Raw genomic sequence first — 42,973 nt, 5'->3', positions numbered from 1 at the left:
GGTCAGAGTAGTTTTACCATGGTCAACGTGGCCGATTGTGCCGACGTTGACGTGCGGTTTTGTACGTTCAAATTTTTCTTTAGACACGGCTTTATTCCTTACTATAGTGCTCTCCCTCAATGGAGAGAGCACGGGACTTTGGTTTTAACCCTGCGGCTTATTTACCACGGGCTTCAATTACGGCCTGAGCAACGTTGTTCGGCGCATCATCATACTTCAGGAATTCCATGGTATATGATGCACGACCTTTGGTCAGAGAACGCAGCTGAGTTGCATATCCGAACATTTCAGACAGCGGAACTTCAGCGTGGATCTTAACGCCAGTAACTTCAGATTCCTGACCGCGCAGCATGCCGCGACGACGGCTCAAGTCACCGATAACGTCACCGGTGTTCTCTTCCGGAGTCTCTACTTCAACCTTCATGATCGGCTCAAGCAGAACTGGTTTCGCTTTCTTAAAGCCATCTTTAAAGGCAATAGACGCAGCCAGTTTAAACGCCAGTTCAGAGGAGTCAACGTCGTGGTAAGAACCGAAGTGCAGACGCACGCCCAGGTCAACTACCGGGTAACCAGCCAGCGGACCAGACTTCAGCTGCTCCTGGATGCCTTTATCAACGGCAGGGATGTATTCGCCAGGAATTACACCACCTTTGATGTCGTTGATGAACTCGTAACCTTTCGGGTTAGAGCCCGGCTCCAGCGGGTACATGTCGATAACAACATGACCGTACTGACCGCGACCACCAGACTGCTTAGCGTGTTTACCTTCGATATCGGTAACTTTCGCGCGAATCGCTTCGCGGTAAGCAACCTGAGGTTTACCCACGTTAGCTTCAACGTTGAACTCACGCTTCATACGGTCAACGATGATGTCGAGGTGCAGTTCGCCCATACCAGCGATGATGGTCTGGTTAGATTCTTCGTCAGTCCATACGCGGAAAGACGGGTCTTCTTTAGCCAGACGGCCCAGAGCCAGACCCATTTTTTCCTGGTCAGCTTTGGTTTTCGGTTCTACAGCGATGGAGATTACCGGCTCCGGGAATTCCATACGCTCCAGAATGATCGGGTTGTCCGGATCACACAGGGTGTCACCGGTGATCACGTCTTTCAGACCGATCGCTGCAGCGATATCGCCCGCGCGAACTTCTTTGATCTCTTCACGTTTGTTAGCGTGCATCTGAACGATACGACCGAAACGCTCACGTGCAGATTTCACGGAGTTCAGTACGGTATCACCAGAGTTAACCACACCGGAGTAAACGCGGAAGAAGGTCAGGTTACCAACGAACGGGTCAGTTGCGATTTTGAACGCCAGTGCAGAGAACGGCTCTTCGTCGCTTGCGTGACGCTCAGCCGGAGTATCTTTACCATCGTCCAGCATACCGTTGATCGCAGGAACGTCAGTCGGGGACGGCAGGTAATCAATTACCGCATCCAGCATCGCCTGAACGCCTTTGTTCTTAAACGCAGAACCACAGGTTACCAGGATGATTTCGTTGTTCAGAACGCGCTGACGAAGAGCAGTTTTGATCTCTTCTTCAGTCAGGTCTTCACCACCCAGGTATTTCTCCATCAGCTCTTCTGAAGCTTCTGCTGCAGATTCGATCAGGTTCTGGTGCCATTCGTCAGCCAGGTCCTGCATCTCAGCCGGGATATCTTCGTAAACGAAGGTAACGCCCTGGTCAGCATCGTTCCAGTTGATCGCTTTCATTTTCACCAGGTCAACAACACCGGTGAAACCTTCTTCAGCGCCAATCGCCAGCTGCAGCGGAACCGGGTTCGCGCCCAGACGGGTTTTGATCTGATCAACAACTTTCAGGAAGTTAGCGCCCATGCGGTCCATTTTGTTAACGAACGCGATGCGCGGAACTTTATATTTGTTAGCCTGACGCCATACGGTTTCAGACTGTGGCTGAACACCACCAACGGCACAGTAAACCATTACCGCACCATCCAGTACACGCATGGAACGTTCTACTTCGATGGTGAAGTCAACGTGCCCCGGGGTGTCGATGATGTTTACGCGATGCGGTTCATACTGCTTCGCCATACCAGACCAGAATGCAGTAGTTGCTGCAGAGGTGATGGTGATACCACGCTCCTGCTCCTGCTCCATCCAGTCCATGGTTGCGGCGCCGTCGTGAACTTCACCGATTTTGTGGTTTACACCGGTGTAGAACAGAATACGTTCGGTAGTGGTGGTTTTACCGGCGTCGATGTGCGCACTGATACCAATGTTGCGGTAGCGTGCGATGGGTGTTGTACGAGCCATTTGATTCCTCGTTTGTGTCTTTTAGGCGTTCAGAATTAAGTTGCCAAACGGCGGGCGACTTACTTGAAGCGCCCGCCAGTTGACTAGAACTCCGAAGGGATTACCAACGGTAGTGTGCGAACGCCTTGTTGGCTTCGGCCATACGGTGAACGTCTTCACGTTTCTTAACTGCAGTACCTTTGTTGTCTGCAGCATCGGAAAGTTCGTTCGCCAGGCGCAGAGCCATGGATTTATCACCGCGTTTACGAGCAGCTTCAACGATCCAACGCATTGCCAGGGCATTACGACGAACCGGACGAACTTCAACCGGAACCTGATAAGTAGAACCACCAACGCGGCGGGACTTAACTTCAACAGTCGGGCGCACGTTTTCGAGAGCTACTTCGAAAGCTTCCAGTTCATTTTTACCAGAGCGCTGAGCCAGGGTCTCCAGCGCGCTGTATACGATTGCTTCTGCAGTAGATTTTTTACCGTCTACCATCAGGATATTTACAAATTTAGCCAGCAGTTCTGATCCGAACTTAGGATCCGGCAGAATTTTACGCTGACCAATAACACGACGACGTGGCATGGAAATACTCCGTTGTTAATTCAGGATTGTCCAAAACTCTAAGAGTTTAGTGTGACATTAAGTTAAAACAGTTTGGCCTTACTTAACGGAGAACCATTAAGCCTTAGGACGTTTCACGCCGTACTTGGAGCGAGATTGCTTACGGTCTTTAACACCAGAGCAGTCAAGCGCGCCACGAACGGTATGGTAACGAACACCCGGAAGGTCTTTAACACGACCGCCACGGATCAGGATCACGGAGTGCTCCTGCAGGTTGTGACCTTCACCACCGATGTAGGAAGTCACTTCGAAACCGTTGGTTAAACGAACACGGCAAACTTTACGCAGTGCGGAGTTCGGTTTTTTAGGAGTGGTGGTATATACACGGGTACATACGCCACGTTTTTGCGGGCATGCTTCCAGCGCCGGCACGTTGCTTTTTGCAACTTTGCGGGAGCGTGGTTTGCGTACCAGCTGGTTAACTGTTGCCATTAAATAGCTCCTGGTTTTAGCTTTTGCTTCGTAAACACGTAATAAAACGGCCTCATATAATATGAGGACGCAGAATTTTATGGCTGTGCTTAAAAGGTGTCAAGAAATATACAGCGATCCCTGCATTACCAATTCAGCTGAACGGCGTTTTTCACCGCCAGGCTAACGAAATCAGTATAGCTAACGCTGACGGCGCTGCTCGAAATTTGAGCGGCGAGACCACGCGCGTCAACATCGTCTTTCAGTACATGCAGAGTTATGGGGGCATTAAGCAGTAATTCAACGAACGGCGAACCGTTAAGAGCAGCAAGCACCCCGTCCGAAAGCAGTAGCAGATCGTCACCGGGGCGCAGGACGCGCAGTAGCGCTGTCATATCGCACTGCCAGGGTGAGCGGGATAGAGTCAGCAGCATAAAGGCCTCAAAAATTGAGCACGACGGTGTACTGCTCGAGCTGCTCGCGCAGTGCGTCCGGCTCCAGACGCTGAGCAGGTAAGACAAACGCAGTCTCCTCCCCCAGTCCTCGTTCACGCAGGGAAGCGGCGCAGAGCCAAACGTCTTCAATATCGTACAGCGGCAACACTTTAAAGGTCGCAATATAGTCGCGCGCCAGAATTTTGCCGGGCTGCTGATTAGCCAGCAGTTGCATCACACCGTCGCCGATAAAAAAGAGGCCTATCTCTTCTGTTAACGCAGAGGCAGCCAGTACCGCGTCCAGCCCTTCGCGCCCGGCGGAGGAGCCGTGCGGGGCGGAGGAGAAAACAAAGGCGATTCGCTTCATCAGAACTGCACCACTCTGTCGCAGGTCAGCGCCGCTTCCGCCAGCGCGCCCAGACCGGTAAGTGAAAACCCCGCCTGCAGATTAGCGCCCATTAATTCCAGCCGCGCGGCCTCACTCTCATCAACCACGCCACGGCGCAGCGCCGCCGCCACGCAGATGTGCAACTCAACCTGCTGCTCAGCATGCAAACGCTGCCAGGCGCGCACAAGATCAAACTCGTCGCTGGCGGGCGCAGTCAACGCATTCGCGTTACTCACCCCTTCCCGGTAGAAAAAGACGCTCACGAGCGTATGCCCCGCCTCCAGCAGCGCCAGCGCGAACTGATACGCGCTGCTTGCCTGCTGCGTGCCATAGGCAGGGCCGGTGACCATCAGCGCAAAACGCATTAATGACCTTGCCCCGAGAAATCGCCGCTTTTGAACTGGCGAATGTAGAGGTAGACCGTGTGCTTGGAGATATTCAGGCGGTCAGCCACCTGGTTAATGGCGTCTTTGATATCAAAGATGCCCTTCTCGTAGAGGTTAAGGACGATCTGGCGATTTTTGGCGTTGTTAGAGACGTTGCGGTCGGCATTCACCTCTTCAATGGTGAACTCGAGGGTTTGCATCACCAGGTCTTCAACAGACGAGGCGAAGTTAACCGAGGAGCCAACATCCGGCGTTTCCGGCGGAACAAAGGTGCTCATGATCTGCGAGAAAGGAACATCCAGATTCATGTTGATACAGAGCAGGCCAATCACCCGGTGATCGCGATTGCGGATAGCAATCGTCACCGACTTCATCAGCACGCCGCTTTTCGCACGGGTGAAGTAGCACTTCGACACGCTGCTGTCGGCACCGGTCATATCGTGCAGCATACGCAGCGCCAGATCGGTAATCGGCGAGCCGATTTTACGCCCGGTGTGCTCGCCGTTAGCGATGCGGATGGCAGAGCATTTGAGATCCTGTAAGGAGTGCAACACGATTTCGCAGTGCGAACCAATGAGCATCGCTAACCCGTCCACTACCGCTTCGTAGGATTTAAGGATATCGAAGTCGGTCTGATCGAAAGGACGTTGATCCAGGAGGTCAAGCTCACTGGTTTCGTTGGTTAATAGCGACCTGGACATGAAAAAAAACACTCCTTTTCAGGAGCCTGTCGTTAAGTTTTCAGGGCAGGCTCAGTATTTGCAGGGGGATATAAATTAATACATCGTAGGTTATGCTTTCCAGAATTATATCCCCGATGCAAAAAAAAACGCCGCTCTGAGGCGGCGCGTTTCACACTTTTACTTCTTCGCCGCGGGGGCGTCTTTCGCATCATCCGCTTTATCGCCCGCGGCTGGAGCCGCTTCAGGCGCTGCGGCGTCCGCTTTCGGTGCCGGTTTGATATCCAGCAGCTCAACGTCGAACACCAGGGTGGAGTTAGCCGGAATACCCGGTACGCCCGTTTTACCGTAAGCCAGCGCCGGCGGGATCACCAGCTTGATTTTGCCGCCTTTCTTGATGTTTTTCAGGCCTTCGGTCCAGCCCGGGATTACGCCATCAAGACGGAAGGAGAGCGGTTCGCCACGGGTGTAAGAGTTGTCGAACTCTTTACCGTCAATCAGCGTACCTTTGTAGTTTACAACTACGGTGTCGCTGTCTTTCGGCGCATCGCCGGTACCCGCTTTCTCTACTTTGTAGAGCAGACCGGTGCTGGAGGTTTTCACGCCTTTCTCTTTCGCAAAAGCATCACGGAAGGCTTTGCCTTTGGTTTCGTTTTCAGTCGCGTCTTTTTCCATGCGATCCTGAGCGGCAGTTTTCACACGCGTTTCAAACGCCTGCAGGGTCTGCTCGATTTCCTGGTCACTCAGCTTGCTCTTATCAGCAAAGGCGTCCTGAACACCGGCAATCAGCTGGTCTTTATCCAGTTTGATGCCCAGCTTTTCCTGCTCTTTCAGGGAGTTTTCCATGTAACGGCCCAGGGACGCGCCCAGCGCGTAAGCTGATTTCTGGTCGTCGTTTTTGAATGCCGATTTGCTGTCAGTTGCAGCAGCAGTATCTTTAGTTGCGGCATCTGCAGCTAAGGTGAGCGGTGCATGAAGGGCTACAGCCATGGTGGTCGCCAGCAGCGTGACTTTAAACAGTGATTTCATCCATTTCTCCAGGGACCGGGGCATCTCGCCCCAGGGTTAAACATAAAGTAAGAAGCGTACTATAAAGTGTTGCGGCGGAAATCAACATAAGGACTCTGCCCGAATTCACCCTATCTGTGACTATTTTTGTTTAAATAAGTTTCTGCCTGAAGGCTGTACCTTCGCGCAAAGTTAAGTAAAATCCGCCCGATTACCCCAATCGACCCGGATGTTACCCGGAGGTGAAATGATGCAAGAGTTATCGATAGAAGCGCGACTGGCTGAACTGGAGAGTCGACTGGCTTTTCAGGAGATGACCATTGAAGAGCTAAACCAGACGGTGGTGGCTCATGAGCTGGAAATGGCGAAGCTGCGCGAACATCTGCGTTTGCTGGTGGAGAAAGTGAAAGCCAGCCAGCCTTCACATCTGGCGTCCCCGTCGGAAGAGACACCCCCGCCCCATTATTAAGACGTAAAAAAAGCGGGTCTCCCCGCTTTTTGTGCCCGGTGGGCTAACGCTTACCGGGCTTATCTATCCTTCAGCCAACGCACCTGCGGCGCGAAAGACGACGGATATGATTAGTGGCAGCCGCAACCGCCGTTACCGCAACCACCTTTCCCGCCGTGGTCGTGACCATGGTCGTGATCGTGGCCATGGCCGCCGCAGCAACCGTCGTGACCGTGGTCGTGGTCATGATCGTGACCGTGCGGGCCATGAACGTGGCCGTGCGCCAGCTCTTCTTCAGTTGCTTCGCGAATCGCGACAACTTCGACGTTGAACTTCAGGTTCTGACCCGCCAGCATGTGGTTGCCATCAACCACTACGTGGTCATCTTCCACTTCGGTGATCTCAACCGGTACCGGGCCCTGGTCAGTTTCAGCCAGGAAGCGCATACCAACCTGCAGTTCGTCAACGCCCATGAAGACGTCTTTCGGTACGCGCTGCACCAGGTTCTCGTCATACTGACCGTAAGCGTCGTTCGCGCCAACAGCCACATCGAATTTGTCGCCGACTTCATGACCGTCCAGCGCGTTTTCCAGACCGGAGATCAGGGAGCCGTGACCGTGCAGGTAGTCCAGCGGTGCACTCACCGGAGACTCATCAACCAATACACCGTCTTCTGTACGTACCTGATAGGCCAGGCTGACCACCAGGTCTTTTGCTACTTTCATGATATCTCCTGAGCGTGGGAAAATTACTGGCGCAGATTGTAACGGAATTCTGCACCCGTGTACCCTTAAGCTTAAAAAATCCTGCCTGATATCGCTAGTCCGGATGAAAAATCCCGATAACTTGCTCATCTTTGCGAACATGATCGCGCGCTTCTTTATCCGCTTCGCGCATCTGATGCCCGCACTTAACACACTCAACAATATCGACGTTATTTTCGCGCCACATTGCCATTGAGTCTTTAGCCTGGCACGACGGACAGGTCGCGCCAGCGATAAAACGTTTACGAACAGCCATTCGACTCCCCTTATTCAAACTCATCCCAGCCGTCGAGCTGACGCCGCTCTTGCTGCATTTCACGCTGGAAAATCTCTTCCAGTTCGCGGCGCGCTTCACGTACGCGGGAAATTTGTACCGTATCGGTATGCACCGGCATCAATTCACGCAGCATGCGCATATCGAGCCGCCTGAAGTGCAACTGCGCTCGCTGCGCCTGATGCGGATGCATGCCGAGCGAAATTAGTGCCTTACGCCCTAGCTCCAGCGCACTGGAGAAGGTTTCGCGCGAGAACTGCGTCACGCCCGCCTGCAACAGTTCATGCGCTTCGACACGCCCCCGCGCCCGCGCCAGAATCGCCAGATGGGGGAAGTGCTGCTGGCAAAGCTCCACCAGCTTCATGGTATCGACCGGATCGTTACAGGTAATGACGATCGATTGTGCGGCCTCCGCCCCTGCCGAACGCAACAGCTCCAGTTGCGTCGCATCACCGTAATAGACTTTGTAGCCATATTTACGCATCAGATTCACGGCGCTGATATCGCGCTCCAGCACGGTGATGCGCATTTCGTTAGCCATCAGCAGGCGGCCAATCACCTGTCCGAAGCGACCAAAGCCAACGACAATCACCTGCGGCTTATCATCATCAACCCACGGCGCTTCATCTTCATCCTCCGGCTTATTGAAACGCCGGGAGAGCAGCTTATCAATCACGCGCATCAGCAGCGGCGTGGTCATCATCGACAGCGTGACGGTCACCAGCAGCAGCGCCATCTGATCGTCTTTAAACAGCCGCTGCGATGAGGCGGTGGAAAAGAGCACAAAAGCGAACTCGCCGCCCTGGCTCAACACCCCGGCAAACTGCATCCGCTCTGAGCTACGCAGACCGTAAATCCGCGCCAGACCGTACAGCACCAGCGATTTTACGGCCACCAGCACCGCAACGCTCATCACCACCCACAATAGATGGGTATAGAGCACGCCGAGGTTCAGCGCCATGCCGACCGAAATAAAGAACAGCCCCAGCAGCAGCCCTTTAAACGGCTCAATGGCAATCTCAAGCTCGTGGCGATATTCACTCTCCGCCAGCAGAATGCCGGCGATAAAGGTGCCCAGCGCCATCGACAGGCCGAGAGCATCCATAAACAGCGCCGACCCGAGCACCAGCAGCAAAGTCGCGGCAGTAAAGACCTCGCGCACGCCGGAAGCGGCGATAAAACGAAACACCGGGCGCAGCAGGTAACGCCCGCCAATCAGCATCCCGGCAAAGGCCAGCACCTTCATGCCCACCTTCATCCAGTCGAGATGGTCGTCGCCATTGCCCGCCAGCAGCGGTACCAGCGCCAGCGCCGGGATCACCGCCAGATCCTGGAACAGCAGCACCGAAAAACCGAGTTGGCCGGACTCGCTGCGGTTCATCCCTTTGTCGCGCATCAATTGCAGCGCCATCGCGGTGGATGACATCGCAAGACCAATACCGCCAATTAACGCCGCCTGCCAGGAGAATTGCGTCAGCATTAACAGTCCTGCGAGGATCGCCGCACTTAATAGCACCTGCGCTGCACCAACACCAAAAATTGAGCGACGCAGCTCCCATAATTTCGACGGGTTAAGTTCGAGCCCAATGATGAACATCAGGAACACCACGCCCAGCTCTGAGAAGTGGAGGATCTCATCAACATCGCTGATAAAACCGAGTCCCCATGGGCCGATGGCAATACCCGCTAACAGGTAGCCGAGCACGGCGCCAATTCCTAAACGCGCGGCCAGCGGCACAGCGACCACGGCCGCGAAGAGGAACAGGACGCCAGCCAGTAAAAGTGCAGAACCTTCCATTAACGGCCTCCCGGCGGCAGCGGCGAAGCCAGCCAGTCGCCGTAGGCTTTGGCGTGGTGCGCCAGCTCCTGCGGCGTCTGCCGACGTGCCCAGTAGATGATAATTGGGCTGAGCCAGTGCATGCGACACATCGCGGCGGTCAACTCAAAGGGACGTAAAACATCGTTGAGGGAGTAGCGGTTGAGACCATCATGACGATAAGCCGCCTCCGGCTCACCGGTGGTGATCACGCTACGCCAGTACTTTCCCGCCAGTTCATTCCCGCCTGCTCCGCTGGCAAAGCCGCGGCTCAACACACGATCAAGCCACTCTTTCAGCAGTGCCGGACAACTGTAGGTATAAAGGGGATGTTGAAAAACGATAACGTCATGCTCGCGCAACAACGCCTGTTCATAGGGAATATCAATAAAAAAATCGGGGTAACGGGCGTAAAGATCGTGCACCGTTACGTTCTCCAGTTGCGTGGCCGGCTTAAGCAAAACCCGGTTCGCCACCGAGTCCTGTGATTCCGGATGGGCATAGATCAGCAACACTTTTGCTGTCTGCGACATCACTCCCCTCCCGGGTATAAATTCTCTCTTCTCTGCAAACCAGCGCCCTGCGGCGCGGCCAGAATGCTTTTGTCTATCGTCTTCATTTTGGGCTAACATTGCGGCCCCGGTGCGGCATTTCGCCGTGGCCTTACATTACCATAAAGACAAATTAACATAGTCTGAACATACGGCGTCTTATGATTGTTTTCTCCTCGTTACAAATTCGTCGCGGCGTGCGTGTCCTGTTGGATAACGCCACAGCCACCATCAATCCGGGCCAAAAAGTGGGCCTGGTGGGTAAAAACGGCTGCGGCAAATCGACCCTGCTCGCGCTGTTGAAAAACGAGATAAGTGCTGATGGCGGAAGTGCCACTTTCCCCGGCACCTGGCAACTGGCGTGGGTCAACCAGGAAACACCGGCGCTGGACGAAGCGGCAATAGATTATGTGATAGACGGCGATCGCGAATATCGCCAGCTGGAAGCGGCGCTTAATGCCGCCAACGAGCGCAATGACGGCAATGCCATCGCCACGGTTCACGGCAAGCTCGATGCTATCGACGCTTGGACGGTGCGCTCCCGCGCCGCCAGCCTGCTGCACGGTTTAGGCTTCTCCAACGAGCAGCTCGACCGCCCGGTCAGCGCCTTCTCTGGCGGCTGGCGCATGCGTTTAAACCTCGCGCAGGCGCTGATTTGCCGCTCCGATTTACTGCTGCTTGATGAACCGACCAACCACCTCGATCTCGATGCCGTTATCTGGCTGGAGAAGTGGCTGAAGAACTATCCGGGCACGCTGATCCTTATCTCGCACGACCGTGATTTTCTCGACCCGGTAGTCGATAAGATCCTGCATATTGAACAGCAATCAATGTTTGAATACACCGGCAACTACAGCTCGTTTGAGCGCCAGCGCGCCACGCGCCTTGCGCAGCAGCAGGCCACCTATGAAGGCCAGCAGCAGCGGGTTGCCCATCTGCAAAGCTTTATCGATCGCTTCAAAGCGAAAGCGAGTAAAGCGAAACAGGCGCAAAGCCGCATCAAGATGCTGGAGCGTATGGAGCTGATTGCCCCCGCGCATGTGGATAACCCGTTCCACTTCAGCTTCCGCGCGCCGGAAAGCCTGCCCAACCCGATCCTGAAGATGGAGAAAGTGAGCGCCGGTTATGGCGATCGCACTATTCTGAACGCCATCAAACTCAACCTGGTGCCTGGCTCGCGTATCGGTCTGCTGGGGCGTAACGGTGCCGGTAAATCGACGCTGATTAAACTGCTGGCGGGCGAGCTGGCGGCGCAGAGCGGCGAAATCGGCCTGGCGAAGGGGATCAAACTTGGTTACTTCGCCCAGCATCAGCTGGAATTTTTACGCGCCGACGAATCACCATTGCAGCATCTGGCGCGCCTGGCCCCGCAAGAGCTGGAGCAGAAGCTGCGTGATTACCTGGGCGGCTTCGGCTTCCAGGGCGATAAGGTCACCGAGGCGACAGAGCGTTTCTCCGGCGGCGAAAAAGCGCGGCTGGTGCTGGCGTTGATCGTCTGGCAGCGCCCGAACCTGCTGCTGCTCGATGAACCGACCAACCACCTCGATCTCGATATGCGCCAGGCACTCACCGACGCGCTGATTGAGTTTGAAGGCGCGCTGGTAGTGGTGTCGCACGACCGTCACCTGCTGCGCTCGACCACCGACGATCTCTACCTGGTGCACGATGGCAAAGTGGAGCCGTTCGACGGCGATCTGGATGATTACCAGCAGTGGCTGAGCGACGTGCAAAAGCAGGAGAGCCAGCCGACGGACGCGGCAAAAGAGAACGCCAACAGCGCTCAGGCGCGTAAAGATCAGAAGCGTCGCGAAGCGGAGCTGCGCACGCAAACGCAGCCGCTGCGTAAAGAGATTGCCCGTCTGGAAAAAGAGATGGAGAAACTCAATGCGCAACTGGCCAACGCGGAAGAGAAGCTTAGCGACAGCGGTCTGTACGATCAGAGCCGTAAAGCGGAGCTGACCACCTGTCTGCAACAGCAGGCGTCGGCGAAAGCGGGTCTTGAAGAGTGTGAAATGGCGTGGCTCGAAGCGCAGGAACAGCTGGAGGCGATGCTTACAGCGGAGTAACACTCTTCGCCGTAAGCGGTAAAGTTGATGGCGGTACAGCCGTACCGCCATTCAGGGTTTAACGCTGGTTAGCCAGGCGCTGGCGAATGGTCTCAAAGTGCTCGGTGTCGTACAGCTTGCCATCGAGGAAACGTGTTTTTAGCTCCCCGCCCTGCTCCTGCTCCCAGCTTTGCTCATCGTGCAGTTGCAGTTCGCCCTGCGCATCGCGCTCAACCCGTAACAGACCGCGCGCTGAGCGTTTCAGGCCGTTATCCGTTTTCGGCTCTTTAAAGATCATCCGCCCTTCGCCATTCACCGCACCCCAGGTCGCCTTCATCGCAAAGCCGAAGGTGTCACGGGTGTTGTACTGGTAGGTAAAAGAGCCGACGCCGAATACCACGTTGGAGCTGGCGAAACCTTTGGCTTCCAGCCGCGCGAGAATTTGATTGGCCCGCGCCAGCGTAATTGAGTCGCCATAAATCAGGCCGACATGCGGATCCAGCACCTTGTAACCCTTCTCGTTAACCGTGCCGCCGAAAATCTCCCACAGCACTTCAACGGAGCCTTTCTCCTCCGGGCTGCGATCGGCGCGCGTGTCGTCATCCGCGCCCGTGCCGCAGAGGATTTCAACCGGGTCACCACTGTCCGGGCGGAAAACAACGCGTCCTTCACGCCCCAGAATCAACGACTTCAGTTCGCGGGTGTATTCAGTAATCACGCGCCAGTAATCCCAGGTATCGGAGACGATAGAGACAAAGCCCTGCGGATAGATATCGGCAATCAGGCGGCGGAAAGTCTCAATTTCATGCTCATGCTCGCCCATACACATCACGCTGTGCTCAGTCGCCGGAATGCTTGCGCCGATAAAGTACTCCTCGCCCCCAGTGTAGAAATCGCGGGCATAGAGCAGCGAAGGAATGCTGTCGGTGCCTTTAAAGCTCAGCAGGTGGCCTGCACCGGCCTGCGCGGTATCGTGCAGACCCGCCATGCCGCGGAATGAGAAGTCGTGGCACTGGAAATCCAGGTGCGAGAGGTCGCTACAGGTTTTCGCTGCCCACTGCTCACAAATTTTGCGGTAGTGGTGCGCGATGGTGGCGTTGGTCGAGGCTTTCCACAACTCGGCGGAGAGCACCGTTTCCAGGTAGTTCACCAGCCAGAAGAACTCCTCACGGGTGTTGGTGATGGTCAGCACCGGCACCTTCATTGGCACTTTGCTCCCCTCATCCAGCGATTTGATGTGCAGCGGCAGGTAGCCTAAACGGTGCAGGTCGCGGATATGATCGACCGCCACGCTATCTTTGCCGAGATAGCTGTCCATCACCTCTTTGTACTCATTCACCACTTCCTCTTCCGGGCGGGCAAAGAAGGCATCGTTAAAGAGATCGACCATAAACCACTTCAGAAAGCCCTGCAGGCCAAAGAAGACCAGCTTGCCGTCGGCCACCGGCGACTGGAAAAAGCGGTCGCTGCGCGGCGTGAAGTTGGAGTAAACCTTTGTAGTGCCCTGCGGATACTGCACGCGGTGCGACACTTTATAGCCGTCGATGGCGAGAATCGGATTCAGTTTCATGGTGTGGTCCCCTTAAGCGCGAAATAACGTGGCGATATCGATCAGTTCAACGCGCGGCGAAGCCAGCGTCGGCGAAGTAAACGAGGTGGTGGTATAGATAGCGTCGATCCCGTTATTCAGCAGGTTGTCGACGCCTTTCGAGAAGATACCGTGCGTAACATACAAGCTGACGCTGCGCGCACCCGCTTCACGCAGAACCTGCGCTGAGCCGATAAAGGTACCGCCCGCATCGCAGAGATCGTCGACGATCAGCAGATCTTTCCCCGCCACCTCGCCGGCCACCAGCGCAAAGCCGGTCAGATTGCCGCTGGCAACATCACGCTCTTTGGTGAGAATGGCGTAATTTTTCGCGCCGGTGGCTTTCGCCACGTTGTGAATTTTTTTCAGCGCGCCTGCGTCCGGAGCCACCAGCATCAGTTCGCCCTGCGCAATGGCGCGGCGTAGCGTTTCGCTCTGCAACAGACAGGTTTCCTGAGGAATGGCGACGCAGTTATTGATGGCGGCTGCGGCGGCATCGCTGTGGGGATCGAGAATAAAGATTTTGTCGAAGTTCAGGGTGTTGAGCTGGTTAGCGAAGACTTTCAGCGCGAAGCTGTCGCCCGCCACCATATGGCGATCCTGGCGCGCCCACGGCAGCCAGGCGAGCTGCAGATGGCTAACCGCAACATCAGTAACATGGCGTACCGCGTCTACCAGCTGCGCCAGCAGCATAAAATCATTCATATCGCGCATGGCGGCGACACGGATGCGCATCAGCTGGGCGAAAGCGGGCAGTTCGCCCGTCACTTTCAGCCACACTGCACCATCGGGAAATACGCCGTGGTCGATTTCAACGTTTTGATTATCGATAAAGAGTTCGATTCTGCTCGCCATCATTCACCTCACCTGCATTAGTTAATGTCCCTTGGACACATTTAATATTGTCCATAAGACACTATTAAGCAAGCCCCCGTCTGGATTATTTTTATACTGAATATATAAGACACTGAAAATACATAAAATAAAAGTTCGCTTGCCGCACCTGGGCAGGCTGATAAACTTGCTGCGTGTGCAATAAGGTGAGTCAGTGATGATCAGCGAAGCAGAGTATCTGGATTCTTACGATCCGAGTCGTTTTCCCTCGCCGCTGGTGACGGTCGATAGCGTGCTGTTTAGTCTGCACCAGCAGACGCTCTGCGTGCTGTTGGTTGAGCGCGCCAGCCAGCCGCAACAAGGGCGCTGGGGATTGCCCGGCGGCTTTATTGATATGGCGCAGGATAGTTCTACCCGCGCCACGGCGCTGCGCAAGCTGACGGAAAAAACTGGCGTCTCGCCCTCGTGGCTTGAACAGCTGGATACCTTCTCCGGCCCACAGCGCGATCCGCGCGGCTGGAGTCTGACCGTTGCCTGGTATGCGCTTATCTCGTGGGTCGCCTGCGCGCCGCATATTACAAGCGTCAGCGATGCCAAATGGGTGCCCGTTGCCGAACTTGATGAGCGCGAACTGGCTTTCGATCACGGCGAGATAATCCACGCCGCGCTGCGCCGCCTGCGGCAGAAAACGATGTATTCGTTACTGCCCGTTTACTGTTTGCCTGAGACCTTTACCCAGAGCCAGTTGCAGGAAGCGACGGAGATAATTCTCGGCCAGCCGATCCAGCGCAAAAGCCTGATCCGTCGTTTTGAAGCCTCTGGCATGTTTGAAGAGACCGGGGAGAGCGTCGCGACGGGGGCGCGAAAAGCGCGCTTGTGGCGACGTAAAGCGGATGTCGATATCCACCTCTTTTCGCGCAACCTGCTGGCAGACAGCTAAAACAGCGCCCGCGGAGCAACGGGTGCTGTGTGTGTTATTTACCGAAGCCATCCGCTTTCAGCATATTGTCTATGGTCAGTAACTCCGCGTCTAAATCAAGCGAGTCATTCTCCAGCAGGGCCTGATGCTGCTGCTCAAACGCGCGCTCAACGCGTTCAAGCACAACTGCCAGCTCTGTTATCGCCTTTTGCCGTTGCGCCTCGTCACTGAGTTGGTCGGAAAGTATCTGCCCCCTGGCGGCAATCTTTTCCACAAGCGGCAAATAGCGCTCGAGGAAACGTCTCCCCGGCACAACATCTCTGGGATCAGTCTCCATGCACTGCAGGATCTTATCTGCCAGCGTGGCGATGCCTGTCAGATGAATATTCAGCGCATCGGGTAAGGTGTACTGATTTTGCAGGCGATAGATTCTCTGATCCAGCAAGGATGGCTCTTCGGCGGGGTCTTGCCTGTCTTGCTTAAACTCTTCCACCGGCGCGGCTTGTCGCTCATTTAGGCGTGCTTCATTTCTGCTTTTTCGCCAGTTAAGCACCGCTCCACTGATAAGCACTCCCCAGAAGATTATGTTAATAACCAGCATGGTATGGCGAAATATGCCGCAGTAAATGGCTGCCGCAAGGTACCAGACAAACAGATACCAGGCGTGGATCTGGCCCGGTGCCTGCCGGTTTCTGTAAAAGTGCACGAATATTGCTGCCGTACCCGCAGCAAATGGCATCGTCGCTGCATCTCTGAACATAAGCCAGATAAAGCCTGCGAAGGCACCGGCCCCCAGCGCAATGCGGTCGTGGAAAAGCGTGCGAGTCAGCAGGATAAAGCTTAACCACGCCAGCCCTTCACAAGACATAATGATCGGAGAGAGATAGTCCAGCTCCTTCCCCTTCAACCCGCCATAAAGGAAGCCGAGGGGAAACAAACCTATCTGCACAGCGATCCGGTTAAGGCGATTGCGGTAGAATTTATTCAGCATGTAGGTAATTTGATAACCCATTCTCTTTTCCTGACTCAGGCCTGAGCCTGATTACCACTGGCGATAGCGGCCAGACGCGCGCGGAGATCGGTTTCCATCGTGCCGAGCTCTTTTTCCACTTCCTGACGGCGCTGGCGCGCATCGGCAGCGATCTTCACGGACTCTTCAATGGTGTTAAGCAGGCGTGACTGCACCTCGCGCAGCGTCTCGATATCCACAACCGAGCGCTCGACTTCACGGGCAGTCTCAATCGTACCGGTCTGCAGCATCTCGGCGTTGCGGCGCAGCAGGTCGTTAGTGGTATCAGCAACATCTTTTTGCAGCTTCGCGGCCTGGCGCTGGGTCTGCAAAGAGAGCGATAAGGCAATCTGGTTTTTCCACACCGGAATGGTGGAGAGAATGCTGCTCTGGATCTTTTCCGCCAGCGACTGGCTGTTGCTCTGCATCAGGCGAATTTGCGGCGCGCTCTGCATAGCAATGGTGCGCGACAGCATCAAGTCATGCAGACGACGCTCGAAACGCGAAATACCGTCGAGCAGGTCGCGCACGCGCTGAGCAATCATCGGATCGGACGCCGCCTGTGCTTGCAGAGCGGGCAGCTCTTCCTGTTTTATCTGCTCCAGGCGTTGCTTGCCGGCGATAACATGCAGGGTAATTTGCTGGAAAACATCGCGGTTGCGATCGAACATGATCTCCAGCGTCGAGATATTACGCAGCAGATCGACCATCGCGTCATTCAGCTTCTCAGTAATATCCTCCACCTGAGCGGAGAGCGTTTTGTACTCCAGCATGGTGCGCTCAATGCGGTTAAAAAGTGATCCCACAAGCGGCAGCGAGGCAAGAAAGCCCGGCTTTTGCTCAAAGGCGCTGATATCGACCTGCTTAATTTTTTGCAGAAGATCGGTAAGTTGCGAACCGATGATGCCCGCATCTTTTGCCCGCACTTGCTGCATGAGGGAATCAGAGAATTGCGACATCTTTTTCATGGTTTGCGCACCGAAACCGAGCGAGTAGGACGGATCGTAAATATCGATCTCTTTAACAATCGCCTGGATTTGCGTCTGCTGCTCGGGGGTTAAATTATCCGTCTGCGGCAAATCATTTAATGGCTGCGCTGCCGTCAGGCCAGACGAGGTAATGTCCGTCATAATAAGTGTCCTTGAAGGTGAAATAGCAGGCAGGCGCAGTGTCAGCGTGGGTTGTAATACGTCTTTTTGCCGCTGCCTTAGTGGGTCAATACGGTACAACAGCAGCAAAGTATTAAACAGGCCAATTATTAGCAAGTATAATAACCGCCTATTTACCTACCTATTTTGATGAAATGGCAGAAATTACACCTGCACTTCTCGATGCAGATCAACGCGTTGCCTCCACCTTCCAACCGATGCGTGGCGCAAGCAACCCACATCTTCAAACCATGCTGCCGCGTCTTATTCGCCGTCGCGTGGCGTTTGAACCCTGGTGGCAGCGCCTTGAACTGCCGGACGGGGATTTTGTCGATCTTGCGTGGAGCGAAGAGCCGAATCAGGCGCGGCATAAACCGCGGCTGGTGGTGTTTCATGGCCTGGAAGGCAGCCTGCACAGCCCCTATGCGCACGGCCTGATTAATGCGGCGAAACAGCGCGGCTGGCTGGGCGTGGTGATGCATTTTCGCGGCTGTAGTGGGATTCCTAATCGCCTGAACCGCATCTATCACTCCGGTGAAACCGAAGATGGCACCTGGTTTCTCACCTGGCTGCGTCAGGAGCTTGGCGAGGCGCCAACCGCGGCGGTGGGATATTCGCTTGGCGGGAATATGCTCGGCTGCCTGCTGGCGAAAGCGGATGACGATCTGCCCCTCGATGCGGCGGTGATTGTCTCGGCCCCGCTAGTGCTGGAAGCGTGCAGCTATCATATGGATAAAGGCTTCACGCGCGTTTATCAGCGTTATTTGCTCAACCTGCTGAAGGCCAATGCCGCGCGGAAACTGCGCGCCTATCCCGGCTCGCTGCCAACAACCATGGAAGTGCTGCGTAAAATGCGGCGCATCCGCGATTTTGATGATCTGATTACCTCGAAAATCCACGGCTTCGACGATGCGCTTGATTACTATCGCCGCTGTAGCGCCATGCCGCTGCTGCCGCAGATTCGTAAACCGACACTTATCATTCACGCCAAGGATGATCCGTTTATGGATCATCACGTCATCCCCGATCTTGCGCAATTACCCGCTAATATTGAGTATCAATTGACGGAACATGGCGGGCACGTCGGCTTTGTCGGCGGCACGCTGCGTCGCCCGGAGATGTGGCTTGAAACGCGCATTCCGGACTGGTTATCCGCTTATCTGGGAGCATCATGATTATTCCGTGGCAAGAACTTGACGCCGACACGCTCGACAATCTGATTGAGAGCTTTGTCTTGCGCGAAGGTACCGATTATGGTGAACATGAGCGTTCGCTTGAACAAAAGGTCGCCGACGTAAAACGGCAATTGCAGCGCGGCGAGGCCGTGCTGGTGTGGTCAGAACTGCACGAAACGGTGAATATTATGCCGCGCGGGCAGTTCCACGAATAACCGGACGCCGGGCGGCTTTGATACTGAACAACAGCTTTTCTTCAGGGAGTTGCTATGTCCGCCAAACATCCGGTCATCGCCGTCACTGGCTCCAGCGGCGCGGGAACCACCACCACCAGCCTCGCCTTCCGTAAGATTTTCGCCCAGCTCAACATGCACGCGGCGGAGGTGGAAGGCGACAGCTTTCATCGTTATACCCGTCCGGAAATGGATATGGCGATCCGTAAAGCCCGCGATCTCGGGCGGCACATCAGCTATTTTGGCCCGGAAGCGAACGATTTCGGCCTGCTGGAGCAGACCTTCAGCGAGTATGGCCAGAGCGGCCAGGGCCAGGCGCGAAAATATCTCCACACCTATGATGAAGCCGTGCCGTGGAACCAGGTTCCAGGAACCTTTACCCCCTGGCAACCGCTGCCGGAACCGACCGATGTGTTGTTCTACGAAGGGCTGCACGGCGGTGTGGTGACGCCGCAGCATGATGTAGCGCGCCACGTTGATCTGCTGGTCGGCGTGGTGCCGATCGTTAACCTGGAGTGGATCCAGAAGATGATCCGCGACACCAGCGAGCGCGGCCACTCCCGGGAAGCGGTGATGGATTCGGTGGTGCGCTCAATGGAAGATTACATCAACTACATCACGCCGCAGTTTTCCCGCACTCATCTCAATTTCCAGCGCGTTCCCACCGTCGATACCTCAAACCCTTTTGCCGCCAAAGGCATTCCTTCTCTTGATGAGAGCTTTGTCGTGATTCATTTCCGCAATCTGGAGGGGATCGATTATCCGTGGCTGCTGGCAATGTTGCAGGGATCGTTTATCTCGCATATGGATACGCTGGTGGTGCCGGGCGGCAAAATGGGGCTGGCGATGGAGCTGATTATGACGCCGCTGGTGCAGCGGCTGATGGAAGGCAAAAAGATTAAATAACCCGGCGGGAAGCGCCGCCGGGCGGGCTTATCAGGCTTCGATCACCTCAAAGGAGTGGGTGATCTTGACTGCTTTTTCCAGCATCAGCGCCACGGAGCAGTACTTCTCAGCCGAGAGATCGACCGCGCGGGAGACGGCAGCCTCTTTCAGCGCTTTGCCGGTGACGATGAAGTGCAGGTTGATATGGGTAAAGTAGCGCGGCGCTTCTTCCCGGCGCTCGGAGGTCAGCTTCACTTCGCAGTCGGTCACGTCATGACGCCCTTTTTGCAGAATCGACACCACGTCGATGGCGCTGCAGCCGCCGGCGGCCATTAAGACCATCTCCATCGGGCTGGGAGCTTTGTCCCCGGAGTTGCCATCCATCAGGATTTGGTGGCCGGAAGCGGACTCACCAAGGAACGTTAACCCTTCAACCCATTTCACTCGTGCCTGCATGTTCATCACTCCGGTATGGCAAATTTTTTCACAGATTACGCGTACATAACAAAACGCGCAACGGAAGGCGACCTGCGTCATGCTGAAGCGAGACACCAGGAGACAGGCGCCAAAAGCTATGCTAAAACAGTCTACATGCTACAGAGAAACATTGACGTTACGAATGTACGCAAGGGATATCATACATTAGAGACCGCAGATGTCGCTGACGGTCCACTTCCCGGGATTTGGGAAGCTTTGATTGCAACCCCAGAAGCTGAATGATTCACGCCGTTTCTGGAGCCAGCTTATAACAGAGGATAATCGCGCATGGTGCTTGGCAAACCGCAAACAGACCCGACTCTCGAATGGTTCTTGTCTCATTGCCATATTCATAAGTACCCGTCGAAGAGCACGCTGATTCACCAGGGTGAAAAAGCGGAAACGCTGTATTACATCGTTAAAGGCTCAGTGGCAGTGCTCATCAAGGATGAAGAGGGTAAAGAGATGATCCTCTCTTACCTTAACCAGGGCGATTTTATTGGTGAACTGGGCCTGTTTGAAGAAGGTCAGGAGCGTAGCGCCTGGGTTCGCGCCAAGACCGCCTGTGAAGTGGCGGAGATCTCCTACAAAAAATTCCGTCAGCTTATCCAGGTGAATCCGGATATTCTGATGCGCCTCTCCTCGCAGATGGCGCGCCGCCTGCAGGTGACCTCGGAGAAAGTCGGCAACCTGGCGTTCCTCGACGTGACCGGCCGCATTGCACAGACTCTGCTGAACCTGGCGAAACAGCCGGACGCGATGACCCACCCGGACGGTATGCAAATTAAAATTACCCGTCAGGAGATCGGTCAGATCGTCGGTTGCTCCCGCGAAACGGTTGGCCGCATTCTGAAAATGCTCGAAGATCAAAACCTGATCTCTGCCCACGGTAAAACTATCGTCGTCTACGGTACGCGTTAATCTGCAAAATGGCGCATCGCTTATGCGGTGCGCCGTTTTTGTTTTCCCATGTGGCGCAGGCTGATTTATCACCCCGAAATCAACTACGCACTGCGACAAACGCTGGTGTTATGCCTGCCTGTGGCGGTTGGGCTGCTGCTCGGCCATCTGCAACAGGGTCTACTCTTCTCGCTGGTTCCCGCCTGCTGCAATATCGCGGGCCTCGATACCCCGCATAAACGCTTCTTCAAACGCCTGATTATCGGCGGCTCGCTGTTTGCCGGCTGTAGCCTGGCGGTGCAGCTTTTGCTGGCGGAAAATCTTCCGCTACCGGTGATCATGACGGTGCTAACACTGCTGCTGGGCGTGACAGGTGAAATCAGCGCACTGCATGGCCGCTTACTTCCCGCGTCTCTCATTGCCGCCATTTTTACTCTCAGCCTCGCCGGGAACATGCCGGTGTGGGAGCCGCTGCTGATCTACACCCTCGGCACCCTGTGGTACGGGCTGTTTAACTGGTTTTGGTTCTGGCTGTGGCGCGAACAGCCGCTGCGCGAATCCCTCAGCTTGCTCTACCGGCAACTGGCGGACTATTGCGAAGCGAAATATAGCCTGTTAACCCAGCACATCGATCCGGAAACCGCGCTGCCGCCGCTGCTTGACCGCCAGCAGAAAGCGGTGGATCTGATTAGCCAGTGTTACCAGCAGTTGCATATGCTGGCGGCGAATCAGAACAACGATTACAAGCGCCTGCTGCGCGTCTTTCAGGTCGCGTTGGATCTGCAGGAGCATATCTCTGTCAGCCTGCATCAGCCGGAAAAGGTGCAGAAGCTGGTCGAGCGCACCCACGCCGAGCAGGTGATTCGCTGGAATGCGCAAACCGTCGCGGCTCGCCTGCGCGTGCTGGCAGATGACATTCTCTATCACCGCTACCCGACCCGCTTCACCATGGAGAAGCAGGTCGGTGCGCTGGAAAAAATTGCCCGTCAGCACCCTGATAATCCGGTCGGGCAGTTTTGCGCCTGGCACTTCAGCCGCATCGCCCGCGTGCTGCGCACCCAGCGCCCACTCTACATTCGCGATTTGATGGAGGATAAGCAGGAGCGCCTGCCGCTGATCCCGGCGCTAAAAAGCTATCTATCCCTGAAATCGACCGCCCTGCGCAATGCGGCGCGTATCAGCGTAATGCTCAGCATCGCCAGCCTGATGGGCAGCGCATTAAATCTACCGAAACCTTACTGGATCATGATGACGGTGATGGTGGTGACGCAGAACGGTTATGGCGCGACGCGTGTACGCATTGTCAACCGTGCCGCCGGCACGCTGGCCGGACTGGTGGTGGCGGGAATGACGCTGCACTTTCATGTGCCGCTCGGTTTTACCCTCGCCGCGATGCTGATGATCACCTTGAGTAGCTATCTGATTATCCGCAAAAGTTACGGCTGGGCGACGGTCGGTTTCACGATTACGGCGGTCTATACTTTGCAAATCCTGACGCTTAACGGCGACCAGTTTATTCTCGCCCGGCTGGTCGATACGCTGATTGGCTGCCTGATTGCGTTTGGCGGGATGGTGTGGCTGTGGCCGCAGTGGCAGAGCGGCCTGCTGCGCCAGAATGCGCACGATGCGCTGGAGGCCTATCAGGATGCGATTCGCCTGATCCTCAGCAACAACCCGGAACCGACGCCGCTGGCCTGGCAGCGTATGCAGGTTAACCAGGCGCACAACGCCCTGTTCAACTCTCTCAACCAGGCGATGCAGGAGCCCGGCTTTAACAGCCGCTATCTGAGCGATATGAAACTGTGGGTGACACATAGCCAGTTTATTGTCGAACATATCAACGCCATGACGACGCTGGCGCGCGAGCACACCATGCTGACGCCGGACCTGGCGCAGCGCTATCTCGAGTCATGTGAAATTGCGCTGCAACGTTGTCAGCAGCGGCTGGAGTATGACGGGCCGGGAGAGTCCGGTGATGTGAATGTTATGGAAGGACCGGAAACGCTGACCCACGGCCCAATGAGCACGCTGGAGCAGCATTTGCAGCGCATTATCGGGCATCTGAGCACCATGCACACCATCTCGTCGGTGGCATGGCGTCAGCGCCCGCATCACGGCATCTGGCTACGCCGACGTCTTACGCGTTAACCACGCTCGCAACGGCCTGCGCAAAGCGCTGCATCCCTTCATCAATATCCTGCTCCTCGATAATCAGCGACGGCGCGAAACGCATCACATCCGGGCCGGCATTCAGCACCATCACGCCCGCTGCGGCAGCCGCATGCAGGAAATCGCGTGCACGGCCTTTGTATTGCGGCTTCAGCTCGGCACCGATCAACAGCCCCATACCGCGAATATCGCTGAACAGGTCGTACTGCTCATTAATTTGTTGCAGATGCCCAACAAAGTGCTGACGTTTGGCACTGACGCCATTCAGCACTTCAGGGGTGTTGATGATATCGAATGCGGTACCGGCCACCGCGCAGGCCAGCGGGTTGCCGCCGTAAGTGGAGCCGTGGGAACCGGCGTGGAAGACGCTGGCGATCTCGTGCGTCGTCAACATGGCGCTGACCGGGAAGCCGCCGCCGAGGGCTTTAGCACTGGTCAGAATGTCCGGCGTCACGCCGTAGTGCATGTAAGCGAACAGCTCACCGCTGCGACCCATGCCGCACTGCACCTCATCAAACACCAGCAGTGCGTTGTGCGCATCGCACAGTTCACGCAGGCCTTTGAGGAATTCAGGCGTGGCGGCGGTCACTCCGCCTTCGCCCTGAATCGGCTCTACCACCACGGCGCAGGTGTGATCGTCCATCACCGCTTTAACCGCGTGCAGATCGTTAAATGGAACATGCACGATGTCGGCCGGTTTCGGGCCAAAGCCGTCGGAGTATTTCGGCTGACCGCCGACGGTCACGGTAAAGAGGGAACGCCCGTGAAAAGCGTGATGGAAAGCGATGATTTTGGTTTTGTGCGGGCTGTGGCGCGTGGTTGCATAAAAACGCGCCAGCTTAAAGGCGGTTTCGTTGGCTTCGGTACCGGAGTTCATAAACACGACGCGCTCGGCAAAGGTGGCATCCACCAGCTTGCGCGCCAGACGCAGCGCCGGCTCGTTAGTGAAGACGTTGCTCAGGTGCCAGAGCGTCTCGCCCTGCGCTTTCAGCGTCTCCACCAGCGCCGGATGGCAGTGGCCTAAAGCAGTTACCGCAATGCCGCCAGCAAAATCAACGTACTCTTTACCCTGCTGATCCCAGACGCGGCTGCCCTTTCCCTTCACCGGGATAAACTCGGCCGGTGCGTAAATTGGCAGAATAACGTCGTCGAAGTTTGCACGTGTCACCGCGTCTTGCTGAGTTGCCATAGGTTGCCCATCCCGTGTTATGTTTCATTCATAGTGAAAATATAATCACGAAATATGCATAAAAAATCACTAGATGGCAACCATAAATCACCGAGAAAGGAAGTTTTCCAGCAATTGGTGGCCCTGCTCACTGAGAATACTTTCGGGGTGGAACTGCACCCCTTCCAGATCCCACGCCTTATGGCGAATGCCCATAATCTCACCGTTTTCACTCCAGGCAGTGACCTCGAAGCAGTCAGGTAAGGTAGATGGATCGATAACCAAAGAGTGATAGCGCGTAACGGTTAACGGATTATTTAAGCCGCTAAACACGCCGCTGCCAGAGTGCGTAATGGGGGAAGTTTTGCCGTGCATCACTTTCGCCGCGCGCACAATGGTGGCACCAAATGCCTGGGCAATCGCCTGATGGCCGAGGCAAACGCCGAGGATCGGCAGCTTGCCCGCGTAGTGCGCAATAACTTCAAGCGAAATGCCCGACTCATCCGGCGTGCAAGGGCCTGGCGAAATAACAATTTTCTGCGGCGCTAGCATTTCAATATCCGCCAGCGTCAGCTCATCGTTACGCCTCACCTCTACGTGTGCGCCCAGCTCACAAAAATATTGGTAGAGGTTCCAGGTAAAGGAGTCGTAATTGTCGATAAGCAGGATCATGTGAATTCAACCAATGGATGTGCCGCGTTTCATGCAGTTTGCGCGAAACTATACGGCACTTCGCAAAGATAAAAAACGGCTTTGCGGTGTGAGAAAAGCCGGATGGCGCTAACGCTTATCCGGCCTACAACTTTTCGTAGGTCGGATAAGCGTTAGCGCCATCCGACAAAAAGGTTTACTCGCCCTCGCGCGCCTCGCTCACCACCTTACTAAAGATGGCGGTTAGCGGTTCGAGATCGCCCATTGCGCCTGCCTGGTTGGCGTTGCGCCAGTCGTCGGGATCGATATCTCGCCAGTCGAGCGAGAAGCCCGCGTGCAGCGCCAGCTGTTCGAAGAAGATGCGCTGCGCAATACCATTACCCAGGCGGAACGGGTGCAGGACGTTGATTTCGCAGTAGTAATGCGCCAGGCGTGCGATAAACTCCTCTTTTTCAAGCCCGACGAGCCACTCCTCATCTTCTAGCTGCTGCATCAGGGCATTGCCCTCTTTCTCGATATACTCGAAGTGGCAGAAGCGGGTATCGCCCTCGTAGATATCGACTTCGCGGATCTGCCCGGCCCAGTCGAACACATCCTGGTAAAGATGGCGGTGAATGGCGCAAAGATGTGGCAGACCGCGGGCAATCGGCCCCAGTTCCAGGGTTGCAGCACGCAGCGCGGTAAACTGATACGCCTCCTTCTCCAGCCCCTTAGCATTGCGAATACCGAGGCGATTACGCATCACTTTCAGGCCGGGGAAAAGATACGGGTCGCGCCCGTCGCCGAATTTATCGCTCATTTTGCCTCCGCAGCTCTTCAAGACGTAAAGTGGCCTCTTCCGCATTCAGCGTAACAAGCTCGCTATCAACGCCCTCCAGCCGGCGGCTGGCCTGAAAATTGATGTTGCGCTGCTGCTCCCAGAGTCGGGATTTTTGCCTGTCGGTGAGTTTTTTCGGCATAGCGCCTCCCAGTTAAGCGATATACATACCCAAATGATGTACATGCCCAAAAAATTATAAGCAGTAATTCCGGGTTACGCAGGGAAGCGGTAAAACACGGGCCGCAAAGCCCGTGTGGAGGAAACTTATGGCAGCACTTTCGCGGAGAGGATAACAACCGGTTTTGACGGGACATTCTGATACGGGCCAACATCGTGCGTCGGCACCTGGGAGATCTTATCGGCAACGTCCATGCCTTTTACCACTTTGCCAAATACCGCGTAGCCAAAGTCACGCTGGCCATGATCCAGGAAAGCGTTATCCGCAACGTTGATAAAGAACTGGCTGGTCGCGCTGTCTTTATCCGCAGTCCGCGCCATAGCAATGGTACCGCGCGTGTTGCGCAGGCCGTTATCCGCTTCGTTTTTGATAGGCGGGTTAGGCTGCTTCTGCTGCATCTGCTCGTTAAAGCCGCCGCCCTGAACCATAAAGCCAGGAATAACGCGATGGAAAGTGGTGTTGTTATAAAAACCGTTATTCACGTAATCAAGGAAGTTTTTCACCGACACAGGGGCTTTCTGATTGTTCAGCTCCAGTTCGATATTACCGGCGGAGGTGGTGAGCAGAACATGCGGGTCGCCTTTTGCGGCCAGCGCAGCAGGAGAGAGAGCAGAAAGGGCGAGCAGAGCCGCCATAGCCGCCAGAGTCGATTTAACCATAAGGTTTCCTTAACGAAGTGCAGTAACGAAAGCGAGTGGCTTGATTCTAAAGAGCAGTCAGCCAGCAGGCCAGCCTTTTACTTAATTTTACGTATTTGGTAACAGATGTAACGCCAGACCGCCAAATTCGTGCGTCTTAACGGCCTGGCACGCCGCTACGCTTGCGGCATCCGATTAAAATGCACCTCTTCGCATCCCTCCTCCATCCGTACCCAGCTCTGCGCGGGTTGCGTGCTGGCAATAATGCGTCCGTGACGAATTGACCAGCGCACCGGAGACTGGCAACGCACCGCTTCAAAGCCATTTTCAACCGGCAGAATGATCATATTGGCAGGCAGACCTGGCGCAATGCCGTACTCTTTCAATCCCAGCGTTTTCGCGCTGTTATGGGTGATGAGTTGCAGCCCCTGCTCAATCTGCGAATACCCCATTAACTGACAAACATGCAGACCCATATGCAGCACCTGCAACATATTGCCGGTGCCGAGCGGATACCAGGGATCGAACACATCATCGTGACCGAAGCAGACATTCATTCCTGCCGCCATCAACTCTTTCACCCGCGTCACGCCACGCCGTTTCGGGTAGTCATCAAAGCGTCCTTGAAGATGAATATTGACCAGCGGGTTGGCCACAAAATTGATGCCGGAACGTTGCAGCAGGCGGAAAAGACGGGATGTATACGCACCATTGTAGGAGTGCATGGCAGTAGTGTGGCTGGCGGTAACGCGCGAGCCCATCTCCATTTCGAGCGCCAGCGCGGCGACGGTCTCAACAAAGCGCGACTGCTCATCATCAATCTCATCGCAGTGGATATCCAGCGGGCGCTCATACTCACGCGCCAGGTCGAAAGCAATATTGAGTGATTCAATGCCATATTCACGCGTGTACTCAAAATGCGGAATCGCACCGACCACATCGGCACCCAGCTGAAGCGCTTTTTCTAACAGCGCCGCACCGTTCGGGTAGGAGAGAATGCCCTCCTGTGGAAAGGCGACAATTTGTAGATCGATCCACGGCGCGACCTCCTCTTTGACCTCCAGCATCGCTTTCAGCGCCGTTAACAGCGGATCGGAAACATCAATGTGGGTGCGCACATGCTGCACACCGTTGGCCATTTGCCATTTCAACGTCTGCCAGGCGCGCTTTTTCACGTCCTGATGGCAGAGCTGCGCTTTACGTTCGGCCCAGCACTCGATCCCTTCGAACAGCGTACCGGACTCGTTCCAGCGGGGATCGCCAGCCGTTTGCGTGGTGTCCAGGTGAATATGCGGTTCGACGAACGGCGGCAGCGCTAAACCGCCACCGGCATCAAGCACGTCAAGTGTCTCGCTCTGGGCGTCGCCCATCGGCGTAATCTCGCCAAATCGCCCATTCTCAATGGCAATTTGCCAGACTCCTTCGCGATCGGGTAAGTGCACATTCTGCACTAACCATAGTGGTGTTGCTGACATCGCATTACCTCCTCTTTCTCCCTCAGATATGTCGTAGCTAACCTCGTGCTAAAAAACGTCACTTTCAGTATAGAAATTCCTCAACATATAAATATGAATGATATCCAATACTTATAAAAACCATGAAAAATCAGCAATATACTCATTAAGGAGTAGGCTAAGGTGTAATTGATATACATCAATAACCGTGCAAGCTGAATCGTTAAGGTAGGAGGTAGTAAAAAAGAAATCGAGGCAAAAATGAGCAAAGTCAAACTCGCTATCATCGGTAACGGCATGGTCGGCCACCGCTTTATCGAGGACCTTCTCGACAAAGCCGACGCCAGCCAGTTCGACATTACCGTATTCTGTGAAGAGCCGCGTAAAGCCTACGACCGCGTCCACCTGTCATCCTATTTTTCCCACCATACAGCCGAAGAGCTGTCGCTGGTACGCGAAGGCTTCTACGAAAAACATGGCGTCAAAGTGCTGGTTGGCGAACGCGCCATCACCATCAACCGCCAGGAAAAAGTGATCCACTCCAGCGCGGGCCGCACGGTCTATTACGATAAGCTGATCATGGCCACCGGATCTTACCCGTGGATCCCGCCGATCAAAGGGTCTGAAACCCAGGACTGTTTTGTTTATCGCACCATTGAAGATTTGAATGCCATTGAGTCATGCGCGCGTCGTAGCCGCCGTGGCGCGGTGGTTGGCGGCGGCCTGCTGGGTCTGGAAGCCGCAGGCGCGCTGAAAAACTTAGGCGTCGAAACCCACGTTATCGAATTCGCCCCGATGCTGATGGCAGAACAGCTCGATCAGATGGGCGGCGAACAGTTAAGACGTAAAATCGAAAGCATGGGCGTGCGCGTGCACACCAGCAAAAATACCAAAGAGATCGTGCAGGAGGGCGTTGAGGCGCGCAAAACCATGCGCTTCGCCGACGGCAGTGAGCTGGAAGTGGACTTTATTGTCTTCTCCACCGGCATCCGTCCACGCGACAAGCTGGCGACCCAGTGCGGGCTTGAAGTTGCCCCGCGCGGCGGCATCATGATCAACGACTGCTGCCAGACCTCCGATCCCAATATTTATGCCATCGGCGAGTGCGCCAGCTGGAACAACCGCGTTTACGGTCTGGTCGCGCCAGGCTACAAAATGGCGCAGGTGACGGTTGACCATATTCTCGGCACACAAAACGCGTTTCAAGGCGCGGATCTTAGCGCCAAGCTGAAACTGCTCGGCGTGGATGTTGGCGGTATCGGTGATGCGCACGGCCGCACAGCGGGCGCGCGCAGCTATGTCTACCTCGACGAAAGCAAAGAAGTCTATAAGCGCCTGATTGTCAGCCCGGATAACAAAACTCTGCTCGGCGCGGTACTGGTTGGCGACACCAGCGATTACGGCAACCTGCTGCAATTGGTGCTCAACGCCATCGAACTGCCGGAAAACCCCGATGCGTTGATCCTGCCGGCGCATGCCAGCAGCGGTAAACCCTCAATTGGCGTCGATAAGCTGCCGGACAGCGCGCAAATCTGCTCCTGCTTCGACGTCACCAAAGGCGACCTGATTACCGCTATCAACAAAGGCTGCCACACCGTGGCCGCACTGAAAGCGGAAACCAAAGCCGGAACCGGCTGCGGCGGTTGTATTCCGCTGGTTACCCAGGTGCTGAACGCCGAACTGGCGAAACAGGGTATCGAAATCACCAATAACCTGTGTGAACACTTCGCCTACTCCCGCCAGGAGCTGTTCCATCTCATCCAGGTGGAAGGGATTAAAACCTTCGACGAACTGCTGGCGAAATACGGTACCGGCTACGGCTGTGAAGTGTGTAAACCGACCGTCGGCTCGCTGCTTGCTTCCTGCTGGAACGAGTACATCCTGAAACCACAGCACACGCCGTTGCAGGATACCAACGACAACTTCCTCGCCAATATCCAGAAAGATGGCACCTACTCCGTTATTCCGCGCTCTGCGGGCGGTGAAATCACGCCGGAAGGGCTGATGGAAGTGGGCCGCATCGCACGGGAATTCAATCTCTATACCAAAATTACCGGCTCGCAGCGTATCGGCCTGTTCGGCGCGCAAAAAGACGATCTGCCGGAAATCTGGCGTCAGTTAATCAATGCCGGGTTCGAAACCGGTCACGCCTACGCCAAAGCGCTGCGTATGGCGAAAACCTGCGTCGGCTCGACCTGGTGCCGCTATGGCGTCGGCGACAGCGTCGGTTTCGGCGTCGAGCTGGAAAACCGTTACAAAGGCATCCGTACTCCGCACAAAATGAAGTTCGGCGTCTCCGGCTGTACCCGTGAATGTGCGGAAGCGCAGGGGAAAGATGTCGGGATTATCGCCACGGAAAAAGGCTGGAACCTCTATGTGTGCGGTAACGGCGGCATGAAACCGCGCCATGCGGATCTGCTGGCGGCGGACCTCGATCGCGAAACCCTGCTGCGTTACCTCGACCGCTTTATGATGTTCTACATTCGCACCGCCGACAAACTGACCCGCACCGCCTCCTGGCTTGAGGGGATGGAAGGCGGCATCAACTATCTGCGCAGCGTCATCATCGACGACAAACTGGGCTTTGATGCACAGCTGGAAGCAGAGATGACCCGCCTGCGCGAAGCGGTGATTTGCGAATGGACGGAAACCGTCAACAACCCGGCGGCGCAAACGCGCTTCAAACACTTTATCAACAGCGATCGCCGCGACCCGAACGTGCAGGTGGTTCCGGAGCGCGCTCAGCATCGCCCGGCGACACCCTATGAACGTATTCCGGTGATGTTAGTGGAGGAGAACGCATGAGCCAGTGGAACAGCGTTTGCAATATCGATGATATCGTCCCGGCAACCGGCGTCTGCGCGCTGGTCAATGATGAGCAGGTGGCGATTTTCCGCCCGCGCCACGATGACCAGGTTTACGCCATCAGCAATATCGATCCCTTTTTCCAGTCGAGCGTGCTCTCTCGCGGCATTATCGCCGAACATCAGGGTGAACTTTGGGTTGCCAGCCCGCTAAAAAAACAGCGCTTCCGTCTGCGCGATGGCCTCTGCATGGAAGATGAAAGCCGCTCAGTTGCCCATTTTGAAGCACGAGTGAAGGATGGTGAGGTGCAGATCAAAGCATAATCCCCTGCCCTCTCAACGGCCGTAGCGACAGCTTGCTGTTATGCTACGGCTCATGCTCAGCGCCCGCGGTTCTCGCCGCGCGGCGCCCGCTTCAGCCTATAACTACAATTCCGGGGTAATGTCGTGGATCACCTGCCAATTTTCTGTCAATTACGGGGACGCGCCTGTCTGCTGGTCGGCGGCGGCGACGTCGCGGAGCGCAAAGCGCGTCTGTTGCTTGATGCGGGCGCGCAGCTCACCGTCAATGCCCTCACCTTTATTCCTCAATTTACCGCCTGGGCCGCAGAAGGCATGCTGACGCTGGTCGAAGGCGAGTTTAGCGAAACGCTGCTGGATGAGTGCTGGCTGGCAATTGCCGCCACTGATAACGACGCGGTGAACCAGCGGGTCAGCGACGCGGCAGAAGCTCGCCGCATCTTCTGCAATGTGGTTGATGCGCCGAAAGAAGCGAGCTTTATCATGCCGTCGATCATCGACCGTTCGCCGCTGATGGTGGCGATCTCCTCCGGCGGCACATCGCCGGTGCTGGCGCGTTTGCTGCGCGAGAAGCTGGAGTCACTGCTGCCGCAACATCTTGGGCACGTGGCGAAGTTTGCCGGGCAACTGCGCGGCCGCGTAAAACGCCATTTCGCCACCATGAGCGAGCGCCGTCGTTTCTGGGAGAAGCTGTTCGTTAACGATCGGCTGGCACAATCGCTGGCCAATCAGAATATGGCCGCCGTGGAGAGCATCACCGAGCAGATGCTGAACGAGCCGCTGGATAACCGCGGTGAAGTGGTGCTGGTGGGTGCCGGGCCTGGCGATGCCGGGCTGTTGACGCTGAAAGGCTTACAGCAAATCCAGCAGGCGGATGTGGTGGTGTATGACCGTCTGGTCTCCGATGAGATCATGAATCTGGTGCGCCGCGATGCCGACCGCGTGTTTGTCGGTAAACGGGCGGGCTATCACTGCGTGCAGCAGGAGGAGATCAATCAGATCCTGCTGCGCGAGGCGCAAAGTGGGAAGCGCGTGGTGCGGTTAAAAGGCGGCGATCCCTTTATTTTTGGGCGCGGCGGCGAAGAACTGGAAACGCTCTGCCATGCGGGCATTCCCTTCTCGGTAGTACCGGGTATTACTGCGGCTTCCGGCTGTTCGGCTTACTCCGGCATTCCGTTGACTCACCGGGATTACGCCCAGAGCGTGCGGCTGGTCACGGGCCACCTGAAAACCGGCGGCGAGCTGGACTGGGCTAACCTGGCGGCAGAGAAGCAGACGCTGGTGTTCTATATGGGATTGAATCAGGCGGCGGCGATTCAGGAGCAATTGATCGCGCATGGTATGCAGGCGGATATGCCGGTTGCGCTGGTGGAAAATGGCACATCGGTGCAGCAGCGGGTGGTGAGCGGCACGTTGTCGCAGCTTGGCGAGCTGGCGCAGCAGGTGAAAAGCCCGTCGTTGATTATCGTCGGCAGGGTTGTCGCGTTACGCGATAAGTTGAAGTGGTTCTGAGAGACAATGCCTGATGGCGCTACGCTTATCAGGCCTACAAAATGCGCTAAACCGTAGGCCGGATATGGCGGTTACGCCGCCATCCGGCAAACAGCGCCACGCACAATGCCTGATGGCGCTGCGCTTATCAGGCCTACAAAAACGCGCTAAACGTAGGCCGGATAAGGCATTTATGCCGCCATCCGGCAATCAGCGCCCGGCATAATGCCTGATGGCGCTGCGCTTATCAGGCCTACAAAACGCGCTAAACGTAGGCCGGATAAGGCATTTATGCCGCCATCCGGCAGTCAGCGCCTGACACAATGCCTGATGGCGCTGCGCTTATCAGGCCTACAAAACCGAGCTTATTCTGCTTACGGCTTCGCGACAAAACCAATCGCTTCGTACACCTTCTTCAGGGTTTCTGAAGCGTGCGCGCTCGCTTTTTCCGCGCCTTCGCGCATGATCTGCTGCAGGAAAGCTTCATCATTGCGATAGCGATGGTAACGCTCCTGCAACTCGGTCAGCATGCCGGAAACCGCGTCCGCCACTTCGCCTTTCAAATGGCCATACATCTTACCTTCGAAATGCTGCTCCAGCTCGGCGATACTCTGGCCGTTCACGGCGGAGAGGATATCGAGCAGGTTAGAGACGCCCGCTTTGTTTGCCACATCGTAACGTACAACCGGCGGCTCGTCGGAGTCGGTCACGGCGCGTTTGATCTTCTTCACTACCGACTTCGGATCTTCCAGCAGGCCAATCACGTTGTTGCGGTTATCGTCCGACTTGGACATCTTCTTCGTCGGCTCCAGCAGCGACATTACGCGCGCACCGGATTTCGGAATAAACGGCTCAGGCACTTTAAACACATCGCCATAAATGGCGTTAAAGCGCTGGGCGATATCACGGCTCAGCTCCAGATGCTGCTTCTGGTCTTCGCCGACCGGCACCTGGTTGGTCTGGTAAAGCAGAATGTCTGCCGCCATCAGCACCGGATAGTCAAACAGGCCAGCGTTGATGTTTTCTGAATAGCGTGCGGATTTATCTTTGAACTGCGTCATACGGCTCAGCTCGCCGAAGTAGGTGTAGCAGTTCAGCGCCCAACCCAGCTGGGCATGCTCAGGAACGTGGGACTGCACAAAGATCGTGCTTTTCTGCGGATCAATACCGCACGCCAGGTAGAGCGCCAGCGTATCCAGCGTCGCCTTGCGCAGCTTCTCCGGATCCTGACGCGCGGTAATGGCATGCAGGTCAACGATGCAGTAGATACAGTGATAGTCGTCCTGCATGTTCACCCACTGACGCAGCGCACCCATGTAGTTGCCAATGGTCAATTCACCTGAGGGCTGTGCGCCACTAAAAACGATGGGCTTAGTCATTTTTCATTTCCTGATGTTCACTGAGCGGGAGCCCGAGCGCGGGCAGTAAATCGTTAAAGCGGTCGAAGACATAGTCCGGCTCGCTTAGGGTAATCGCTTCACCATAGTTGTAGCCGTAGGTCAGGCCAACGGAGACGCTGCCTGCCGCCTGCGCGGCGCGGATATCGTTGCGGGAATCGCCAACGAAGAGTAACTCATGGGGCTGAATCGACAGCTTGTCGCACACCAGCAGCAGCGGCTCCGGATGCGGCTTCTTATTCACCACATCATCACCACCGACGACAAAAGTGAAGTAGTGGGCAATCTCCAGCGCTTCCAGCAGCGGCGCAACAAACGGCGTCGGCTTATTGGTCACCAGCGCCAGCGGCAGCCCTTTTTCGTGCAGCGCCGCAAGAGTTTGCGCCACGTCCGGGAACAGGAAGCTGCCCTCCTCCACGGTCTCTTCGTAGTAGCGATTGAAGAGCTTACGCAGCATAGCGATCTGCTCGGCCTGCGGCACATCGCCGGTATCAATATCGGGCTTGCCCTGCGAGGCGCGCTGAATAGCACGCTCCTGGCGAGCCCAGTTGAAGGCGCGCTCCATCAACACATCGGCACCGTTACCAATCCAGGTAATCACGCGCGCTTCGCCAGCCTGCGGCAGCTCAAGGGCATACAGCGCGCTGTCTACGGCGGCGGTGAGCCCCGGCGCGCTGTCCACTAATGTGCCGTCGAGATCGAACGCGACACCCCGAATCGACTGCAATTTATCCATGACTTACCTTCGCCAGTTCGCTACGCATTTCATCAATAACCTGTTTGTAATCCGGCTGATTGAAGATCGCCGAGCCCGCCACAAACATATCTGCGCCGGCTGCCGCGATCTCGCCGATATTGCTCGCTTTCACGCCGCCGTCCACTTCGAGACGGATATCAAGGCCGGACGCGTCGATGCGACGACGCACTTCGCGCAGCTTGTCGAGCGTATGGGGAATGAAGGATTGACCGCCAAAACCGGGGTTAACGGACATCAGCAGGATCACATCCAGCTTGTCCATAACATGATCCAGATAGCTCAGCGGCGTCGCCGGGTTAAACACCAGCCCCGCTTTGCAGCCATGCTCTTTGATCAGTTGTAGCGTGCGGTCGATATGTTCAGAAGCTTCAGGATGAAAGGTGATAATGCTTGCCCCGGCTTCGGCGAAGTCCGGCACCAGGCGGTCGACCGGTTTCACCATCAGGTGCACATCGATAGGCGCGGTGATGCCGTAGTTGCGCAGCGCTTTCAGCACCATCGGGCCGATGGTCAGGTTCGGTACGTAGTGGTTGTCCATCACGTCGAAATGGACAACGTCGCCGCCCGCGGCCAGTACGCTGGCGGTGTCTTCGCCCAGGCGAGCAAAGTCAGCCGACAGAATCGAAGGGGCAATTAAATACTGTTTCATCCGCATCTCCTTGAGAAAGTAGGTTTCGGCAGGCGGCGGCGCGGTGAACGCAGGGTTAGCGAGGCGCGGGAGCCGGGCGATAGAGCGCCAGCAGCTCATCCACTTTTTTACGCGTCCCGCCATTACTGCTGATACTGCGTCGCACTTTCACCACGTGCAATTTCGCCTGACTGTACCATTCACGCGTCAGCAGCGTGTCATGGTTGGAAATCAATACCGGGATTCGGTTCTGCACCAAGCTCTCCGCAATCGCGGCAAGATGAGCCTGCTGCTCAAGGGTAAAGCTATTGGTATGGTACGCCGTAAAGTTGGCTGTCGCAGAGAGCGGCGCATAGGGCGGATCGCAATAGACCACCGAGTTCGCATCCGCGCGCGCCATACTCTCGGCGTAAGATTCGCAGTAAAAGAAGGCATTCTGCGCTTTTTCTGCAAAGTGGTACAACTCCGCTTCCGGGAAGTAGGGCTTTTTATAGCGCCCGAACGGCACGTTAAACTCCCCGCGCAGGTTGTAACGACACAGACCATTGTAGCCATGCCGGTTAAGGTATAAAAACAGCAGCGCGCGCCGGAACGGCTCCTGGCACTGGTTAAACTCCTGACGCAGCTGGTAATAGACTTCGGACTGGTTCACCGCGGGCACAAACAGCGCGCGCGCGTGGTGAACATACTCATCAGGGCGCTCTTTAACGATGTTATAGAGGCTGATTAAGTCGCTGTTGATATCTGCAAGGATATAGCGGGAGTAGGAGGTGTTGAGAAACACCGAGCCCGCGCCAACGAAAGGCTCGATAAGGCACTCTCCCTTGGGCAAGTGCCTACCGATATCGTCGAGCAGGGGGTATTTTCCCCCTGCCCATTTTAGAAAAGCGCGATTCTTTTTCATGCTGACTGATTACTTACACTCTCTCCGGCTGTGGAGAAAGCTCCGACAGCATCCTGCGCTTTACACATTACTTAAGATCGGCCTGAACCTGATGCAGCGGCTTCGCCCACGGGTTTTTCGCCTGCACATCCGCTGGCAGCGCGGAAACGGCGCGTTTAGCATCATCCTTCGAGGCATAGACGCCGCTCACCAGCACATACCACGGCTGACCGTTACGCGTTGTCTGGTAGACGACGAAGTTTTTCAGGTTCTCTTTCTTCGCCCACGCATTGAGGTTGTTGTAGTTCGATGAACTGCTCAGCTGCAGGGTGTAGTGGTTGCCCGGAGCCGATTTCAGCGCACCGACATTGCCGGTAGAGGCCGTGCCGCTGGCAGCAGGTGCGCTGCTTGCGCTCGCCGCCGGAGCCGTGGTTTTCGGCTGAGCCGGTGTGGATGCGGCCGTTGACGTTGACGGTGTGGCTGTCGACGTTGCAGCAGGCGCTTTCACTGGCGCAGAAGCGGTGCTTTCCGTGCGCTTCGGCGGCTGAGCAACCGGGCGGGACTCCGCTTTCGGCTCGCTTTTCGCTACCGGCGTTTTGGCGGCTGGCTTCGGCTCAATCACCATCTGCTTGCGTTCGTTACGCGGCGCCGTGGCGTGGCTTTCGCCCGCTGCAGGCTGCTGCTGAGTACGCGCGGCGTTGGAATTGCTGTTGCCATTGCCGTTATGAATCGGTGCAACCGTTGCCGGTTCGGTCGGCAGCGTCGAACTGGCCGCGCTATCAAGCTGTGTCTGGCTCTGCGGCTGCGACAGTGCGCTGTTAAGATCGCCCTGCACTTCTACACGATTTTGCCCTTCCGGCGTAGCGGATGGCTGGCCCTGCGACGGTGTCGAGGAGATCGGCGGCAGCGTCACATCCTGCTGAGCCGGTGCGCTGCCTGCGTTCTGTGCCTGAGACGGCGCCGCGCCCGGTGCGGGCTGTGCGCCATTTGCCTGATCGGCGGCGTTGCCGCTGTTACCGGCAGTGTTGTTCGTCGCGCCGAGATCGATATTTTTCTCGCCCGACGTATTTTGTTCGTTGTTTGCAGGCGCGGGGGATTTCAGCGCAGAGCCGATGCCGATAATCAGCAGCAGTAACACCAGAATACCGACGCCCATCATCACATACTGGCGGGACGCTGGCTTCGCAGCGGCAGCGGCTTTCTTACGCTTACGCGGGCGACGCTCCTGCGGCTCCTCGTCCAGAGCGGCTTCATCTTCTTGATAGCTCTCTTCTTCGCGCTCATCACGCACCCGGCGCGAACGCGCAGGACGGCGATCGTCGGCATCAACATCAACCTCATCAAAGTTGATCTGCGGCTCATCGACACGCTCGGAAGATTGACGAGAACGACCAGTACGACGATCGCTGGGATCGGGTTTCAGCTCGTCTTCTGGTTTGAATTCATCCATTTAACACCCCACACAAAGGCGTATGCCACTGATGCATACCGCCCGAAGTTAAACGCCACGCAGCGCGTGAACAGACCTTTCTTATCGTTACGCCTGCTGGCAATCAGCAATAGCGCTAAGTACTACGTCGTGCGACACTCCGCCGCGAACTTCACTCTTCCCTATGGCCAGCGGAAGCACTAAACGCAGCTCTCCCGCTAACACTTTTTTATCGCGCATCATGTGCGGCAGGTAAGCCTGCGCCGCCATTTCACGCGGACCCTCAACAGGTAAACCGGCGCGTTTTAACAACGCTTTGATGCGCTGTGTATCTGCTGCGCTAAACTGCCCGAGGCGTTCTGACGCGTGTGCCGCCATCACCATCCCGGCAGCGACGGCTTCGCCGTGTAGCCAGTTACCGTAGCCCATCTCCGCCTCAATCGCATGGCCGAAAGTATGTCCAAGATTGAGTAAAGCACGTAAGCCGTGTTCGCGCTCATCGGCGGCAACGACCTCCGCTTTCAGTTCGCAGCAGCGACGGATACAGTAAGCCAGCGCCGCGCCATCAAGGCGCAGCAGAGCGTCCATATTCTCTTCCAGCCAACTAAAGAACGCGCCGTCGAGAATAATGCCGTATTTGATCACTTCCGCAAGACCGGAGGAGAGTTCACGGGCAGGTAGGGTTGCCAGGCAGTCGAGATCGACCACAACGGACGCGGGCTGATAGAACGCGCCAATCATGTTTTTGCCAAGGGGGTGGTTTACCGCCGTTTTACCGCCAACGGAGGAGTCAACCTGAGAAAGGAGCGTGGTCGGCACCTGGATAAAGCGCACGCCGCGCTGATAGCTGGCCGCAGCAAAACCGGTCAAATCGCCGATTACGCCGCCGCCGAGCGCGACCAGTGTGGTATCGCGCCCATGAGGTTTTTGCAACAGTGCGGTGAACACCGTGTCCATCACCGCCAGGCTTTTGTACTGCTCGCCGTCAGGCAGGATCACGCTATCGACATTAACGCCTGCCTGTTCCAGCACGCTACGTACCTTATCAAGGTAGAGCGGTGCCAGGGTTTCGTTGGTGACCAGCATAACCTGATCACCAGACTTCAGGGGCGCGAAGGAAGCTGGGTCGTTAAACAAACCAGCCGCGATGGTGATAGGGTAACTACGTTCCCCGAGAGTAACGGTGATCCTCTCCATGACGCGACATCCACCTTAGTTGCTTAAACCTACAGGCCGTCTATTAAGCCTGATTTAGTTGCTTTCCAGCATATGAATAATCTGGTTCGCCACCACTTTCGCGCTCTGATCGTCAGTACGAATGGTCACGTCGGCAATCTCTTCGTAAAGCGGATTGCGTTCGTCGGCCAGCGCTTCCAACACTTCACGCGGCGGCGCGTCCACCTGCAGCAGGGGACGTTTTTTATCACGTTGAGTACGTGCCAGTTGCTTCTCGATAGTGGTTTCCAGATACACCACTACACCGCGGGCGGAGAGACGATTACGGGTTTCGCGGGATTTCACAGAGCCGCCGCCGGTCGCCAGAACGATGCCCTGCTTCTCCGTCAGCTCATTGATGATCTTTTCCTCGCGATCGCGGAAACCTTCTTCACCTTCAACATCGAAGACCCAGCCCACATCAGCTCCGGTTCGTTTCTCAATCTCTTGATCAGAATCGTAAAATTCCATATTGAGTTGTTGAGCTAACTGACGCCCAATAGTGCTTTTGCCGGCACCCATAGGCCCAACCAGAAAGATATTGCGTTTCTCTGCCATTTTTTCGGTACTACTAAGACTATTCGTTGATGATAAACCCGCTTCGCAAAAGTACGGCGTAGCAGGACATGAACTGAAACCTCATATGCGATAGTGCGAGAGTCAGATCGAAAATTATCTCAGTACTCCGGCTTGTTTGGCAACTGAATAAACACGTTATCCCTCTTACCGCCCTTTATTATACGGAGACCGCTGACACTCAAATCGGTACTCCTTGTAAGCTAAATCATCTCCCACGTCAAACACCTGGGCCAAGTTACGGCGAAAAAGGGGCGTTACGGCAGATTTAATGTACCGCTGCCAGCCTGGGGGTAATAAAGACCACCAGTTCGCGGCGATCTCCCTCTTTTGCCTCCTGACGAAACAGACGACCGAAGCCGGGAATAGCGCCAAGACCCGGAACCTGGGCTCTGCCGTTACGCTTCTTTTGCGAGAAGATGCCACCCAATGCCAGCGTTTCGCCGCTTTTCACCTCTACCACGGTTTCAATCTCCTGCTTATCAATCGCCAGCGCTTCGCCTCCGGCCTGTTGCAGTACCTGGCCGGGCATATTCTGGCTGATGCGCAGCTTCAGGCGAACCCGCCCATCGGGAAGCACCGTTGGGGTCACTTCCATGCCCAGCACCGCCTCTTTAAACTCAACCGCCGTATTGCCGCTCTCCCCATTCGCCACCTGGTAAGGAATTTCACTCCCCTGCTTGATGCTTGCGGGCTGCAAATGTGAGGCCAGCAGGCGCGGGCTGGCGATAATCTCCAGCTGCTGCTTTTGTTCCAGCGCGGAAAGCTCAAGCTCGAGAAGACGCGCATTGATGCTGCCGATATTAAAGCCGATGCGCGTTGTGGCGCTGGCAACGCTGTGATCTGCCGCCAGAGTACTCACCTGCCCGCGCGTGGCGGCAGGCTCCTGCCCGAGCCCCCACTTCACGCCAAGCTCGCGCAGGCTTTTTTCATTAATAGTGACGATCCAGGCCGCCAGTTCAACCTGCTCAACAGGCAGATCCATCTGCGCGACCCACTTTTCCAGCGCGGCAAGGCTCTCTTTATTATCACGTACCAGTAAGCGGTTAAGGCGTACATCAACGGTGATGCTTCCCTGGTCACTGATGAGTTTCTCTGCGGCTTTTGCCAGTTCAGCGGCGTTCGCGTGGCGTAACACAATGCCGCGCGTCAGCGTTGGTGCACTTTTTTTACGCCGTGCCTGCTCCGCCTCCCGTTCTGCCTGCTTCTGCTGCTGCCACGATGCGGTATGCACCTGCCAGATAGCGCCCTGTTGGTTCAGAGTTAACCCTGCGCTGGCCGCGACGGTCTGCATCGCCTGTAACCAGGGCACTTCCTTCAGGCTAAGAGAGACGACACCGCTCACCTCCGGCGGGATAACAATATTCTGTTTTTCCAGCGTCGCCAGCGCCTGCAGCACCTGCGCGACCGGCACCTCGTCTACGCTCATCGTCACCAGAGGCGTAGCTTTGACAAAGGCCAGCGGCAGACTAAAGAGCACGACGCTCGCTATCCATTTTCTCATCCTGAGTTCCTTTTCGTTTCCAGCGCCATGTTGAGGGGGCGCACGCCTTCCCTGTTGCTATCTCTGTCTCATCTGTTTCGATGGCGGTAACACGCCAGCCGGGTGAAAGCGTGTCGCCCACGCCTACCCGGTGCCAGCGTCCTGCCGCATCGCGGATGATGGCCAGCCGCTGCCCGCTTTCAATAACGCCGTACAGTTGCCACGCACGGAGCTGCGCAAGCTGGCAGCGATCCGGTGGAGGCTGAAAAGGATCGCGCATGCCGCACAGCACAGTGACGATCCCGAAGGTAAAAAGCAGGCGTTTAACCATCATCGTCATGCTCCAGTTGCAGTGTAAAACGCAGCCCTTTTTCGCTGGCGGAGAGGGAAAATGCCGGGATCTGCATACCGCGCTCCGCCAGCAGTGAAAAAGTCTCCACGGCCTGCGGCCAGCGGCTTTCCAGCACCAGTTCACCGCCGCCCTGCATCGGCTGCCAGCGCAACAGTTGCCGCGACTGGCCGTGAAAGTCGAGCGGGCTAAAACGGCGTACCTCTGTGAGACCGTTTTGCTCTTCAGGCGGTGCCAGCGCGCGAAGCTTTCGCCACTCGGCCTGTAATTGCGGCTGGAGCACGCTCTGCTGGCGGAGTGTAAGGCGTTGCGCCTGATTCAGCGGTCGGATGGCGAACCACCCGATAAGCAGCACGCCGATAAGCGTTGCGGCCAGCCAGCAGATCGCCCGCACGCGCGGCGAAAGCGCGAGCCAGACGTCAGGGTTTAGCGCCATCGATCTGCCCCCGGCTCAGCTGATAGGTAAATCGCCACAGCCCCTGCCCATCACGCGAAGCGCTTCCCATCGGCAGAAGATGAAACCCCGCCATCTTTTGCAATTGCGGTTCGAACTCGCGCAGCGCGCTGACGGCGCGCGCCAGCCCGTGGATTTCAAGCTGGTTCTGTCGCCAGCGCAGCTCTGTCAGCCAGGCGTTTTCCGGTAACGCGGCCGCTAGCGTTAGCAGCGTTTTCCGCCAGGCGGTTGTTATCTGCCGCCGACGCGCTTTCTCCTGTGCCTGCTGCCACCGCTGGTGCCGCAGACGGAGCGGCTCTTCTTGTGCATGCAGCGCCGCCAGCAGTGCCCGATCCGCCGCCAGCCAGAGCGTACCGCTACGCCTGGCCTGAGCGTGCTGCGCATGCCATAGCGTCCCGCCCAACGACAGGCTCAGCACGCTTAACACCGCTGCCACCGCCCAGAAGCGCAAACAGCGCCGCCGCTGCAGCTGTCGCCACGGCATAAAATTGACCACAGGGCGCATTAGTACCCCCTGGCGATCGCCAGCCCCAGCGCAACGGCATAGCGCTGGCTTGCATCCGGTAGCGGCGGCTGGCGCGACGGCACCGCGCTCCAGCAATCGAACTCCCCCACACCTTCGCCGCACTGGATAATCTCATCCCGGGGAAGCGCGAGCAGCGCGCCAAGCTGCGCAACATTTTCCGCCTCTTCGCGCGCTCGCCGCCCCCAGCTCTCTTTTGTCGCCCACAACCACTGGCGCTCATCGCACCAGGCGAGACAGCGCGCCGGTGCCGCTAATGAGGGCAGCAACGGCTGAAGAGCGCAGGCATCGGGCGTGATAGAGGAGAGGTGGAGTGAAAGCTGCTGCGCGATCTCCAGCAGAGCGGCGATA

General features: G+C 56.2%; 47 protein-coding genes (1 of these 47 running past the window's edge). 11 read left to right on the top strand and 36 right to left on the bottom strand.

Annotated features, from left to right (window positions below):
• The 9 genes from N7V53_RS20770 to fkpA all read right to left on the bottom strand — a co-directional run.
• A partial coding sequence (locus N7V53_RS20770; protein ID WP_002436303.1) for a GTP-binding protein occupies positions 1 to 87 on the bottom strand: 87 nt, incomplete at its 3' end.
• A 70-nt stretch (positions 88 to 157) separates the two neighbouring features.
• Positions 158 to 2,272: an elongation factor G gene (fusA, locus tag N7V53_RS20765; RefSeq protein ID WP_023481958.1), complete on the bottom strand. Its 2,115-nt coding sequence runs from the start codon at positions 2,270 to 2,272 to the stop codon at positions 158 to 160.
• Between the two features lie 100 nt (positions 2,273 to 2,372).
• Complete coding sequence (rpsG, locus tag N7V53_RS20760) at positions 2,373 to 2,843, bottom strand: 30S ribosomal protein S7 (protein ID WP_007369802.1); 471 nt, start codon at positions 2,841 to 2,843, stop codon at positions 2,373 to 2,375.
• Positions 2,844 to 2,939: 96 nt separating this feature from the next.
• On the bottom strand, positions 2,940 to 3,314 hold the full coding sequence (gene rpsL / locus N7V53_RS20755) for a 30S ribosomal protein S12 (RefSeq protein ID WP_023482011.1): 375 nt from the start codon (positions 3,312 to 3,314) through the stop codon (positions 2,940 to 2,942).
• A 125-nt stretch (positions 3,315 to 3,439) separates the two neighbouring features.
• Positions 3,440 to 3,727 (bottom strand): sulfurtransferase complex subunit TusB, encoded by a 288-nt coding sequence (gene tusB / locus N7V53_RS20750; protein ID WP_279794758.1) that lies wholly within the window; start codon positions 3,725 to 3,727, stop codon positions 3,440 to 3,442.
• A gap of 7 nt (positions 3,728 to 3,734) precedes the next feature.
• Complete coding sequence (gene tusC, locus N7V53_RS20745; protein ID WP_279794757.1) at positions 3,735 to 4,094, bottom strand: sulfurtransferase complex subunit TusC; 360 nt, start codon at positions 4,092 to 4,094, stop codon at positions 3,735 to 3,737.
• Positions 4,094 to 4,480 carry a sulfurtransferase complex subunit TusD gene (gene tusD / locus N7V53_RS20740; protein ID WP_279794756.1) on the bottom strand — a complete coding sequence of 129 codons (387 nt, stop codon included), beginning with the start codon at positions 4,478 to 4,480 and terminating at the stop codon, positions 4,094 to 4,096. The genes tusC and tusD overlap by 1 nt, the downstream gene beginning before the upstream one ends.
• A complete protein-coding gene (locus N7V53_RS20735; RefSeq protein WP_023482043.1) occupies positions 4,480 to 5,202 on the bottom strand; it encodes a transcriptional regulator in 723 nt (240 codons plus the stop codon). Before N7V53_RS20735 ends, tusD begins: the two co-directional genes overlap by 1 nt.
• A gap of 159 nt (positions 5,203 to 5,361) precedes the next feature.
• Complete coding sequence (fkpA, locus tag N7V53_RS20730; protein ID WP_023482031.1) at positions 5,362 to 6,210, bottom strand: FKBP-type peptidyl-prolyl cis-trans isomerase; 849 nt, start codon at positions 6,208 to 6,210, stop codon at positions 5,362 to 5,364.
• 229 nt (positions 6,211 to 6,439) lie between these two features.
• Here fkpA and N7V53_RS20725 point away from each other — a divergent pair, with 229 nt between their 5' ends.
• The gene (locus tag N7V53_RS20725) at positions 6,440 to 6,658 is read left to right on the top strand and encodes a protein SlyX (protein ID WP_023482131.1); all 219 of its coding nucleotides are present in this window, start codon (positions 6,440 to 6,442) and stop codon (positions 6,656 to 6,658) included.
• 110 nt (positions 6,659 to 6,768) lie between these two features.
• Here N7V53_RS20725 and slyD read toward each other — a convergent pair whose 3' ends face one another.
• The 4 genes from slyD to kefG form a co-directional block, all read right to left on the bottom strand.
• On the bottom strand, positions 6,769 to 7,362 hold the full coding sequence (gene slyD, locus N7V53_RS20720; protein ID WP_023482004.1) for a peptidylprolyl isomerase: 594 nt from the start codon (positions 7,360 to 7,362) through the stop codon (positions 6,769 to 6,771).
• Between the two features lie 94 nt (positions 7,363 to 7,456).
• Positions 7,457 to 7,657: a YheV family putative zinc ribbon protein gene (locus tag N7V53_RS20715; RefSeq protein WP_023482007.1), complete on the bottom strand. Its 201-nt coding sequence runs from the start codon at positions 7,655 to 7,657 to the stop codon at positions 7,457 to 7,459.
• 10 nt (positions 7,658 to 7,667) lie between these two features.
• Complete coding sequence (kefB, locus tag N7V53_RS20710) at positions 7,668 to 9,473, bottom strand: glutathione-regulated potassium-efflux system protein KefB (protein WP_023482115.1); 1,806 nt, start codon at positions 9,471 to 9,473, stop codon at positions 7,668 to 7,670.
• Complete coding sequence (gene kefG, locus N7V53_RS20705; RefSeq protein WP_042716144.1) at positions 9,473 to 10,024, bottom strand: glutathione-regulated potassium-efflux system ancillary protein KefG; 552 nt, start codon at positions 10,022 to 10,024, stop codon at positions 9,473 to 9,475. Before kefG ends, kefB begins: the two co-directional genes overlap by 1 nt.
• 179 nt (positions 10,025 to 10,203) lie before the next feature.
• Between kefG and N7V53_RS20700 the strand changes: the two genes are divergently transcribed.
• Positions 10,204 to 12,108 carry an ABC transporter ATP-binding protein gene (locus tag N7V53_RS20700; protein ID WP_279794755.1) on the top strand — a complete coding sequence of 635 codons (1,905 nt, stop codon included), beginning with the start codon at positions 10,204 to 10,206 and terminating at the stop codon, positions 12,106 to 12,108.
• Positions 12,109 to 12,166: 58 nt separating this feature from the next.
• Here the strand turns inward: N7V53_RS20700 and N7V53_RS20695 are convergent, their stop codons facing one another.
• Together N7V53_RS20695 and prs are read right to left on the bottom strand one after the other, a co-directional pair.
• Positions 12,167 to 13,657, bottom strand: a complete 1,491-nt coding sequence (locus N7V53_RS20695) for a nicotinate phosphoribosyltransferase (RefSeq protein ID WP_023482005.1) — start codon at positions 13,655 to 13,657, stop codon at positions 12,167 to 12,169.
• Positions 13,658 to 13,669: 12 nt separating this feature from the next.
• Positions 13,670 to 14,530: a ribose-phosphate diphosphokinase gene (gene prs / locus N7V53_RS20690; RefSeq protein ID WP_023482053.1), complete on the bottom strand. Its 861-nt coding sequence runs from the start codon at positions 14,528 to 14,530 to the stop codon at positions 13,670 to 13,672.
• A 196-nt stretch (positions 14,531 to 14,726) separates the two neighbouring features.
• On the opposite strand from prs, the gene N7V53_RS20685 reads away from it, so the two are divergent.
• Positions 14,727 to 15,449: an NUDIX domain-containing protein gene (locus tag N7V53_RS20685; RefSeq protein ID WP_124971223.1), complete on the top strand. Its 723-nt coding sequence runs from the start codon at positions 14,727 to 14,729 to the stop codon at positions 15,447 to 15,449.
• A 34-nt stretch (positions 15,450 to 15,483) separates the two neighbouring features.
• Here the strand turns inward: N7V53_RS20685 and N7V53_RS20680 are convergent, their stop codons facing one another.
• On the bottom strand, positions 15,484 to 16,440 hold the full coding sequence (locus N7V53_RS20680) for a 5-bromo-4-chloroindolyl phosphate hydrolysis family protein (RefSeq protein WP_279794754.1): 957 nt from the start codon (positions 16,438 to 16,440) through the stop codon (positions 15,484 to 15,486).
• Positions 16,441 to 16,454: 14 nt separating this feature from the next.
• Positions 16,455 to 17,567 carry a toxic anion resistance protein gene (locus N7V53_RS20675; RefSeq protein WP_279794753.1) on the bottom strand — a complete coding sequence of 371 codons (1,113 nt, stop codon included), beginning with the start codon at positions 17,565 to 17,567 and terminating at the stop codon, positions 16,455 to 16,457.
• A gap of 173 nt (positions 17,568 to 17,740) precedes the next feature.
• Between N7V53_RS20675 and N7V53_RS20670 the strand changes: the two genes are divergently transcribed.
• The 3 genes from N7V53_RS20670 to N7V53_RS20660 are packed head-to-tail and all read left to right on the top strand — an operon-like array spanning position 17,741 to position 19,899.
• On the top strand, positions 17,741 to 18,760 hold the full coding sequence (locus N7V53_RS20670; RefSeq protein WP_279794752.1) for a hydrolase: 1,020 nt from the start codon (positions 17,741 to 17,743) through the stop codon (positions 18,758 to 18,760).
• Complete coding sequence (locus N7V53_RS20665) at positions 18,757 to 18,975, top strand: YheU family protein (protein ID WP_023481955.1); 219 nt, start codon at positions 18,757 to 18,759, stop codon at positions 18,973 to 18,975. Before N7V53_RS20670 ends, N7V53_RS20665 begins: the two co-directional genes overlap by 4 nt.
• A gap of 54 nt (positions 18,976 to 19,029) precedes the next feature.
• Positions 19,030 to 19,899 (top strand): phosphoribulokinase, encoded by an 870-nt coding sequence (locus tag N7V53_RS20660; protein ID WP_023482098.1) that lies wholly within the window; start codon positions 19,030 to 19,032, stop codon positions 19,897 to 19,899.
• Between the two features lie 30 nt (positions 19,900 to 19,929).
• Here the strand turns inward: N7V53_RS20660 and N7V53_RS20655 are convergent, their stop codons facing one another.
• Positions 19,930 to 20,334, bottom strand: coding sequence for an OsmC family protein (locus N7V53_RS20655; RefSeq protein ID WP_023482049.1), 405 nt, complete (start codon positions 20,332 to 20,334; stop codon positions 19,930 to 19,932).
• A 309-nt stretch (positions 20,335 to 20,643) separates the two neighbouring features.
• On the opposite strand from N7V53_RS20655, the gene crp reads away from it, so the two are divergent.
• Positions 20,644 to 21,276, top strand: a complete 633-nt coding sequence (gene crp, locus N7V53_RS20650) for a cAMP-activated global transcriptional regulator CRP (protein WP_000242758.1) — start codon at positions 20,644 to 20,646, stop codon at positions 21,274 to 21,276.
• Positions 21,277 to 21,324: 48 nt separating this feature from the next.
• Positions 21,325 to 23,403, top strand: a complete 2,079-nt coding sequence (locus N7V53_RS20645) for a YccS/YhfK family putative transporter (protein ID WP_279794750.1) — start codon at positions 21,325 to 21,327, stop codon at positions 23,401 to 23,403.
• Here the strand turns inward: N7V53_RS20645 and N7V53_RS20640 are convergent.
• The 6 genes from N7V53_RS20640 to N7V53_RS20615 form a co-directional block, all read right to left on the bottom strand.
• Positions 23,393 to 24,613, bottom strand: a complete 1,221-nt coding sequence (locus N7V53_RS20640) for an aspartate aminotransferase family protein (RefSeq protein ID WP_279794748.1) — start codon at positions 24,611 to 24,613, stop codon at positions 23,393 to 23,395. The two genes, N7V53_RS20645 and N7V53_RS20640, sit on opposite strands and share 11 nt — an antisense overlap.
• Before the next feature lie 87 nt (positions 24,614 to 24,700).
• Positions 24,701 to 25,264: an aminodeoxychorismate synthase component 2 gene (gene pabA, locus N7V53_RS20635; protein WP_279794747.1), complete on the bottom strand. Its 564-nt coding sequence runs from the start codon at positions 25,262 to 25,264 to the stop codon at positions 24,701 to 24,703.
• A gap of 175 nt (positions 25,265 to 25,439) precedes the next feature.
• Positions 25,440 to 26,042: a putative adenosine monophosphate-protein transferase Fic gene (locus tag N7V53_RS20630; RefSeq protein WP_023482067.1), complete on the bottom strand. Its 603-nt coding sequence runs from the start codon at positions 26,040 to 26,042 to the stop codon at positions 25,440 to 25,442.
• Entirely contained in the window at positions 26,032 to 26,202 is a 171-nt protein-coding gene (locus tag N7V53_RS20625; RefSeq protein WP_023482040.1) for a YhfG family protein, read from the bottom strand. The genes N7V53_RS20630 and N7V53_RS20625 overlap by 11 nt, the downstream gene beginning before the upstream one ends.
• Positions 26,203 to 26,327: 125 nt before the next feature.
• Positions 26,328 to 26,900 (bottom strand): peptidylprolyl isomerase A, encoded by a 573-nt coding sequence (ppiA, locus tag N7V53_RS20620; RefSeq protein ID WP_023482023.1) that lies wholly within the window; start codon positions 26,898 to 26,900, stop codon positions 26,328 to 26,330.
• Positions 26,901 to 27,055: 155 nt separating this feature from the next.
• Positions 27,056 to 28,354: a cytosine deaminase gene (locus N7V53_RS20615; protein WP_279794746.1), complete on the bottom strand. Its 1,299-nt coding sequence runs from the start codon at positions 28,352 to 28,354 to the stop codon at positions 27,056 to 27,058.
• Between the two features lie 240 nt (positions 28,355 to 28,594).
• Here N7V53_RS20615 and nirB point away from each other — a divergent pair, with 240 nt between their 5' ends.
• The 3 genes from nirB (at position 28,595) to cysG (ending at position 32,949) form a co-directional block, all read left to right on the top strand.
• Complete coding sequence (gene nirB, locus N7V53_RS20610; protein ID WP_279794745.1) at positions 28,595 to 31,138, top strand: nitrite reductase large subunit NirB; 2,544 nt, start codon at positions 28,595 to 28,597, stop codon at positions 31,136 to 31,138.
• On the top strand, positions 31,135 to 31,461 hold the full coding sequence (gene nirD / locus N7V53_RS20605) for a nitrite reductase small subunit NirD (protein WP_279794743.1): 327 nt from the start codon (positions 31,135 to 31,137) through the stop codon (positions 31,459 to 31,461). The genes nirB and nirD overlap by 4 nt, the downstream gene beginning before the upstream one ends.
• 123 nt (positions 31,462 to 31,584) lie before the next feature.
• Positions 31,585 to 32,949 carry a siroheme synthase CysG gene (gene cysG, locus N7V53_RS20600; RefSeq protein ID WP_279794742.1) on the top strand — a complete coding sequence of 455 codons (1,365 nt, stop codon included), beginning with the start codon at positions 31,585 to 31,587 and terminating at the stop codon, positions 32,947 to 32,949.
• Positions 32,950 to 33,302: 353 nt separating this feature from the next.
• Here the strand turns inward: cysG and trpS are convergent, their stop codons facing one another.
• The 12 genes from trpS to N7V53_RS20540 all read right to left on the bottom strand — a co-directional run.
• On the bottom strand, positions 33,303 to 34,307 hold the full coding sequence (gene trpS, locus N7V53_RS20595; protein ID WP_042717438.1) for a tryptophan--tRNA ligase: 1,005 nt from the start codon (positions 34,305 to 34,307) through the stop codon (positions 33,303 to 33,305).
• Entirely contained in the window at positions 34,300 to 35,061 is a 762-nt protein-coding gene (gene gph / locus N7V53_RS20590) for a phosphoglycolate phosphatase (protein ID WP_279794741.1), read from the bottom strand. Before gph ends, trpS begins: the two co-directional genes overlap by 8 nt.
• Entirely contained in the window at positions 35,054 to 35,731 is a 678-nt protein-coding gene (gene rpe / locus N7V53_RS20585) for a ribulose-phosphate 3-epimerase (RefSeq protein ID WP_023482084.1), read from the bottom strand. The genes gph and rpe overlap by 8 nt, the downstream gene beginning before the upstream one ends.
• A 55-nt stretch (positions 35,732 to 35,786) precedes the next feature.
• Positions 35,787 to 36,614 carry an adenine-specific DNA-methyltransferase gene (gene dam, locus N7V53_RS20580; RefSeq protein ID WP_023482009.1) on the bottom strand — a complete coding sequence of 276 codons (828 nt, stop codon included), beginning with the start codon at positions 36,612 to 36,614 and terminating at the stop codon, positions 35,787 to 35,789.
• A 67-nt stretch (positions 36,615 to 36,681) separates the two neighbouring features.
• Positions 36,682 to 38,043, bottom strand: coding sequence for a cell division protein DamX (damX, locus tag N7V53_RS20575; protein ID WP_279794739.1), 1,362 nt, complete (start codon positions 38,041 to 38,043; stop codon positions 36,682 to 36,684).
• Between the two features lie 87 nt (positions 38,044 to 38,130).
• Positions 38,131 to 39,219, bottom strand: a complete 1,089-nt coding sequence (aroB, locus tag N7V53_RS20570; protein WP_279794738.1) for a 3-dehydroquinate synthase — start codon at positions 39,217 to 39,219, stop codon at positions 38,131 to 38,133.
• A gap of 54 nt (positions 39,220 to 39,273) precedes the next feature.
• On the bottom strand, positions 39,274 to 39,795 hold the full coding sequence (gene aroK, locus N7V53_RS20565; RefSeq protein WP_002920267.1) for a shikimate kinase AroK: 522 nt from the start codon (positions 39,793 to 39,795) through the stop codon (positions 39,274 to 39,276).
• Positions 39,796 to 40,081: 286 nt separating this feature from the next.
• Positions 40,082 to 41,317 (bottom strand): DNA uptake porin HofQ, encoded by a 1,236-nt coding sequence (gene hofQ / locus N7V53_RS20560; RefSeq protein ID WP_279794737.1) that lies wholly within the window; start codon positions 41,315 to 41,317, stop codon positions 40,082 to 40,084.
• Positions 41,283 to 41,630: a HofP DNA utilization family protein gene (locus N7V53_RS20555; RefSeq protein ID WP_023482051.1), complete on the bottom strand. Its 348-nt coding sequence runs from the start codon at positions 41,628 to 41,630 to the stop codon at positions 41,283 to 41,285. Before N7V53_RS20555 ends, hofQ begins: the two co-directional genes overlap by 35 nt.
• Positions 41,620 to 42,081 (bottom strand): hypothetical protein, encoded by a 462-nt coding sequence (locus tag N7V53_RS20550; protein ID WP_279794735.1) that lies wholly within the window; start codon positions 42,079 to 42,081, stop codon positions 41,620 to 41,622. The genes N7V53_RS20555 and N7V53_RS20550 overlap by 11 nt, the downstream gene beginning before the upstream one ends.
• Positions 42,065 to 42,604, bottom strand: coding sequence for a PilN domain-containing protein (locus N7V53_RS20545; protein WP_279794734.1), 540 nt, complete (start codon positions 42,602 to 42,604; stop codon positions 42,065 to 42,067). Before N7V53_RS20545 ends, N7V53_RS20550 begins: the two co-directional genes overlap by 17 nt.
• Positions 42,604 to 42,973, bottom strand: partial view of a DNA utilization protein HofM gene (locus N7V53_RS20540; protein WP_279794733.1) — the final stretch only. The gene runs 416 nt beyond the window's last position; the window shows 370 of its 786 coding nt (coding positions 417-786); its start codon lies off the right edge, out of view; it ends in the stop codon at positions 42,604 to 42,606. Before N7V53_RS20540 ends, N7V53_RS20545 begins: the two co-directional genes overlap by 1 nt.

Source organism: Kosakonia sp. HypNH10 (genome assembly GCF_029850615.1).
GTDB classification, from domain to species: domain Bacteria; phylum Pseudomonadota; class Gammaproteobacteria; order Enterobacterales; family Enterobacteriaceae; genus Kosakonia; species Kosakonia cowanii.
The sequence above is the reverse complement of the archived record's forward strand: the minus strand, read 5'-3'. Positions and strand labels throughout refer to the sequence as shown.

Bases quoted from the DNA above. Each gene is read 5' to 3' on its own strand.
- fusA (WP_023481958.1), bottom strand. From the start codon at position 2,272: ATGGCTCGTACAACACCCATCGCACGCTACCGCAACATTGGTATCAGT.
- rpsG (WP_007369802.1), bottom strand. From the start codon at position 2,843: ATGCCACGTCGTCGTGTTATTGGTCAGCGTAAAATTCTGCCGGATCCT.
- rpsL (WP_023482011.1), bottom strand. From the start codon at position 3,314: ATGGCAACAGTTAACCAGCTGGTACGCAAACCACGCTCCCGCAAAGTT.
- tusB (WP_279794758.1), bottom strand. From the start codon at position 3,727: ATGCTGCTGACTCTATCCCGCTCACCCTGGCAGTGCGATATGACAGCG.
- tusC (WP_279794757.1), bottom strand. From the start codon at position 4,094: ATGAAGCGAATCGCCTTTGTTTTCTCCTCCGCCCCGCACGGCTCCTCC.
- tusD (WP_279794756.1), bottom strand. From the start codon at position 4,480: ATGCGTTTTGCGCTGATGGTCACCGGCCCTGCCTATGGCACGCAGCAG.
- N7V53_RS20735 (WP_023482043.1), bottom strand. From the start codon at position 5,202: ATGTCCAGGTCGCTATTAACCAACGAAACCAGTGAGCTTGACCTCCTG.
- fkpA (WP_023482031.1), bottom strand. From the start codon at position 6,210: ATGAAATCACTGTTTAAAGTCACGCTGCTGGCGACCACCATGGCTGTA.
- N7V53_RS20725 (WP_023482131.1), top strand. From the start codon at position 6,440: ATGCAAGAGTTATCGATAGAAGCGCGACTGGCTGAACTGGAGAGTCGA.
- slyD (WP_023482004.1), bottom strand. From the start codon at position 7,362: ATGAAAGTAGCAAAAGACCTGGTGGTCAGCCTGGCCTATCAGGTACGT.
- N7V53_RS20715 (WP_023482007.1), bottom strand. From the start codon at position 7,657: ATGGCTGTTCGTAAACGTTTTATCGCTGGCGCGACCTGTCCGTCGTGC.
- kefB (WP_023482115.1), bottom strand. From the start codon at position 9,473: ATGGAAGGTTCTGCACTTTTACTGGCTGGCGTCCTGTTCCTCTTCGCG.
- kefG (WP_042716144.1), bottom strand. From the start codon at position 10,024: ATGTCGCAGACAGCAAAAGTGTTGCTGATCTATGCCCATCCGGAATCA.
- N7V53_RS20700 (WP_279794755.1), top strand. From the start codon at position 10,204: ATGATTGTTTTCTCCTCGTTACAAATTCGTCGCGGCGTGCGTGTCCTG.
- N7V53_RS20695 (WP_023482005.1), bottom strand. From the start codon at position 13,657: ATGAAACTGAATCCGATTCTCGCCATCGACGGCTATAAAGTGTCGCAC.
- prs (WP_023482053.1), bottom strand. From the start codon at position 14,530: ATGGCGAGCAGAATCGAACTCTTTATCGATAATCAAAACGTTGAAATC.
- N7V53_RS20685 (WP_124971223.1), top strand. From the start codon at position 14,727: ATGATCAGCGAAGCAGAGTATCTGGATTCTTACGATCCGAGTCGTTTT.
- N7V53_RS20680 (WP_279794754.1), bottom strand. From the start codon at position 16,440: ATGGGTTATCAAATTACCTACATGCTGAATAAATTCTACCGCAATCGC.
- N7V53_RS20675 (WP_279794753.1), bottom strand. From the start codon at position 17,567: ATGACGGACATTACCTCGTCTGGCCTGACGGCAGCGCAGCCATTAAAT.
- N7V53_RS20670 (WP_279794752.1), top strand. From the start codon at position 17,741: ATGGCAGAAATTACACCTGCACTTCTCGATGCAGATCAACGCGTTGCC.
- N7V53_RS20665 (WP_023481955.1), top strand. From the start codon at position 18,757: ATGATTATTCCGTGGCAAGAACTTGACGCCGACACGCTCGACAATCTG.
- N7V53_RS20660 (WP_023482098.1), top strand. From the start codon at position 19,030: ATGTCCGCCAAACATCCGGTCATCGCCGTCACTGGCTCCAGCGGCGCG.
- N7V53_RS20655 (WP_023482049.1), bottom strand. From the start codon at position 20,334: ATGCAGGCACGAGTGAAATGGGTTGAAGGGTTAACGTTCCTTGGTGAG.
- crp (WP_000242758.1), top strand. From the start codon at position 20,644: ATGGTGCTTGGCAAACCGCAAACAGACCCGACTCTCGAATGGTTCTTG.
- N7V53_RS20645 (WP_279794750.1), top strand. From the start codon at position 21,325: ATGTGGCGCAGGCTGATTTATCACCCCGAAATCAACTACGCACTGCGA.
- N7V53_RS20640 (WP_279794748.1), bottom strand. From the start codon at position 24,613: ATGGCAACTCAGCAAGACGCGGTGACACGTGCAAACTTCGACGACGTT.
- pabA (WP_279794747.1), bottom strand. From the start codon at position 25,264: ATGATCCTGCTTATCGACAATTACGACTCCTTTACCTGGAACCTCTAC.
- N7V53_RS20630 (WP_023482067.1), bottom strand. From the start codon at position 26,042: ATGAGCGATAAATTCGGCGACGGGCGCGACCCGTATCTTTTCCCCGGC.
- N7V53_RS20625 (WP_023482040.1), bottom strand. From the start codon at position 26,202: ATGCCGAAAAAACTCACCGACAGGCAAAAATCCCGACTCTGGGAGCAG.
- ppiA (WP_023482023.1), bottom strand. From the start codon at position 26,900: ATGGTTAAATCGACTCTGGCGGCTATGGCGGCTCTGCTCGCCCTTTCT.
- N7V53_RS20615 (WP_279794746.1), bottom strand. From the start codon at position 28,354: ATGTCAGCAACACCACTATGGTTAGTGCAGAATGTGCACTTACCCGAT.
- nirB (WP_279794745.1), top strand. From the start codon at position 28,595: ATGAGCAAAGTCAAACTCGCTATCATCGGTAACGGCATGGTCGGCCAC.
- nirD (WP_279794743.1), top strand. From the start codon at position 31,135: ATGAGCCAGTGGAACAGCGTTTGCAATATCGATGATATCGTCCCGGCA.
- trpS (WP_042717438.1), bottom strand. From the start codon at position 34,307: ATGACTAAGCCCATCGTTTTTAGTGGCGCACAGCCCTCAGGTGAATTG.
- gph (WP_279794741.1), bottom strand. From the start codon at position 35,061: ATGGATAAATTGCAGTCGATTCGGGGTGTCGCGTTCGATCTCGACGGC.
- rpe (WP_023482084.1), bottom strand. From the start codon at position 35,731: ATGAAACAGTATTTAATTGCCCCTTCGATTCTGTCGGCTGACTTTGCT.
- dam (WP_023482009.1), bottom strand. From the start codon at position 36,614: ATGAAAAAGAATCGCGCTTTTCTAAAATGGGCAGGGGGAAAATACCCC.
- damX (WP_279794739.1), bottom strand. From the start codon at position 38,043: ATGGATGAATTCAAACCAGAAGACGAGCTGAAACCCGATCCCAGCGAT.
- aroB (WP_279794738.1), bottom strand. From the start codon at position 39,219: ATGGAGAGGATCACCGTTACTCTCGGGGAACGTAGTTACCCTATCACC.
- aroK (WP_002920267.1), bottom strand. From the start codon at position 39,795: ATGGCAGAGAAACGCAATATCTTTCTGGTTGGGCCTATGGGTGCCGGC.
- hofQ (WP_279794737.1), bottom strand. From the start codon at position 41,317: ATGAGAAAATGGATAGCGAGCGTCGTGCTCTTTAGTCTGCCGCTGGCC.
- N7V53_RS20555 (WP_023482051.1), bottom strand. From the start codon at position 41,630: ATGATGGTTAAACGCCTGCTTTTTACCTTCGGGATCGTCACTGTGCTG.
- N7V53_RS20550 (WP_279794735.1), bottom strand. From the start codon at position 42,081: ATGGCGCTAAACCCTGACGTCTGGCTCGCGCTTTCGCCGCGCGTGCGG.
- N7V53_RS20545 (WP_279794734.1), bottom strand. From the start codon at position 42,604: ATGCGCCCTGTGGTCAATTTTATGCCGTGGCGACAGCTGCAGCGGCGG.